Raw genomic sequence first — 54,394 nt, forward strand, 5'->3', positions numbered from 1 at the left:
CAGAACGCTTCTTTGGGACGCTGAAGTCAGAGTGGGTGCCCAGCAAAGGTTACAAGGAAATTGATGAAGCCAGGCAGGATATGACCAGCTTCTTCATGCGATACAACCGAATCAGGCTCCACAGCCACAACAACTACCTGTCGCCGATAGCTATGGAGCAGCAGGCGGCGTGATCACCGTAATCGGTGTCCGGAAAAACTTGACCAGAACACTTTAGCCGCGATGCGCCGCGCGGGCGGCGCTCGATCTCAAGGGCGCTGAAGATCCCAAGGCAAGCGCTTCGCGAAGCGCCCCCCGCACGGCGCTCGATCTGGAAAACACTGTTCGCCATGTACTTCAATACCCCCGCTGCGCCGGCCCATCACGAAAAATATGCTCAAGCCATAGGCAAATCCTTCATCACCCAGCCGCCCACTGGATCAAGCCTCAAGGTAAAGTCACAGGAAATTTCAAGGCGCCCGCGAACGGCGTCAACGAGGTGCCTGTGGCTTCCTACACCCTGCGTCAACTCAAATACTTCGTTACCACCGTCGAGGCCGGCAGCGTGGCCGAGGCCTCGCGCCAGCTGTACATCGCCCAGCCGTCGATCTCCACGGCCATCAAGAGCCTGGAAGAAAGCTTCGGCGTACAACTGTTCATCCGCCACCACGCCCAGGGCGTCTCGCTGACCCCCAGCGGCAAGCGCTTCTATGCCAAGACCAAGGCGCTGCTGCAGATGACCCACGAGTTCGAGCAGAACGCCCTGGCCGATAACGACACCGTGGCCGGGCAAATCGACATTGGTTGTTTCGAGACCGTGGCGCCCTTGTACTTGCCACGCCTGATCGCCGGTTTCCGCGAGCGTTACCCGGGCGTCGACATCCGCCTGCGCGACGGCGAACAGCAGGAGCTGATCCAAGGCCTGACCGCGGGCGCCTTCGACCTGGCATTCCTCTACGATCACGACCTCGATGGCACCATCGAGACCGAACCGCTGATGCCGCCGCAGAAACCCTACGTGCTGCTGCCTGAAAAGCACCGTTTTGCCGGGCAGGCGCAGGTGTCGCTGCGTGACCTGTGCCCGGAGCCGATGATCCTGCTGGACGTGGCGCCGAGCCGTACCTACTTCGTCAGCCTGTTCAACGAGCTGGGCCTGACGCCGAACATCGTGTTCAGCTCGCCCTCGATCGAAATGGTGCGCGGGATGGTGGGGCAGGGGTTCGGGTTTTCACTGCTGGTGACCCGGCCGCATTCGCCGTTCACCTACGACGGGCAGAAGCTGGTGACGCTGGACATCGCCGAGCCGGTGACGCTGTCGGGGTTGGCGGCCGCGCGTTTGAAGCGCGTGCAGCTGACCAAGCCGGCGCAGCTGTTTGTGGAATTCTGCCGGGAAGAACTGGGCAAGCTGTAAAAGCTTCGCGGGGCAAGCCCGCTCCCGCAAGGTATGTGCAGTGCTTGAACAGCTGCAACCCCTGTGGGAGCGGGCTTTCCCCGCGAATGGGGCGCAACGCGCCCCTAGCCATTTCAATGGATCATGCTTGATCCGGCACCACCGCAATCACATCGATTTCCATCAACCACTCAGCTTGGGCCAGCCCCGCCACCACCAGCCCGGTGGAGATCGGGAACACGCCCTTGAGCCACTTGCCCACCTCTTTGTACACCGGCTCGCGGAAGCGCGGGTCGGTGATGTAGGTGGTGGTCTTGACGATGTGCGACAGGTCCGAACCTGCTTCTTCAAGCAGTTGCTTGACGTTCTTCATCGCCTGCTCGGCCTGGGCCTGCGGGTTGCCCAGGCCAACCAGGCGCCCTTCGAAGTCAGTGCCAACCTGGCCGCGCACATAGATGGTGTTGCCGGCGCGCACGGCTTGGCACAGGTCGTTGTCCAGGGTCTGGTTGGGGTAGGTGACCTTGGTGTTGAACATGCGGATGCGGGTATGGGTAGGCATCAGTGGGCTCCGAGGGTGCTGACGTTGCTGATCGAGGTAGGTTGCTGTTCATCCGCTTCACGCTGGTCGCGGTCGCGGTAGGCCAGGTAGGTGCGTTGGGTGGCGATGTGGCCGGCGACGTGCTTGGCGTCGTGCCACACGCCCCAGATGAACGACGAGCCACGGCGCGACAGCCAGGGCAGGCCGAGGAAATACACGCCCGGCTCGCGGGCCACGCCACGCTGGTGCTGAGGCTTGCCGTTGGCATCGAAGGTGTCGACCTGCAGCCAGCTGAAGTCCACGCCGTAACCGGTGGCCCAGATGATGCTGGTAACGCCGGCCTGGGCCAGGTCGAGTTCGCGCAGCGGGTTGCTGACGCAATCGGGGTCGGGCAGGCGCTTGCGCGCTTCGGGCTCTTCCGGCAGGTCCAGGCCGTTGCGTTCGATGTAGGCATCGGCGGCGTCGAGCAGGGCCAGGTAGTTTTCGTCGCCGCGGCGGATGTTGTCGGCCAGGTTGTCCTGGAAGCGCGCCACACCGTTTTCGAACGACTGGGTCAGGCCGACCAGGGTCATGCCTTGGTGCGCGAGGGCACGGAAGTCGACGGTGTGGCCGCCACGGGCACCGCTGACGGCGATGGTCACATGCTCGCGGCCGGGCTTGGCGATTTCGGCATCCCACTCGCCCAACACACCCAACCACCAGCAGAAGTCCCGGTTGCGGTAGGCACGTGGCGGGCGGTCGTGGGCGCCGACCGACAGGTACACCTGGCGCCCGGCGCGCATCAGCTCTTCGGCGATCTGCACGCCCGAGGAACCTGCACCCACAACCAGTACGGCACCTTCAGGCAGCTGTTCAGGGTTGAAGTAGGCGGCGGAGTGGATCTGGTGCAGCTGCTCGTCTTTCGGCGCGATGGCCGGGATGACCGGGCGCTGGAACGGGCCGGTGGCGGCGACCACGCGGTTGGCGCGGATCACGCCCTCATTGGTTTCGATGGTGAAGCCTGGGCGGTCGGCATTGCGCACCACCTTCTTTACCTCGATGCCGGTGCGCACTGGCAGGTTGTACTTGCGTACGTACTGCTCGAAGTAGTCGGCAACCTGGTCCTTGCCAGCGAACGCGTCGGCGTCGAGGTTGAATTCAAGCCCCGGGAAGCGGTCGTGCCAGACCGGGCCGTTGGCGACCAGCGAGTCCCAGCGGCCAGTGCGCCAGGCTTCTGCGATGCGCTTGCGCTCCAGCACCAGGTGCGGCACGCCGAGCTTGCTCAAGTGTTCGCTCATGGCCACGCCGGCCTGGCCGGCGCCGACGACGAGGGTGTCGATTTCGATGTTGTTCATTGTCATGTCCGAGCCCTTGTTCAGGCGGTTTTTGTCAGGTCGGTTTTGGAGGACCGCCGTTACCTGGGGCCAGACTAGGGACGCTGGGCAAATCACGAAAATAGTATTTAGCTTGCACTTGCCGATAAAACGGCGAAGGCCTTGATGCATAAGGCTTGCAGCGATCATCCGAGCTGCTCTTCGAGTGTTTGTCAGGGGTGTTCGGCGCCTTAGTTTTTTCCTCTTCAAGGCACAGGAAAATGTTGGTTTCGCGCACGGGAGGGTTCTGTTCACATGGCCTGCAATCGCACAGAACAACAGGAGCACACACATGACCTTTTCCATCATCGGTCGCTGCCAGGAAACCGGCCAGGTCGGTATCGCAATCAGTTCGTCGAGCATCGCCGTCGGTGCCCGTTGCCCTTGGGTACGTGCAGGTGTCGGCGCCGTGTCCACCCAGAACATCACCCTGCCGGCGCTAGGCCCGCAGATTCTCGATGCGCTGGAGCAGGGCCAGCTGCCGCCGGCCGCGGCGCTGGACCGGGTACTCAGCGCCAACGGCTGGAGCGAGTATCGCCAGGTCACGGTGATCGACAGCCACGGGCAGGTGGCGCTGTTCACCGGCAAGGAAGCGCTGGGCGTGCACAACGCGGTGGCCGGTGAGCAATGCGCGGCGGCCGGTAACCTGCTGTCATCGGTGCAGGTGATCGAGGCCATGGTGCAGGCCTTCGAGCAGGCTGGCGGGCACCTGGCCGACCGCTTGCTGGCAGCCATGCACGCGGCAATGGCGGCGGGTGGCGAGGCAGGCCCGGTGCACTCGGCGGCGTTGAAGATTGCCGGCGAGCTGACGTGGCCGCTGGTGGACCTGCGCGTCGACTGGGCTGAGCAGGACCCGATCGGTGCACTCGATGGTTTGTGGCAGGCGTACCGCCCGCAAATGCAGGATTACGTTACCCGCGCCCTCGACCCCACCACGGCGCCCAGCTATGGGGTGCCTGGCGATGAGTGAGTTCAGCAGCCGCGCCTTGCTGGCCCGGCTGATCGGCTTTGCCACGGTCAGCCGCGATTCCAACCTGCAGCTGATCGGTTTTATTCGCGATTACCTGGCCGCGCTCGGCGTAGAGAGCGAGCTGTTTCACAACCCTGAGGGCACCAAGGCTAACCTGTTTGCCACGATCGGCCCCAAGGATATCGGCGGTGTGGTGCTGTCCGGGCATACCGACGTGGTGCCGGTGGACGGCCAGGCGTGGACGGTTGATCCATTTGAACTGACAGAGCGGGATGGGCGGCTGTATGGCCGTGGTGCCGCCGACATGAAGGGGTTCATTGCCTCGGTGCTGGCTGCGATGCCGGCGTTTCTGGCGCAGCCGCTGCGCATGCCCGTGCACCTGGCGTTCTCCTATGACGAGGAAGTTGGTTGCCTGGGCGTGCGCTCGATGCTTGCGGCGCTCGAACAGCGCCCGCACAAGCCGCGCATGTGCCTGATCGGCGAGCCCACCGAACTCAAGCCGGTGCTCGGGCACAAGGGCAAACTGGCCATGCGCTGCCAGGTGCATGGCGCCGCGTGCCATTCGGCCTATGCGCCTTACGGGGTCAATGCCATCGAGTATGCCGCCAGGCTGATCGGGAAACTGGGCGAGATCGGGGATGCACTGGCGTTGCCTGAGCAGCATGACGAGCGTTTCGACCCACCGTTCTCGACGGTACAGACCGGTGTTATCAAAGGGGGCAGGGCATTGAACATCGTGCCCGAGGAGTGTGCCTTCGACTTCGAGGTGCGTGCCTTGCCAGGCTTCGAAGCACAGACGGTGGCCGACCAACTGCAGACGTATGCCGAAGCAGAGTTGCTGCCCCGTATGCGCAAGGTGAATGCAGCCAGTAGCATCCGCCTGGAGCCGATCAGTGCATATCCGGGCTTGGCGACGCCAGCCGACAGCGAGGCGGCGCGGTTGCTCGCCAAGCTCTGTGGGTCGCAGGCTTTCGGCACGGTGGCCTTTGGTACGGAAGGCGGGCTGTTCGATCAGGCGGGTATCCCGACCGTGGTGTGTGGCCCGGGGAGCATGGAGCAGGGGCACAAGCCGGATGAGTTTGTCAGCGTGGAGCAGTTGCAGGGCTGTGATGCAATGCTGCTGAGGCTGGTGGATTACCTCCAGCAGGGCTGACGGCGACGGCCGCTTCGCGGGGCGAGCCCGTTCCCACAGATTGGACAGTTGTTCCTGGAACCTGTGGGAGCGGGCTTGCCCCGTGAATGGGCCGCAAAGCGGCCCCGAAGCCTCAGAAAGTCGCCTTGACCTGCAGGCCGACCACCAGCGCGTTATCGATGTCCTTCCCGGAGAAGGCACCTGGCTCGATGATGTACTGCACATCCGGGCGCAGGTTCAGCCACGGGGTAGCCTGGTAGCCATAGCTCAGTTCGATCAACTGCTCGGCACTGTCGATGTTCGGGAACTGCTGCCCGGCATTGAACGCGGCGTGTTCCAGCACGTCGCGGCTGCGCGGGTTGGGTACGGCGCGGCCATAGCCCAGCGACAGGGTGTCACGCGGGCGGCCTTCGAACGGCTTGTACAACACGACGCCGGTGCCATACCACTTGGTGAACGGCGAGGCTGCTTCGCTCGACGCCGAGTACTGGCCAAAGGCATGCAGGCTGCGGCCTGGCGAGCTGGCATCGTTCCACACCGCCTGGTCGATCAGCAGGTAATGGCCGCCACGGCCGGACACTTCCTTGTCGCTGCCGATGCGTTTGACGTCGGAGCTGTCGTAGTAGTAGCCCAGCTTGTACTCACCCGGCAGTTCACCCTGCAGTTTGTACACCAGCTCAACCGGTACCACCGTGCCGGTGGTGTGCTTGGGGCCCAGGTGCCAGGCGCGGCTGGAGTTGCCGTTGCTTTCCGGGTCGACGTTGAACGCCGCCACGCGCAGTTGCCAGGACGGTGACAGGTCGTACTTCACGCGTACACCGAGGTGCGCGTTGGGGTAGTTGGTCCAGCCGCTGCCACCGGACATGTTCAGCGGGTGGCCGCAGAAGCCGGCGTTCATGAAGTTGCACAGGATGCCGCTGTCCAGGCCGCCGAGGTCGTTGCCCATGGCCATGTAGCCGAGCTTGACGTTGAGCGCCGGGGTAAACAGGCTGCGCTCGTAGCTCAGTTCGGTCAGACGGGTGTACAGGCCACCGTAGTTTTCCTGGATCGGCAGGCGGTTGCCCACCAGGTCCTCCGAGGCGCTGTTGCCGCGGCGGTCGTTGATGGTCAACTGGACCTTGCCGCCGTTGTCCAGGCCATACAGTTTCGACAGGTCGAACTGCACGCCGAACTTGAGGTTCTGCGAGTAGCGCGCCGAACGGTGCAGGCCACCGTGGGCGTTGTAGGCGGTTTCACCGCTGTAGTCGCCGGTGATCTTGACACCGTCTTCCTCGAGCTGGTGACGCAAGCCACCCCAGTCACCGGTCATGGTGCTGCGGGTCAGGAGGTCACCGTCGGCCAGGGCAGTGGTGCTGGCCAAGGCCAGAAGCAGGGGAGAAGTGATACGAATAACGGATGGCATTGCTGGGTCTCGGTTGAACTGTCAGGGCCTCATCGCCGGCAAGCCGGCTCCCACAAGGGTTTGCATCGACCCTGTGGGAGCCGGCTTGCCGGCGATGAAAGCGACGCGGTTTACGGCAGAGCGTAAGAAATCACATAGTCGCCACGGTCAGTCGACTGACGGGCGCCGCCCGCAGTGATTACCACGTACTGCTTGCCAGTCTTCGGCGAGACATAGGTCATCGGGCCGCCCTGGCTACCCACCGGCAGGCGGGCCTTCCAGATTTCGTTACCGTTGCTGCTGTCGTAGGCGCGCAGGTAGAAGTCCTGGGTGCCGGCGATGAACACCAGGCCGCCTTGGGTCGACAGGGTGCCGCCCAGGGTTGGCAGGCCAATCTTGATCGGCAGGTGCATGCGGATGCCGAGCGGGCCGGTATCTTCCACAGTGCCGACCGGTACTTGCCAGGCCACCTGGCGGGTCTTCATGTCGATGGCAGTGAGGGTACCGAACGGCGGTGCCTGGCACGGGATGCCGGCGATCGACAGGAAGCGGTTCTTGTTCACCGCATACGGGGTGCCCTTGAGCGGTACAGCGCCCATGCCGGTGTTCAGCGCTTCGCCACCGGAAGCGGCCTGGCCCTTGTTCTGCGACGGGATCATCTGGATCCACAGGCCCAGGCGCATGTCATTGACGAAGATGAAACCATGCACCGGGTCGGTGGAGAGGCTGCCCCAGTTCATGCCACCCAGCGAACCCGGGAAGCTCAGCGATATGTCGGTGCCCGGTGCGGTGTACAGACCGTCATAGCGCATCTTCTTGAAGTCGATACGGCACAGCAGCTGGTCGTACGGCGTGGCGCCCCACATGTCCGACTCGGTCAGGGTCTGCGCGCCGATCTGCGGCATGCCCACCGATTTAGGCTGGGTTGGGGAGTACGGTTCGTTCGGGATGTCGCTTGGCTTGACCGGTACTTCGTCGACCTGGGTCAGCGGCTTGCCGGTGGCGCGGTCGAGCACGTAGATCTGCCCGGCCTTGGTGCCGATCACGACTGCAGGGACCGACTTGCCGTCGTCCTTGGTGAAGTCGATCAGGCTTGGCTGCATCGGCAGGTCGAAGTCCCACAGGTCGTTGTGCACGGTCTGGAACACCCACTTCTCGTTGCCAGTGGTCGCGTCCAATGCCAGCACCGAAGCGCCGTAGGTGTGGTCCAGCTTGTTGCGCTCGACACCGTAGATGTCGGTGGACGACGAGCCCATCGGCAGGAATACGGTGTTCATCGCCGGGTCGTAGGACATCGGCGCCCAGCTGTTCGGGGTGCTGCGCACATAGGTGCTGCCATCAGCCGGGGCGTTGCGGTCTTCCGGGTTGCCCGGGTCGAAAGCCCAGCGCATGGCCCCGGTGATCACGTCGAAGCCACGGATCACGCCGCCTGGCATGTCGGTCTGGACGTTGTCGGCGACACGCCCGCCAACCACCACGGTGGTACCGGCCATCAGTGGCGCGGAGGACAGCTGGTAGAAGGAGTCCGGCACATCACCGAGGCCTTCCATCAGGTTGACCTGGCCATTGTTGCCGAAGCCCTGGCAGAACTCACCGGTGTCGGCATCAACGGCGATCAGGCGGCCGTCGATGGTGTTGGTCAGCAGGCGACGCTGGCAGTTGGCACCGGCCGCTACGCTGCTGACGGTGATCGGCGAGCTGTTCGGCTGGGTTGGCTGGGCGATCGGCGCGGTGGCGTCGAAGTACGCCATGCCGCGGCAACGCTGCCAGACCTTGGACTGGGCGTTGATCTCGTTCTTCCACAGCTCTTTGCCGGTGTCGGCATCGAGCGCGATCAGGTTGTTGTGCGGGGTGCAGATGAACACCTTGTTACCGACCTGCAGCGGGGTCAGCTGGTCTTCGGCACCGTTGCCGTCGCTGATGGCCACGTCGCCGGTGTGGTAGGTCCACGCCACCTTGAGCTTGTCGACGTTGTCGCGGTTGATCTGGTCCAGCGCGGCGAAGCGGCTGCCACCTTCGGTATTACCGTAGTGGGCCCAGTCCTTCTGCTCCTTGCCGGCTTCTACCGGGGTCATGCCCGGGCCTTTGCCGGTGGGCGCGACGCTTGGGTGGGCAACGAACATGTTGCCGGCGGCGATCACGAGCACCACGGCCAGCACACCGGCGATGCCGTAGGCACCACGGCCGGTGCTACCGCCATTGGCGCGGACCAGCAGCGGGTAGACCAGCGCCACGACCATGCCGATTGCGCCGAACATGAACAGGCGCGAGAACAGCGGCCAGAACACCAGTCCGGCGTCGATCACTGCCCACAGTGCAGTACCGACCAGGAAAGCAGCGTACAGCCAGGCACCAGCTTTTTTGCGCCGGGCGATGAGCACCCCAGCGATGGCCATGGCCAGGCCGCCGATCAGGAAGTACCAGGAACCGCCCAGGCCAGCCAGCTTGATGCCGCCAGCAGCCAGGAGAAGGCCGAGCAGGGCGACGATAACGCCCAAGCCGACCAGGATGATTTTTGTGGCGCCAGAGGCGCGCGGTGTTTCGTTCATGCCAGGGATCTCAGCAGGTGGAATGGGCGCAGTTTAAGCCCTTAGCAAGCTAATTAACAAGTTAGTACATAATATTGTGAGGCTGATTGTCGCAGGGTTGAACTTGCGCGGTTGTCGCGAAAAGTGTAGATCACGCGGTGAAGTCTGCGGCAAACAACGTGTTTGCTCGCGGTTGATGAACGTGGATCATACTTTTGTCTTAGTCCTGAAGGCCTGCCGTAAAGCAGGCCTTTTTCTACTTAGAAGCGATAATTGCCGGTCAGGATTGCCGCCCGGCTCGCGCCGTACTCGACGGCCGATGAGCGTGCAGCGCCGCCCCTCTGCTGACGCACCCGCTCCACATAAGCCTTGTCGAATACGTTGTTGACGTTCAGCTGAAGGTCCAGTTGCCGGCTCACGCGATAACCGAGCATGGCATTGTGAAGCCAGTAGGCATCGAGCTTGGCGGTGGTGCTGGAGGTCACGTTGCGTTCGCTGACATGCCGGGCGCCGTAGCCTAGGGTCCAGTCATCGGTGACCTGGTAGGTAGTCCAGAGGTTCATCGAGCGGGGCGGTGTATTGCCCAGTGCCTGGCCTTTGCTGGCGAAGCTCTTCCCCTCGGCGGCGGCTTCGAGGGTTTCACTGTCCAGGAAGGTATAGTTGGCAAACACCGTCCAGCGCTCGCTCAGGTGGCCCGTGAGCCCCAGCTCCACGCCTTGAACGCGTTGTTTGCCGGACAACTCGGTGGAGCCGTCCGCCAAGGCTTCGCGGGCGTTGCTCTTGATGATTTGAAATACCGCCGCATCCAGTTCCAGCCGCTGGTCAAGCAAGTCCCACTTGCTGCCCAGCTCCCAGGTCTGATTCCTTTCCGGGGCAAGGCCTGCGGTTGCCACGGTTAGATCGCGCCCGTTACCGGCCAATGCTTCGGCCGACGGGTTGAAGGAATTGCCCCAGGCGAGGTAGACGCGGCCGTGCTCCGTTGGCGAGTAGACCAACCCTGCACGGCTGCTCAGGGTGTTGTCCTCGGTGTTGAGCGCCGAGTTGCGAACGTTGGCCGCGGAGTAACCTTTGGCGCTGCCGGTGAAGCGGTCATGGCGCAGGCCAAGGTGCAAGCTCCAGGCGTCATTCAGCGCCACGGTGTCGAACAGGTACAGTGCCTGGTCGGTCAACGCGGTTTTGCTGTACCCCATGACAGCCTTTTGCTGCGGCCCGGTCCAATATACGGGCGGGTTACCCAGTTCATAGCCGTTGCCTGGGTAATGTTCTTTGCCAAGGCCGTGATGGTAGGTGTTCAAGTCCAGCGTCTCGCGGGACAACTCAACGCCAACTACCCAATCATGCCTCATGCCCAGCAACTGATTGTGGCCACGCAGGCTGGTCTGGCTGATCCACATGTACGTGCTGGCATCGCGGCCATACCCCTGTGGCCCAGCCGGGCGGTAACGCCCAGGCGGCAAACCTTCGGTGTTGACATGGGAGGCAGACACCACCGTGTCGCGCTTGAGCTGCCCATGGCGGGCCAACTGCTGCAGCTGCAATTGTTCGTTGAAGTCGTGCTCCAGCTTGAGCGTGAACTGGTTCTGCTCGATGTGTTCCTTGTCGAGGTTTTTCCAGCCGAAGTAGGCCTTGCGGTCGACACCTGTCAGGCGCTTGCCATCCAGGGCTGGCACACCGTAGTCGGGCAGGTTGTCATCAACCTGATGCAAGGCGCTCAGGGTCAGCCAGGTGGCGTCGCTCAGGCCTAGCTGAAGCGCGGGCGCGATGCCCCAGCGCTGCTGTTCGATGCCGGGGCGGCCAGGCACCTCGTTGCGGTGCGTCATCAGGTTGATGCGCACTGCACCGCCTTGGCCGATGTTGCCCAGTGGCTGGTTGCTGTCCAGGGTCAGGCGTTGATAGTCGGCGCTGCCCACGCTGCCACCCAGGTGGGTGAAGGGCTGGTACTGCGGCTGCTTGCTGATGAGGTTGATGGTGCCGCCGGTAGTGCCGGCACCGCCAAACACCGAGTTGGGGCCTTTGATGACCTCGACCTGCTCGGTGTTGAACGTGTCGGAACGTGTGGTCTGGGCGCTGTCGCGCAGGCCGTCGACCTGGATGTTGTTGTTGGCGGAGAAGCCACGGATGTTGATGCTGTCGCCCGAGCCGCCACCGCCTTCACCGGCATTGAAGGTGATGCCGGAAACATTCGACAGCACCTGGCGCAAGCTGAGCGCCTGTTGCTGAGCAAGCACGGGGGCAGGCACCACCGTGATGGTCTGCGGTGTGTCGAGCAGCGGTGCAACCTGCTTGACCGACGCTGAGCGTTCGGTGCGCGGGCTGATGGCGGCCGGCGCTGTGACATCGGTGTCCTGCAGTTCGATGGCCGGTGGCGCGGCGAGGGCGGTGCCGCAGAAGGAGGCGGCACCCAGGCCGAAGGCGGAGCTGCGCAAGGCGTTGCGGATCGTGCGGTCGGTAGCGATGTGATGCATGCGGGAAGTCCAGCGTTGGGGTTGAAGCCGTGCTGTGAGTAGCGTTTCACAGGCGAGCGGGGGCACTGCGCCATGGCCGGGAGCCGCGCAGGCGTTAAAAGGGGCTGTTTGGAGCGGTCAGGTCAGCTGGCTGGCCAGGGCGCTGCGCTGCTGTAGAACACGGCGAGCCAGACAGTGTGGGTGCCGGGGGCGGTCCACTCGACGCGATGGCGGCAGTGGGCGGGGATGTCGAGGCAATCACCCGGTGCCAGCAGCCGGGTGTGCGCTTCATGTTCCAGGCGCAGCCCTGCACCGCCGCTTAGCAGTACGATCCATTCGCCTTCGGGCTGGTCGTACCAGAAGCCTGGCGGGCTGCATTGGCCGCTGGAAACGATACGTTCGATGCGTAGCCCGGGGCGTTGCAGCAGGTCATCGACGCACTCGGGCGCGGCAGGGTCGCAAGGGGGAAGGGGGGTCAGCACGTTGGCGGGTTTCATAGGAATACTCACTCTATGGGAGGTAATTCACTATGGACTGCATTGAAAGGCGGCGCGCTTCTTGACCGCCCATGCAGGATGTAGGACTTTTCTGAGACTTCAAGCAAAGGGAATCATATGGACAAGCTGCTGGCGATGAAGATGTTCACCGCGACCGTCGACGCCCAGGGCTTTTCCGCCGCAGCGCGCACGCTTGGGGTGGCCACTTCGTCGGTGACCCGCCTGGTCGATGCACTGGAGTCGGCGCTCGGTACCACATTGCTCAACCGCTCCACGCGCCAGGTCACCCTGACTGAGGCCGGCGCCCGATATTACGCCCGTGCACGGGACATCTTCGCAGCGTTGGAAGAGGCCGACGCCAGTGTCGCCGACCGTGGCAATGAGCCTGTCGGTGTACTGCGCCTGTGCCTGCCGGTGGAGTTCGGCCGGCGCGTGATAGCGCCGCACCTGGGGCCGTTTCTGGCGCGCCATCCTGCGCTGGAGCTGGACATCGACATGAGCGACCGTCTCGACGACCTGCTGGACGGCCGCTACGACCTGTCGATTCGCCTAGGCGACCCTTCGCCGAACGACGAACTGGTGTGCCGGCAGCTCGGCCGCTTCGAGCGTTGGTTGGTGGCTAGCCCTGAATACCTGGCTGGGCGCGAAGCGTTGCAGCACCCCGGGCAATTGCTGGAGCACGCCTGCCTGCGCTTTCGCTACGGGCAGAAGGCGCGGCCCTGGCGGCTGCAGCGCGGCGACCAGGCCCTGGAACTGGACGTGAGCGGCCCGCTGCGCAGTGCCAACGCCGACCTGCTGCGTGAAGCAGCATTGGCGGGCAGCGGCATCGCGCTGCTGGCCGACTGGCTGGTCCGCGAAGACGTGCTTGCTGGCCGTTTGCAGCGGCTGTTCAGCGATTGGCGGATCAGCCCTGGGGCCGCCAACGACAGCATCAATGCCTTGTACCTGCCCAACCATCGCGGGTCACGGCGCGTTCAGGCCTTCATCACGTTCTGCGAAGGCCTGATCGCGCCTTGAGCTGCTGGCGTTGCGCGCGGCGCAAAGGCTCGTTGCGCCGCGCCTGGATTCCCTTGCCAGCACGGCCCCGCTAATGTGCCCGGCATATTCCACCCCAATGCCGAGGAATCTCGCATGAACCCCTCTCTTGCCGCCACCCAGGCCACAGCGCCGGGCCTGAGCCGCGCCCTGGTTACGCTGCTGGCGTTCTGCTGCGGCGCGATCGTCGCCAATATCTACTATGCCCAACCCATCGTCGGGCTGATTGCCCCGGACCTTGGCTTGTCCAGCGAGCGGGCCAGCCTGATCGTCTCACTGACCCAATTGGGCTATGCACTGGGCCTGTTGTTGCTGGTGCCGTTGGCCGACCTGGTTGAAAACCGCCGCTTGATGATCGTCACCGCAGTACTTGCCTGCGTGAGCCTGCTGCTGGCAGGCACCAGCGGCCATGGTCAGGGCCAGTTGTTTCTCGGCTATGCCTTGCTGATCGGCTTCAGTTCGGTGGCGGTGCAGATGCTTATCCCGCTGGCTGCGCACCTGGCGCCGGAGCAACAGCGCGGCCGGGTGGTGGGCAACATCATGGGCGGCCTGCTGCTGGGCATCTTGCTGGCGCGGCCGCTGTCGAGCCTGGTGGCTGACCATTTCGGCTGGCGCACGGTGTTCATCGGTGCGGCGGGCCTGATGCTGGCGATCATCCTGCTGTTGGCGTTGACCCTGCCGCGGCGTGTGCCCGACCACAAGGCCAGCTATGCCCAGCTGATGGTGTCGTTGATCGCCCTGTTGCGCCAGCACGCCGTGCTGCGCCAGCGTTCGCTGTATCAGGCGTTGATGTTCGCGGCCTTCAGCCTCTACTGGACGGCAGTACCACTGGCCCTGGCGTCGGAGCATGGCCTGTCGCAAAGCCAGATCGCGTTGTTTGCCCTGGTGGGCGCGGTCGGCGCCATCGCAGCGCCGATGGCGGGGCGCCTGGCCGATGCCGGCCATGCCCGCGCCGCTTCACTGTTGGCCCTGATCCTGGCGCCCGCGGCGCTGCTGCTGGGGTTGACCACCCCGGGGTATAGCGTGGTCGGCCTGGGGCTCACCGGCGTATTGTTGGATTTTGCCGTGCAGATGAACATGGTGATCGGCCAGCGCGAGGTCTATGCGCTGGACCCGGCCAGCCGCGGCCGGCTCAATGCGCTGTACATGACCAGTATCTTCCTCGGCGGGGCCGTGGGCTCGGCAGTGGCCAGTGCGCTGTTTACCCACTATGGCTGGCAGGGCGTGGCAGTGCTGGGCGCCGCCTTGCCTGGCATCGCGCTGCTGGTGTTCCTGCTGGCTTCGCGGCGCAAACCCTAGCGCCCGAGCGGCAATGCCACGCCAATCAACGCAAACAAGCCCCCGCAGCAGCGATTGAAACCTCTACCCCCCTTGGCCAGCCAAGGCTTGATACGGAACGCCAACCGCGCCAGCAGGTATTCGACCACGAATTCCACGCTGGCGAAGGTCGCTGCCATGATCACGAACTGCACGAACAACCCCCGCTGCGGGTCGATGAACTGTGGCAGGAACGCCCCATAAAACAGCAGCACCTTGGGGTTGGCCATGGCCGACAGCAGCCCTTGGCGGAACATCCCGGCATTGCTCAGCCGTGCAGCCCGGGTATTCACCTCCAGCTGCAGCGCCGGGCTGCGCCACAGCTGGATACCCAGCCACAGCAGATACGCGCCGCCCACCCACTTCAGCACGGTCAATACAGACGCCGATGCCTGCAGCAGGGCAGTGAGCCCGAACATGGCCAAAGCGATCAATGCGCTGAAGCCGAACACCCCGCCAACGATGGTGAACAAGGTGCGACGCGCGCCATACAGTGCGCCGTGGGTCAGGGCCAGCAGGCTGTTCGGGCCGGGTGTCAGTGACAGGCCGATGCTTGCCAGCAGGTAGAGAAGCCAGGTGTCCAGAGCCATGTCAGCGCCTTGCGTCAGTCAATGATCAAGGGCGCAGTTTAAGCGACCACAGCGAACAAGCAGGGTATTATCCGGACATCTGATGGTTGTTTCTGGACATCCTTGCATGCCCCCCGATATTCGCCTGTTGATCCTGCCATTGACGGACTTCGCCTTGCTGCCGTTCGGTGCGTTTCTCGACAAGCTGCGCTTCAGTGCCGACGACGAAGACTACAGCCGCCAACGCTATTGCAGCTGGACACTGGCCGGGCTAACCCGCGAGCCCGTGGTGTCGAGCAGCGGCGCGGTGATGCAGGTGGAAGCGATTGCCGAGCAGCTCGCGTTGGCCGACTACGACTACCTGGTGCTGTTCGGCAGCCGCAATGCCGCGGCCACTGCCGGCCTCGCGCCACGCTATGAAAGCCTGCTAAAGCGCGCCGCCAAGGCGGGCGCCAAGCTGGTGGCCATCGACAACGCGGCTTTTCTGCTGGCGGCCTGTGGCTTGCTGGACGGCTACAAGGTGGTTGTGCATTGGCGGCATGAAGCTGAGTTTCGCGCCTCATTTCCCCACCTGCAGTTGCTGCCCGAGCAGCTGTACTGCATCGACGGTGCACGTATTACCTGTGCCGGCGGTACCGCGGCCATCGACCTTGCGGTAGCCCTGCTGGCGGCCGCCTGCGGTCGCGCACGCGCGCTCAAAGGCCTGGCCGACATGCTGGTGGATGAGTCCCGCGATAGCCGCCACGCCTTGCGATCACTGGACGCCGAGGCGGGGCAGGGGCGTCAGGTACAACGCGCATTGGCGTTGATGCGCCATCATTTGGGGGAGCGTTTGACTATCGAACGACTGGCAGCGGAACTGGCGATCAGCCGACGGCAACTGGACCGGCAGTTCCAGGCCAGCCACGGCATGAGCGCCAAGGCCTGGTGGTTGGAAATGCGCCTGCAGCAGGCCCGGTGGCGCCTGCTCAATTCCAGCCACAGCCTTGCGCAAATTGCCGACGAGGTGGGGCTGGGTGACGCGAGCTACCTGGGCCGGTGCGTGCGCCGGCGGTTTGGCTGCACGGCGCTGGCGCTACGCCGTGATGGTCACTGCGGGGTTCCGAACAACCCCGTCCAGTAAATGCCCGCATCGCTCTTCGGGTCCACGGCATAAGCAGCACCGACCTCACGGAAGTCCGGGTTCATCAACGTGGCGCAATGTCCGGGGCTTGCCAGCCAGCCATCGACCACTTTCTGCGCGGTGTCGCGCCCGGCGGCGATATTCTCGCCAATCTGTTGGTACAGGTAGCCCGCGAGCTCCGCACGGTCGCCCGGCGTACGCCCGTCGCGGTCGATGTGGTCGAAGAAGTTCTGGTTGGCCATGGCCCGCGTATGGTTGGCCGCGACCCCCGCCAGGGCAGTGCTCCAGCTAAGCGCAGGGGCTGCGGCGAACGGTTGCCCACCGCATTGGCGCGGGGCCTTGCGTGCAACGTTGATCGCCTGCATCAGCTTCTGCCCCTCGGCCTGCCAATCGCCGAGGCGCCCGCTGAGCAGCGGGCGCGCCAGCACCACGCGCCAGTCGCGGCCCTCCTGGCTGACGCCAATGTCGACGAATTGCGGGTCGAGCACCACCTGGCAGAAGCTTTCTTCGATGGCGTGCATGGCGGCGCGGGCATCGCGCGGGCCGGACAGGCTGATGGCCTGCACGTTGACCATCGGGTAGGCGGCACGGGTCATGGCCTGCTGCAGGTCGCGGGTGCCTTCTGGCGACAGCGCCAGGCGGGTATCGCTGTTGAGCGGTGGCAGCTCCAGCGATGCTTCGCCGCCGCAAGGCTGAGCCTGGCTGCGGTAGGCATTGATCGAATCGATCAGTTGCGCCTCTTCGCCGGTGGCCGCCAGGCTTGAAGTCGAAACGACCAGGCCCAGCGACAAGGCGGCAACGGATGACAGGACGCGCATGTGGATCTCCCTGTGACTGGCAGCGTCTTGGTATGCGCTGCTCATCCTACACAAGCCCAAGGCTTTTGGCCCGGTGTCGTGCAAAGCAAAAAACGCCAGCAAAGGCTTGAAGGTGGCAAAAGAGGGAGTAGACCACTGTGGGCCTGAAAAGTGCGACGGTTTGGTAATCATTCGTAACTGTGCCGAGAAACAGTGGTCGCCAGGCTCAGGGCGACCACTGCCTGGTGAACGGCTCGGGTCAGCGCGCCAGTGCCTGGTTCGGCTTGTAGAAGAGGAAGTGACGGGTTTCGGCGGTCCTGCGGTAGGCCTTGGCCCAGTCCGGGCGCACCCTGCGGTCATGGAAATACAGTGCGCCACCGGTACTGTCCTTGAGCTGCTGGTTGAGCGCCTTGCGCGCAATCTCTTTGGCGATGTCATAGCGCTGCGGTTCCTCGACCTGGTCGGAGCGCCCGTCACACCACCAGGAAAACTGGCAGGACTTGCTCTCCACACCCTGCTTGACCACCCCGCAGATCGAGTCCGGGAAGCCGTCCTTGCCCAATCGGTTGATCACCACGCTGGCCACTGCGCTCATGTCTTTTTCATCGGCGCCTTTGGCTTCCCAGTAGATGGTGCGTGCCAGGCAGGTGATGCTGTCGTCCATCGGTGCCTGGCCCGCCGGGTCGACCGCCTTGACCTCGACAGGCGTGAGGGTTTCGGCCTTTTTTGGTGGTGGCGCGTCTTCGACCACTTTTTTCTCCAGCACCTCGGCCTTGTCTTCGGCCACTGCGGCCTTGGCAGTGTCGGCAGCATGTGTAGGGCCTGCGAGCAGGGCCGAGGTCAAGCCGATCACCATCCACGAAAGGCGCATGGTCGAGGTTCCGAACTGTGGGTTGCTTGACAGTCTAGCCAAGCGTATTCAATTCAGCGAAAGCATTAACACCAAGGGCAAGGTCACGGCGGCGGCCACCGTCTGCAGGGCGATGATGGTCGCCATCAACGGTGCGTTGCCGCCCATCTGCCGTGCCATCACATAGGATGACGAAGCCGTCGGCAGCGCCTGGAACAGCACCGCCACCACCGCCGCCTGACCGCCCAGGCCAAGCAGGCGGCACAGGCCCCAGGTGGTCAAGGGCATGACCAGAAATTTGAACATCGAGGCGGCCAGCAGCGGCCGCACCTGGCGGCCGATGCTGGCGCCACCCAGCGCGGCGCCGACGCACAGCAGGCCCAGGGGCAGGGCAGCCTGGCCCAGTGCTTTGACCGTCGGCTCGATACCTGCCGGCAAGCCCAGGCCAGTGACGCGCAGCAGCAACCCACCGGCACAGCCGACGATCAGCGGGTTGGCGAAGATCGCCCGCAGCACCGTGGCCGGGGAGCTATGGCGTGCACTGAAACGAGCGAACACCAGCACACACAGCAGGTTCACCAACGGCACGATGGCGGCATTGGCCACCGCCGCCAGTGCAATGCCGGCACTGCCGTAGATACCCGCCGCCAACGTGGCGCCGATGTAATTGTTGAAACGCACGCCGCCCTGGAACACCGAGGTGAAGTCCGCACCGTCGTGGTTCACCGCGCCCTGATACAGCACCAGCAGCGCAGCGCCGAGCACGGTCGAGAGCATCAGCACGCCGACCATGCCCAGCACCGGCACGCCATCAAGGTTGGCGGTGGCCAGGCCGTGGAGAAACAGCGAGGGCAGCAGCACGTAGTAGCTCAGGCGCTCCGCGCCCGGCCAGAAATGCTCCCCGAGAAAACCGTGCACGCGAAGCAGTGTACCCAGGGCGATCAACAGAACGATGGGCAGCAAGGTGGTCAGCAGCAACTGGAGCATGGGTGACGGTCCGTGGTCGGGTACCGGCACAGGGTAGCTTGGCTGACTGATTGGTAAAAACGCTGATTTCTGCAGTGACTGTTGAGAAAAACTGCAGGGTTATCGCAGCCCGATCAAGCTTCCAGTGCGGTCTTCAACACTGCACTCAGATGCCGTCGCTGGCTTTTCTCATGCTCCAGCAGCACCACCCGCCGTTTCAGCTGCGGTTCGCCAAACGGCAGGCAGGTGGCCGGCGGCAAGCGCTGCAGGTCTTCGTCCGACACGGGGATGATCGCAACCCCCAGGCCCATCACCGCCATGTGCGCCAGCGCTTCCTGGCTGTCGAGCTCCATCTGTTCGCTGACCTGCAGGTGCTGGCGGCGCAGTTCCTGTTCGATCTGCCGGCCAGCCCAGGCGCGCTTGTCGAAGCGCAGAAACGGCTGGCTGGCCAACAGCTGCGGCAGGCTCTGGCCAGCGAGCTCGGGGCTGGCAATGGCCCAGAAGCGGTCCTCGAACAAGGGCGTGAAGTCCAGGCTCTGCGGGTAGGGGCTGACTGGCTCGGTGGTGATGGCAGCATCCAGGTCGCCGTCCTCTATGCGCCGCGCCAGTTCCGCCGACATGCCCGACGCCACGCTGATGTGCAGGTCAGGGTGATGTGCCTTGATCCACACCAGCGCCTTGGGTAGGCGCCGCGCCAATACCGTATGGATCGCGCCCAGGCGCAGCCGGCCGCGCAGGCGCGGGCCGCTGGCCAGGGCATCGGCCAGTTCGTCGTAGGCCGCCAGGATGGTTTCGGCCCGCGCCACGGCCAGCTGCCCGGCCTCGGTCAGCACCACCTGCCGGCGGCTGCGGTCGAACAATGGCACCTGCAGCTCATCCTCCAGCGTCTTGATGTGCAAACTCACCGCCGAGGGCGTGAGGCTGAGCAGGTCGGCGGCACGCGCGAAGGTGCCATGACGAGCGATTGTCACGAGGGTACGCAAGGCTTTGAGGGACACGCGGACAGGCTCCGGAAGGAAGTATTTCATTCTGTGGCCGGATGGAATGCCTGGCAACCTGCGCAGTCCCACCTGTTATGTGGGTACGACACCCGCGCATCCCAAGCCATGGAGACACGACATGAAAGCAGTGCTATTCACCGCGTTACTGGCCACCGCCGGCCTCGCTCAGGCCGCGCAGACGGTGGAGCTCAAGCTCGCCGGGCCCGATGGCCCCGGCAAAGTGATCGGCACCATCAGCATCGAACAGAACAAATACGGCACCGTGCTCACGCCGGACCTCAAGGACCTGCCGCCAGGCGTGCATGGCTTTCACCTGCACCAGAACCCCTCGTGTGCACCGGCCGAGGAGAACGGCAAGCCCGTGCCTGCAGGCGCAGCGGGCGGCCATTGGGACCCGGACAAGACCAATGCGCACAAGGGTCCCTATGACGACAGCGGCCACCGTGGTGACCTGCCAGCGCTGTATGTCGGCGCTGACGGCAAGGCCACTTACCCCGTATTGGCGCCACGCCTGAAGGCGGCTGATTTCAAAGGGCATGCGCTGATGGTGCATGCCGGGGGTGATAACCACAGCGATCACCCCGAGAAACTCGGTGGCGGTGGTGCACGGTTTGCCTGCGGGGTCGTTGAGTAACGACAGCGCCAGTGGGCTGGCCGCGCACCCCGCAGCCAGCCCACGGTTTTCACCTGGCCAGCGCGCTACGCACTTTCACGGCCTATCAGCTCACATTCCAGCAAGTTCAGGCGTTGCACCTCACCCTCATGCGTCACCGCCCCCAGGTGCTGCAGTACTCGCAACGCAGCCAACTCGCCAATCTGCCGCGATGGCGGGCGCAAGGTGGTCAGGCTCGGCAACAGCATTTCGGCAAACGCATAGTCACCAAACCCCACGATTGCCATGTCCTCGGGCAGCCGCAGCCCGGCGCGCTGGCCGGCGAGGAGGGCACCTGCAGCCAGGTTGTCGTTGGCGAAGATGATCGCCTGCGGCCGCGGGCTGCGCCGAATCAATGCCTCCATGGCCTGCTTGCCCGCTTCGAACGGAGCGGTATTGGCAGACGGCACAAACACCCAGGGCTCAAGCCCGACTGCCTTGAGCGTTTCGATGTAACCGTCGCGCCGCTCCAGGGCACTCAGGTCGCCCGCAGCGCTGTTCTGCACGAAGGCGATCCGTCGGTGGCCCTTGTCCAGCAGGTAACGGCAGGCCTGCACGCCAACCTGATGATGCAGAAAACCAACCTGCAAAGGCGTGCGCTGCGGGCTGTAGTCCCAGATCTCCACCACCGGCACGTCGGCGTCCGCCAGCATTTTTTCGGTGCCCGGGCTGTGAAAACGGCTGGTGACAACCAGCGCAGCAGGCGACCACCCCAGAAAGGCACGCACGGCGCTTTCTTCCTGCGCCTCATCGAAGTAACTGGAAGCCAGGAGCAGCTGATAGCCGTGCTGGCTGAGGGTGTCGCTGAAGGCCTGGATGGTCTGGGCGAAGATCGGGCCGGAGATGTTCGGGATCACCATGCCGACGATTCGCCCGCGGGCCGACGCCAGGCCGCCAGCCACCAGATTGGGTACATAACCCAACGCTTGCACGGCGGCCTCGATGCGTTCGCGCAGGGGCGGTGACACCTGCTCGGGCTGGTTGAAGTAGCGCGAAACGCTGATGGCCGAGACCTCGGCCGCGCGCGCCACTTCGGCGAGGGTGACCCGGCCGGCGCCGCGGCGTTTGCGGGGTGAATCCTTGGCTTGGCTCACAGGTGGATTCCTGGATGAAATGCCGCGATGTTAGCGCTAACGTGCAGGCCGCTGGCAAATAGCTTAATGGCATATAAATCTGCTTTTTTAGTATTTGACCTGCTAAGCAGCGGTCCTGATACTTGCTCATGTTAGCGCTAACAAGCGCTGCTGTTGGCAAGCGCCTGCCACTCGCACGAGCGAGACCAGACACCCACAGCAACATCCGTGTCGGCCCATGCCCGGGCCTGGTCTGGTCTCGATTGGCAGAGTGAGCATCATGCATATAAGCCGTAGCGCCTTCCCCTTTACCCAACACCACCCTTTGGCTGCCGCCGTGCTGCTGGCCGCCGTCGGCCAATGCGCCCAGGCCGCAGAGACGGTCGAGCAAGCGCCGCAGGCCACGTCGCTGGGCGCGGTGACCGTCACCGCCACCCGGCGTGAATCGACCCTCCAGGAAGTACCGGTGGCGGTGTCGGTGGTCGATGGCGAACAGCTTGAGCGTGACAACCGCAACAACGTTGCCAGCATCGTCCAGCAAGTACCCACCCTCAACTACCGTGCCGGTGCTTCGAACAAGGACACATCGCTGTTCATCCGTGGCGTGGGCACCATCTCCACGTCCCCAGGCGTGGAGCCTACCGTGGCCACGGTGGTGGATGGCGTGGTGTTCGGCCGCCCTGGCCAGTCCACCCTCGACCTGCTCGACCTTGAGCGCATCGAAGTGCTGCGCGGCCCGCAGGGCACGCTGTTCGGCAAGAATGCCTCGGCCGGTGTATTGAACGTGGTGAGTAAAGCCATCCCCGAGCACACCCAGGGCTACGTGGACTATTCACACTTCGGCGGGGGTGACGAAAACCGCCTGCGCTTTGGCATTGGCGGGCGCCTGAACGAGCAGTTCAAGGGCTCGCTGAGCACCCTATGGGGCGACTACGACGGCAACGTCGAAAACGTCGCCAATGGCCATGACGTCAACGGTTACGGGCGCAAAGGTGTGCGCGGCAAGCTGGAGTTCGAGCCCAGCGAAGCCCTGCGCCTGACCCTGATCGGCGACTACATGAAGGGTGAAGACACCTTGCCCAGCGGCGTGGTCACCCGCGCCAGTACCGCCTTCACCAACCAGCTTCGTCCGGTAACGCCAAGCGCCCACAACCGCGACATCAACAGCGACTTCAAAACCCATGTCGAAGACGAGAACCAGGGCCTGTCGGCCCAGCTCGACTGGCAGTTGGGCGATTACACCCTGACTTCGATCAGCGCCTGGCGCGGCTGGGACAACACCCAGTACCAGGACGGCGATCGCCGGGCCTTGCTGCCCGTGACCGCTTCCCACGACAAGGGCACGGTTGATTACGACCAGTACAGCCAAGAGTTTCGCCTGACCTCGCCCAAAGGGCAGTTCAACGAATACGTGCTGGGCGCCTTCTACATGCATGGCACGTCCAACGAAACCTACCAGCGCCTGTCGGTCAATGATGCTGTGGCCAACCGCGGGCGGGCGGATTACTCCACCACCAACGACAGCGTCGCCCTGTTCGGCGAAAACACCTTCAACTTCACCGACGACTTGCGTGCCATCTTCGGCCTGCGCTGGACCCACGACGACCTCGACTATGACCACCGTCGCGTCTCCACAGCCGCCACTGCCGTGACCGGCATCCAGCCATCCACGTCCAGCTCCGGCTCGGTGGACGAGGACGGCTGGAGCGGCCGCACCGGCCTGCAGTACGACTTCAACGACAACCTGACCGGCTACGTGACCTATTCGCGCGGCTACAAAGGCCCGGCCTACAACGTGTTCTTCAACATGCAGCCGCGCGACACCGATGCGCTCAAGCCGGAAACCTCCGACGCTTATGAAATCGGCCTCAAGGGCACCGCGCTGGACAACCGCCTGATGGCCAACCTCGCGGTGTTCCACACCGACTACGACGACTACCAGGCCAACTTCTTCGATACCGTCGCCAACCAGGTGGTCACCCGCCTGGTCAACGCCGGCAAGGTCAAGACCCAGGGCGTGGAGCTCGACGCCAGCTTCCAGGCCACCCGCCAGCTCAAACTGTCGGCGGCGATGGCCTACACCAAGGCCCGGGTCGACCACTTCAACTGCCCGGTAGGCGCGGCGGCCAACTGCAACATCGATGGCGGCCACCTGCCGTTCACCCCGGACTGGAAAACCTACGTGCGGGCCGACTACACCATACCGCTGGACAACGGCCTGGATATCGAGCTGTCCAGCGACTACAGCTGGCAGGACGAGGTGCAGTTCAGCCTCGATCAAAACCCCGACACCGTGCAGGGCGCCTACGGTATCTGGAACGCCAGCATTGCCCTGGCCGACTACAACGACGGCTGGCGCGTGGCGCTGTTGGGCAAGAACCTCGGTGACAAGTCGTACGCGCAAATGCTGGCCAGTGGCGGGGACTACATCTACCGCTCGGTGCCACGCGACGACGGGCGCTATTTCGGCGTGCAGCTTCGCAAGGACTTCTAAGCGCGTTTTCAACGGTGGGAGATTACCCAGCCCTTCGGGCCGCACAGCGGCCCCTGCAAGGAGATCGACATGAATCGTCAAATGAGCCTCGGCGCCTTCCTGATGGCCACCGGGCACCACCTGGCGGCCTGGCGCCACCCGGATGTGCCGGCCGACCCGATGGACTTCGCCAGCTACCGGCGCGCCGCGCAAGTCGCCGAGGCGGCCTGTTTCGATGCGCTTTTCGTTGCCGACAGCGTCGCCGCGCCGACCGATGCCTTGGCCAGCCACAGCGCCCGCTCGGTGTACTTCGAGCCGCTGACCCTGCTGTCGGCACTGAGCGCGGTGACCGAACGCATCGGCCTGATCGCCACGGCCACCACCAGCTATAACGAGCCCTACCACGTGGCGCGCAAGTACGCTTCGCTGGACCATCTTTCCGGCGGGCGTGCCGGCTGGAACCTGGTCACTTCCGATGCCGCCGCCGAGGCCGGTAATTTCGGCCGCGATGCGCATATCCCGCACGCCCAGCGCTATGCCCGGGCCCGCGAGTTCCAGCAGGTGGTGCAGGGCTTGTGGGACAGCTGGGCGGATGACGCTTTTGTGCGCGACAAGGCCAGCGGCCAGTTCCATCGCCCGGACGCGGTACGCACCCTGGACCACGCAGGGGAGCACTTTCGCGTCAAGGGGCCGCTCAACGTTGCCCGTTCACCCCAGGGGCGGCCGGTGCTGGTGCAGGCCGGCTCCTCCGAGGCCGGTCGCGAACTGGCCGCCGAAAGCGCCGAAGTGGTGTTCACCGCCCAACCCAGCCTGGCCCGTGCCCAGGCCTTTTACAGCGACCTCAAGGGCCGCCTGGCGCGGCATGGGCGTGGCGAAGATTCGCTGAAGATCATGCCCGGCGTGTTTGTCGTGGTGGGGCGCAGTGCTGCCCAAGCGCAGGACAAGTTCCAGCAGTTCCAGGACTTGGTCGATCCCCGTGTCGGCGTCGCTTTGCTGGGGCGCATGCTGGGCAACTTCGACTTGTCCGGCTACCCGCTGGACGGGCCATTGCCCGAGCTGCCACCGACCCAGGACGGCCAGCGCAGCCGCCAGCAACTGCTGACCGAACTGGCCGGCAATGAACAACTGACCCTGGCCGAACTGGGCCGGCGCATCGCCGGCGGGCGAGGGCATTACAGCCTGGTCGGCACGCCATCGCACATCGCCGACCAACTCCAGGCCTGGTTTGAAGGCCGGGCCGCCGATGGTTTCAACGTGCTGGTGCCGCATCTGCCCCAGGGCCTGGAGGACTTCGCCAGCCAAGTGGTCCCCGAACTGCAGCGCCGTGGCCTGTTCCGCCGCCAGTACCAGGGCCGCACCTTGCGCGAGCACCTGGGGCTGGCGCGCCCCGTCAACCCCAACTTTGCCGAGCGAGGCCAACCATGAGCTACATCGCACACCCCGAGCGCTATGCGCGCATGCCTTACCGCCGTGTCGGCCGCAGCGGCCTGGTGCTGCCGGCCCTGTCCCTGGGCCTGTGGCACAACTTCGGCGATGCCACACCCATCGATACCCAGCGCGCCTTGCTGCGCACCGCGTTCGATGCCGGTATCAACCACTTCGACCTGGCCAACAACTATGGCCCACCCTACGGCAGCGCCGAGACCAACTTCGGCCGCCTGCTGCGCGAAGACCTGCGCAGCTACCGCGACGAGCTGATCATCTCCAGCAAGGCGGGCTGGGACATGTGGCCGGGGCCGTACGGGCAGGGCGGCAGTTCGCGCAAATACCTGATCTCCAGCCTCGACCAGAGCCTGCAGCGCCTGGGCCTGGACTATGTCGACATCTTCTACTCGCACCGCTTCGACGCCGACACGCCGCTTGAAGAGACCGCCATCGCCCTGGCCGATATCGTCCGCCAGGGCAAGGCGCTGTACATCGGCATCTCGTCCTACTCGGCCGGCAAGACCCGCGAGATCGCCGCGCTGCTGGCCGAGCTGCATGTGCCGCTGTTGATTCACCAGCCTTCGTACAACCTGTTCAACCGCTGGATCGAACATGACCTGCTGGACACCACCGCTGAGGTAGGCGCCGGCGTGATCGTGTTCACCGCCCTGGCCCAGGGGTTGCTCAGCGACAAGTACCTCGATGGCATCCCCGCCGATGCGCGGGTGAACCGGGCAGGCGGTGGCTCGTTGCTGCCCCAGCACCTGTCCGAGGCCAACATCGCCCGCGCCCGCGCCCTGAACGAAATCGCCCAGCGCCGCGGCCAGAGCCTTGCCCAGCTGGCCCTGGCCTGGACCCTGCGCGATCCACGGGTAAGCTCGGCACTGATCGGCGCCAGCCGGCCCGAGCAGATCATCGAGAACGTCGCCGCACTCGACAACCTGGCGTTCAGCGCCCAGGAGCTGGCCGAGATCGACCAGTACGCCGTGGAAGGCGGGATCAACCTCTGGGAAAAACCCTCGACCGACTGGAAGGAGTGACCGATGCGCCTTGTACGTTTTGCCCTGGTTGCACTGCTGGCCCTGGCCGGCGCGGCGCACGCGGCCGACCCTGCCACCTTGCGCATCGGCTACCAGAAGGGCTCCATCAGCCTGGTGCTGGCCAAGCAGCACCGCCTGCTGGAGCAGCGCTTTGCCAACACGCAGGTCGAGTGGATCGAGTTTCCGGCCGGGCCGCAGATGCTCGAAGCCTTGAACATTGGCAGCCTGGACATAGGCTCCACCGGCGACATCCCGCCGATTTTTGCCCAGGCCGCCGGCGCCGACCTGTTGTACATCGGCGCCGAACCACCGAAACCGAAAGCCGAGGTGATCCTCGTGCCCAAGGGCAGCCCGGTCAACTCCGTTGCCGAACTCAAGGGCAAGCGCATAGCCCTGCAGAAGGGCTCCAGCGCGCACAACCTGCTGTTGCGCAGCCTGGCCAAGGCCGGCCTGAGCATCCGTGACGTGCAACCGGTGTACCTGGCGCCAGCGGATGCGCGTGCTGCGTTCGAGCGTGGCAGCGTGGACGCCTGGGCGATCTGGGACCCGTTCTATTCGGCCATCGACCTGGAAGGCAAGGCTCGCTTGCTGGCTGATGGCGAAGGGCTGGGCTTGATCGGGCCGTTCATGCTGGGGGCGCGCGGGTATGTCGAGGCCCACGGTGAGTTCGTCAAGCAGGTGCTCGACGAGATCACCCGTGCCGAAGCGCTGACGCGCAGCGATGAAGCCGGCAGCATTCAGCTGTTGGCGCAGTTCATGGGCCTGCCGGAAGCGGTGGTGCGGCGCAGCTTCAGCCATCGGCCCGCATCGCCGGTGATTGCGGTGAGCGACGAGATCGTGGCGGCGCAGCAGCGTACCGCCGCGTTGTTTTTCGAGAACCGGTTGTTGCCCAAACGGGTGGATATCGCAGGTGCGGTCTGGCAGGGGAATTGAGGTAGCCAATACCGGCCCTATCGCCGGCAAGCCGGCTCCCACAGAACTTACTGATTTGCCGGGGATCGTGTAGGAGCGGCTTCAGCCGCGAACACCGGCGAAGCCGGTGCCATTCACCGCGGCGCCTGCTTCGCGGCGAAGCCGCTCCCACAGGTTCAGCAGCGCTACCGGCCTTTGGAGCGGGCTTGCCCGCGATAGGGCCGGGGCAGGCCGGCAATCAACCCCGGGCAAACCGCAGCAGCTTGTCGCCATCCAGCCGGTACCGCACCCACTCATCCTGCGCTTGGGCCCCCAGCGATTCATAGAACCCGATCGCCGGCGCGTTCCAGTCCAGCACACTCCACTCCAACCGCCCACAGCGGTGCTCCACCGCCTCACGGGCAATGTGCCGCAGCAAATCCCGGCCAGCGCCACCGCCGCGTTGTTCCGGAGTGATGTAGAGGTCCTCCAGGTAAATCCCGTTACGCCCCAGCCAGGTCGAATAACTGTAGAAATACACGGCAAAGCCGATGGCCCGCCCATCGCGCTCGCAGATCAGGCTGTGCACCGTGCTGCCCTCATCGAACAGGCTCTGTTCGATATCGACAACGCTGGCGATCACTTCATGCCGCGCCCGCTCGTATTCGGCCAGCTCGGTGATGAAGGCGAGAATCTGCGTGGCGTCGGTGCGAACGGCAGGGCGAATGGTCAAACTCATCTGGGCTTCCTTTCTTCGGGCGTCGTGGACGATACAGTCATGTGTATCTGCTTAATTTAGTGTAACTGTACCGGTCGCAATGCCGTGCGACTCCAGTAGTGTGACAGCACCTATAACGCTTCTGGAATCCGCACCATGCTTGCCTCTGCCGACCTGCTTACCGCCTTCGTGCTGTTTGCCTTTGTTTCCTCGATCACCCCAGGGCCTAACAACACCATGTTGCTGGCCTCGGGCGTGAACTTTGGCGTGCGCCGCTCGATCCCCCATGCGTTGGGTATCAGCATCGGCTTCATGGTCATGGTGCTTGCCGTCGGCCTGGGCCTGGGCGAGGTGTTCAAGGCGTGGCCTGCGCTGTACACCGTGCTGCGCTATGTGGGCGCTGCCTATTTGCTGTACCTCGCTTGGAAGATCGCCACCTCCGGGCCAATCGGCGCCGATTCGCCCGATGCCCGCAAGCCGATGGGCTTCTGGGGCGCGGCGGCGTTTCAGTGGGTCAACCCCAAGGCCTGGGTGATGGCGGTAGGGGCGATCACCACGTACACGCCGGCCCAGGGCTATGTGATGAACGTGATCGTGGTCGCCGCGGTGTTCGCCCTGGTCAACCTGCCCAGCGTCGGTGTGTGGGTGATGTGCGGCAGCGCGCTGCGCAACCTGCTGCAGAACCCCCGTTGGCTGATGCTGTTCAATGTCCTGATGGCCTTGCTGCTGGTGATTTCCTTGTACCCGCTGCTGTTTGTAGAATCGTCGTTTTCGTAACGCGTCGAGTACCGCAAGCCCATGCAGTTGATCCCCTGGTCCCACCTATGCTCCGAAGGCTTCACCTTGCGCGGCTGGCGCTCGCCGGCAAGCGGCAAGCCGCTGCTGCATTTTCTGCACGGCAACGGCTTCTGCTGCCTGGCCTACGAGCCGATGCTGATGCGCCTGGGCGAGCATTTCGACCTGTGGCTGTGCGATGTCCAGGGGCATGGCGACAGTGACCACGGTGGCGCATTCCGCGGCTGGAACCGCACCGCCGCCCTGGCGGTGGAAGCTTTCGAGGCGGGGCGTGGCGAGTATGGCGAGGTGCGGCGCTACGCGGTGGGGCACAGTTTCGGTGGCGTGCTGACGGGCTTGATCCTGGCCAGCGCGCCACGCCTGTTCGAACGTGCAGTGCTGCTCGACCCGGTGCTGTTCAGCCGGCGCATGATCGGCATGATGGGGGCCGCGGCGCTGGTCGGCCTGCACCGCCGGCATACCCTGGCGCGCAAGGCTGCCAGCCGCCGCAGCCACTGGCCGGACCGCGAGGCAGCACTGGCCTCGCTGCAGGGGCGGGGGATTTTCAAAGGCTGGAAGGACGCCGCGCTGCACGCCTATATTGAACACGCCATCGGCGATTGCGGTGAAGGTGTGGTGCTCAAATGCCGGCCCAGCCGCGAAGTGGAGATCTTCAGTTCGTTCCCCACGCGCATGTGGGCGCACCTCGCGGCCATCCAGGCGCCGACCCTGGTGCTTCATGGCGAGCACACCTATCCCTTTGTGCCGCACTCGGCCCAGCGCTTGGCCACCCTCAACGCCCAGGTAGAGGCTCGCCAGGTCGCCGGTGGGCATTGTTTCATGCAGGAGGAACCGGCCACGGCTGCGCAACAGGTGGTGGATTTCCTGCAGGGCTGAGCAACTGTTCCATTAATGGGACGCTCAAAGCCATTTTCGCTGGCTACCGGTCGATTGGTCTCATTGATAAGGTTAACCCAGCCTTAAAGAGGAGACTTCTCATGAAAAAGATCCTGGGTATCCACCGCAGCCCGCACGCCCACTGGGTAGGCGATGGCTTCCCGGTGCGCAGCTTGTTCACCTACGACAACCTGGCCAGCCAGATCAGCCCGTTCCTGCTGCTCGATTACGCCGGGCCGCACGCCTTTACCCCAACTACCGACCGCCGCGGCGTTGGCCAGCACCCTCACCGTGGTTTCGAGACAGTGACCATCGTTTACCAGGGCGAGCTGGAGCACCGTGACTCCACCGGCGCCGGTGGCTTCATCGGCCCGGGGGATGTGCAGTGGATGACTGCCGCCAACGGCATCATCCATGAAGAGTTCCATTCCCCGGCGTTCGCCCGCAGTGGCGGCATGCTCGAGATGGTGCAGCTGTGGGTCAACCTGCCAGCGCGGGATAAACGCGCGGCGGCTGGCTACCAGACATTGCTGGCAACGGACATCCCTGAGGTGGCGCTGGACGGTGACGCGGGCAGCCTTCGGGTCATTGCAGGTAGCTACCAAGGCCATCAGGGGCCGGCGCGGACCTTCACCCCGATGGACGTCTGGGACATGCGCCTGCAGGCGGGTTCGCACGTGCAACTGCCCGTCGCCGCTGGCCGCAATGCGGCGCTGGTCGTGCTGCGTGGCACGCTGCGGGTCAACGGTGAGCGTGACGCCGGCCCGGCCAGCCTGGTACTGCTGGAGCGTACTGGCGAAGACGTGTTGATCGAGGCGCGCGAAGGCGCCAGCGTACTGTTGCTCAGCGGTGAGCCAATCGACGAGCCCATCGTCGGCTATGGTCCGTTCGTGATGAACAGCCAGGCGGAAATCGCCGAGTCGTTCGACGATTTCCATGCCGGGCGGTTTGGCCAGATGGAGGGTCAAGCGCACTGACGTGCAGGCCCTCTGGCGGCAAGCTGACCGCCTGTCGCCAGGTGCCATCATTGGATCGAACGGTCATGGCCCTTCGCCGTTCTTCCACTAAGGTGCTAGATGATCTCCCGCATTATCATTGCCTTGGCGCATGGACGGCCGCTTGGGCATGCGCATTATCAATTGGCACCCTGCCTGCCAAAGGCGTACTCACATAGCTTCAGGCCATCCATAAGAAGAGAGGGTCGTGACATGTCGTTGATTGGAGTTTCGATGCTTGAAATGCGCCAAATGATCGAACAGGCCTGCCTGCCTGACCGCTGCGAAGTCAGTTGCACCGACGGTACCAGCCTGACCATCCGGCTGGGCCAAGGGCAAAGCCTGGAGGAGGGCGTTACCCTCACCGGGGTGCCATTGCAGCAGCTGAACAGCTGCCGCGACGTGGTGAACCTGGTCGGCCAGTTGCATGCGCTGCGTGCCAGCCACCCAGCGCCGATGCGGGCGATCGCCTGACCGCCCCTCGCGTGCCGGTCAGCCCAGGCTGGCCGGCCGCACGTACTCCGGCATCAAGCCGTTGGTCCAGAACAGGATCATCGACACCAGGATGGTCACCAACAGCAATAACCCCACGCCCCAGACACAGGTCGCGAACAGCATCGCCTGTTCCTTGCGCAAGCGCAGGAAGGTCTGCAGCCCGCCATACAACAGCACCGTGGCGTACGCGGAAGCCGCTACCAGCACGATAAGCGCCAGCCAGCGGATCGGCACCAGGCCAATTACCCCGGCAAAGAACCACGGCGACGCACAGTAGCCGGCAAAGCCAATGCACTGGCCCAGTGTGGGTTGCACGTCGAAGCCGCGTGACATCCAGCGGATCATCACGCCCATCAGCATGACCCCGACCACCGTGGTGGCATACAGCAACCCGGCCAGCTGCGCCGCGCTGCCCATACTCAGGCGCACCCGCTCCTCGGCGGCCAGGCTCCAGCCGAAGGTGGTGGTGCCAACGAACAGGCACAGTGCGGGGATGAGTGCCAATACCAGCAGGCGCGGAAGGTATTGCTGGGGGTGGTCTTCTTCGGCGCGGCGGATGTCCATCCAGGCGTCGGAAGGGTGAGTGAAGAGCTTGAGCAACGGACTGTTCATGGCGTTCTCCTCAAGGCGCGGGCCTTTAATTATGGAGACGCGCTGTTTGCGGCAGGTTCAGCCAGGTTCGCCGCCGTTGATCGGCTTATTGCAGCTCGACCAGTAGATTCAAGCCGCCATCACCACATTTGCCCTGATCGCGGACTACGCCATGGTAACTACGCCCGTCCCATACGAACGCCACGCTGTGGGCGCGTTCGACTTTATCGGGCAGCGGAGGGCAAATGTGCAGCCGCAGGGCAGGGCGGCCCTGCAGGTTGAGGGCGGCGAGCTGGCACTGGCATTCAACGCTTTGGGCTATCGGGCCGAACAGCGTATCCCGCACGTAGTCGAGCTGCAGGTTGGCATTGGGCGAACGGCCGGGCATCTTCATTGCTGCTGGGCTCCTGCAAAAGGACCTATATCCGTTTTTTTGAAAGCACCCATACGCAGACGTTCAACTTTTTTGCAGGAGGCCAATCGCCTGCAAATGACAATGCATATCGTCCCCCGATGTGGGGAATTCTGGCGGGGGATCCTCCCCAAACTGGTTCGATTGCTAACATAACGTATTGATTCAATACGGTATTTTGTTCTGGCATACACCTTGCTGAACCTCTCGCAGAGTTTCTGTGTCCCGGAGGTGCAGCATGTCCATCCCGAACAAAGGCCCCGTCCTGACATCACTCGTCCTGGCCCTGATGGGCTGGGCAGCGACCAGCGAAGCGGCGGTGCAATGCCAGCGTACCTTGGTGGCCAACGTAGTAGCCCTGGACCAGCCACTGATGTTCAACCGCCTGGGCGCGCAGAACGCCAATGGCATGATGTTCGCCCTGCGTGAGGACGTGGTGGACGACAAGCAGGTGCCGCTGAGCAAGGGCGGGGCTGCGGTGCCGGGCAAGGTGACCCTGCGCCCGGACAAGCGCCCGCGCCCCATCGTGCTGCGCGTAGCGGCTGGCGAATGCCTGACGGTCAACCTCACCAACCTGCTCGACTACCGCGCCAACCCCAACAAGCATGGCATCGAAGCCGAGGAACCCGAGGGTGAGGAAGGCGAAGAAGGGCCGGAAACCGAAGTCGAGAACGAAAGCGGCGAAGGCCTGGTGGCAGACGAGCAGGTTGCCGAACGCCTGGTCGGGTTCCAGGTCAACGGCATGCAGGCGGTCAACAGCATTGCCGACATTTCCGCCAACACCGGCCGCAATGGCAATTTCCTGGTAAGCCCGGGCAGCACCCGCAGCTATACCCTCTACGCCGAACGCGAAGGGGCCTTCGCTGCCACCAGCAAGGCGGCCACCTTCGGCGGCGAAGGCACGGCGGGCAACGTCTCCAATGGCCTGTTTGGCCAGGTGGTGGTAGTGCCCAAAGGTGGGCGTGCCTACCGCAACACGTTGACCGAAGAAGAAATGCGCCTGGCCACCACCGGGCGCACGCCGACCGGGCAGCCGGTGGTCAACTACGAAGCCCGCTACCCACAGCAGGAGCCCTGGATCACTGAAGGCAAGGCGGGCAAGCCGATCATCGCCATGGTCGACGGCAACCAGATCCTCAACAGCGAAACCGATGCCATCGTCATGGGCCCCAACCCCGATGGCAGCTTCCCCAAGGCCACCTACCCGCTGGAAAGCATCGGCAAACGCAACCCGGCGCTGCCCAACCGCCTGGATGCGTTCCGCGACTTCGCCGCGCAGTTCGCCGACGAGGTTGCCGGCACCCAGGCCTTCCCTGGGTACTGGGCTGACCCGGTGATGGGTCATGTGCTGGAACCGGCGCGTGACTCGTTCATGATCAACTACGCCTCGGGTGGCATGGGCGCCGAAGTGGTGGCCAACCGGCTTGGCGTCGGCCCTATGCATGACTGCCTGTCGTGCGCCTATGAAGAGTTTTTCCTCAGTGCCCATACCGTGGGTGATATCGGCACCCTGGTGGATGTGCCGGCCAACGTCGGCCTGGAGCATATTCGCCCTGGCGAAGTACCACCGGCCAGTGCCACCGGGGTCAAGGCCAGCATGGCGCTGTACCCGGCCGAGCCTGCCAACGTGCACCACAGCTACATCGGTGACTTCACCAAGTTCCGCAACACCCACAACGGCCACGAGCAACACATCTTCCACTTGCACGGGCACCAGTGGCTGTTCAACCCCAATGACGACAATTCCGACTACATCGACGCCCAAGGCATCGGTGCGGGTGTCGGCTACACCTACGAAATCGCCAACGGCGGCTCCGGCAACCGCAACCGGGTAGCTGGCGATGCCATCTACCACTGCCACTTCTACCCGCACTTCGCCCAGGGCATGTGGGCCATGTGGCGGGTGCACGACGTGTTTGAAGAGGGCACCCGCCTGGAGGTCAGCGGGCAGGGCGCCAACGGCTTCCACACCACCCCGTTTGCCCTGCGCAGCGGCAAACCGGCAGCGGGCGCGCGGGCCTTGCCAGACGGCGAGATCGTTGCCGGCACGCCGATCCCGGCCATCGTGCCGCTACCCGGCAAAGCCATGGCACCGATGCCAGGCAAAGTGGTGGTGGTGCCCAAACTGTCCGAAACCCTGGTCGCTGCCCAGGACGATGACGACGAAGAGGAGGGTGACGATGACCACGGCCATGAGCCTGCAGCACCCAAGGCCATCGGCTCACTGGCGCTGGTCGACCGCAGCGAGAGCAACCGCAATGCGGACGGCACCCTGAAAAACCCAGGCTACCCGTTCTGGATCGGCGGCATGGAAAGCAGCGTCGGCAACCGCCCGCCAACCCCGCCACTGGACATGCTCGACCCGGCCCTGGCCCGGCAACTGAAAGACAGCGGCAAGGCCCTGTGGGCCAACCTTGACCCCAACCAGGTCGATGGCTGGGACGGTGGCCTCGGCCGCCATGCCTTGGACGGCGTGTCTGCAGGCGGCGAAGCCGTGACCACCACCACCAAGCTGGACTTCTCCAAGGTGGTGCACAAGGCCAAGCCGATCTACATGCCCGAAGAAGGCACCGATGTCGAGCAGGCCGCCATGCAGTTCCATGCCCAGGCCGAGCACGCCAGCTATGCGTTGATCCCCGGCAGCCAGCCGGTGGCCAAGGCGTTTCGCACCAACGGCGCGCTGCCCGCAGCAGGCGCCCCGTTCTACGAACCATGCATGGATGACCGCGGCAAGCGCCTCACGCAGTCTTCGGGGGTGGGCGAGTTCTTCAGCGGCGAGAGCCCCACGGGCCTGAACTTCCGTGGCGCGTCCACCTTCACCGCCGACCGCCCGCGCATTTACAAGGGTGCCAACATTCAGTTCGACGCGGTGTACAACAAGGTCGGCTACCACTTCCCGCAGGCACGCATCATCGCGCTGTGGGAAGACGCCTGGCCGGTGATCACCAAGCAGCGGCCACCAGAGCCGCTGGTGATGCGCATGAACACCTTCGACTGCACCATGTACCAGCACACCAACCTGATCCCGTCGTTCTACGAGATGGACGACTACCAGGTGCGCACCCCGACCGACGTGATCGGCCAGCATATCCACCTGCCCAAGTGGGACCTGACCGCCGCCGACGGCTCGGCCAACGGCTGGAACTACGAGGACGGCATTCTCTCGCCCGGCAGTGTGGTCGAGCGCGTGCATGCCATCCGCGCATTCAACAACTGCAGCGAAGGCGACAGCCGTGACGGTACCGCCGCTTGCCCGAAAGCCAAACAGCACCCGTACTTTGGCCGCTTCGGCCGCGCCGACTGGCTGGGTGCACGCACCGCCATGCAGCGCTGGTTCGCCGACCCGTTGGTCAACGTGCATAACGTCGACCGGGGCCTGGGCACCATCTTCACCCATGACCACCTTGGCCCATCGACCCACCAGCAATTGGGCCTGTACGCCACCGTGCTGGCCGAACCTGCCGGTTCCACCTGGTACCACGCCGAAACCGGCGAGCAACTGTACAACCCGGCCACTCGCCAGGACGGTGGCCCAACGTCGTGGCAGGCGGTGATCCAGACCGGCGACCACGATGGCGATGGCAAGAACGACAGCTACCGTGAGTTCTTCCTCGAATACAGCGACTTCCAGCACGCCTATGAAGCCGGCGTGTATGTGGGCGCAGGCCCGAACGGTGTGCCTGACGGCCAGGCCTACCCTGCAACCGCCGACAGCTTCCGCTACGCCATCAACCCACCCGTGCGCGGCAAGGCGTCCAACCTGCTGGAGGCCATCGTCGAGGAGCGCGGCGGCATCAACCCCGGCTGCCCGAGCCGGCCGTGCCCGCAGGCGATTTCGGTGGATGACCCGGGCATGTTCGTCGTCAACTACCGCAACGAGCCGCTGGCGCTGCGCGTATTCGACCCGAACAAGGTCGGCCCGGATGGCAAGCGCGGCATGCAGGCCGACGGCCTGGGCGGTGACTTGAGCTATGCCCTGCAGACCCGCACCGACCGTGCGATCCCGGCCATGAACCTGGCGCCTTCGGCGATCACCTCGGCAGTCGGCCCCACCGGCGGCACCACGCTGTTCCCTCCCCACATCAACAAGGCCGGCAGCGAACCGGGCGACCCGTTCACGCCGATGCTGCGCACCTACTCCGGTGACAACGTGCGCCTGCGCATGCACGCCGGTGGCCATGAAGAGGAGCACAACATCACATTGCACGGCGTGAAGTGGTTGCAGAACGGCACGGGCTTTGGCAACAGCTCCAACTCGGGCTGGAAGTCATCGCAGATGATCGGCATCTCCGAGCAGCTGGGCTTCATGGCGCCGGTGTCGATGATCTCCAGCTCCGCCGCCACCAACGGTGACTACCTGTACTCGCTGGACGCGGCCCTGGAAGGCTACTGGAACGGGATCTGGGGCGTCATGCGCAACTACACCGCGCAACGTGCCGACCTGTTCCCGCTGCCCAACAACCCGCAGCCGGTGGCCATGCGCAACACCGTGAACTTCGACGGTATCTGCCCGAAAACCACGGCCAACCCCAACGGCATCGGTACCCGCACCACGGTCAAGCGCAGCTACGAGATCGTCGCTGCGCTGGCTAACGACATCCTCGAGAACCGCAACGGGGTCAGCATCAACGACCCGGCCGGGCTCGGCCAGCATGTCGGCGGCCCGCTCAAGGCCAATGGCGGCACGCTGGTGTTCAACAGCCGCAAGACCAGCATCGCGCAGGTCAGCGGCGTTGACCCCGAGGATGGTGAGCCGTTCACCATTGGTGGCCACAGCGCCCCGTTGCACGACCCGACCGCGGTGCTGTACGTACGCAAGGCCGACCTCGACGCCAGCACCGGCAAGCTCAAACCGGGCGTGCCCGTGGAGCCGCTGATCCTGCGTGCCAACGCCGGTGACTGCATCAGCATCACCCTGGAGAACCGCCTGCCGCTGGTGATGCCAGACCTGCCGACCACCGCGGTGATGCACAACGTGGTCAAGCGCGACCGGTTCGACAGCGAAGGGGCCACGGCGTTTGCCAACAACCTGATGCGCCCGTCCAGCCACGTGGGCCTGCACGCGCAACTGCTGGCCTACGACATCACCAAGTCCGACGGTGCCAACATCGGCCTCAACCCGGTGCAGACCGTGCCACCCCGCGCCGGCACCAGCGGCGCCTACCCCAGCAAGGTGTACCAGTACTACGCGGGGCACCTGGAACGTGAAGGCAAACCCGTGCTGCAACTGGGCCGCACGGTAGACAACATCAACACCACGGCGATCGAATTCGGCGGCTTCAACCTGACCCCGTCGGACTTCATCAAACAGCCGCAGAAAGGCCTGGTCGGCGCCATGAGCGTCCTGCCGCAGACCGCCACCTGGACCGAGGACACCGCCAGTCGTGCCCAGGCCACCGTGAAGGTCACCGGCCAGCCAGACTACCGCGACTTCGTCACCGTCTGGCAGCGCGCGCTGAACATGCGCTGGGCCGATGGCCGCCCGGTGGAAGGCATCAACACCGAAGGCAACGGCGCTGCGGGCGACCCGCAGGACAACGGCAACATGGCGGTCAACTACAAGACCGAACCGCTGTGGCTGCGCTTCGCCATGGCGCCCGACTCGCCGTTCGGCCGCGCCGATGGCCTGGGCTTCGGTGATGTCCCCAATGCCCACATGGCCTATGCCAACGCCCTGATCGGTGGCGACCCGCAAACCCCGGTGCTGTACGCCAAGCCAGGCCAGCCGGTGCGCAACCACATCGTCATGCCCAGCGGTGGCAGCCGTGGCATGACCTACCAGCTCGATGGCCACCTGTGGCCGCTGCACAACTACCAGGCCGAGAAGAACGACCTCGACGGCTACCCGATGAACCTGCCTGGTATCGGCTCGGTGCGCTTCGGCTACAACCCGATGGCCATGTACATCGGCGCCCAGGAGAGCGTGCTGCCCGCAGCGCACTTCAGCTTCATGCTGCCGAGCGCCGGGGGGGCCAACGCGGTGCCGGGGGACTACCTGTTCCGCGACTATGCCGCCTACGGCAACCTCTCGGGGTTGTGGGGGATTCTGCGGGTTACCAACGATGCACCGCCAGCAACGGCACCGGCACAATAAGAAAAGGGGCGTACCACCATGTATAACAAGAAAACTCGCCCTGCCATGCTGGGGGTATTGATAGGCGCGGCGCTGATCGGCCTGGGCGTGGCCTACGAAACGCTCTGGTGCGATCCGCGCGAGCTGCTGCAGGAGCCTGCCGACCCGCAGGCCCTGCACCGGCTCAGCCGCGACGGCTTGACGGTGGAGTTCGAGGCTCGGCCACTGGCGGGCGGTGAACTGCGCGAGGGCGCCTTCGCCAACATCCGCTTCAAGGTCACCGACCAGGCCAGCGGCCAGCCGCTGTCGGGCATGGCGCCGGGGGCGTGGATCGACCCGGCCCAGGCGGCCCCGCTGGAAACCACCCGTGAGCAGAGCTGCAAAGCCCGTGTCGCGCTGTTTCTCAAGAGCAGCATCGGTGCAAGGCCGCTGCTGGACCTGAACAGCTACTTCCTGCTGGTGCTGAACAAGGACGCCAGCCTGACGGTAATCGACCCGACGGTGTCGGTGGGCGGTATCACCAGCACCCTGGCGCGCATCGAGCTGCCGGGCCGGCCCATGGACTGGGTGGCCACTGGCGATGACAAGCAGGTGTTCGTGTCGATCCCCGAGCGCGGCCAGGTTGCGGTGATCGACACCGAAACCTTCACCCGCGTGGCGACCCTGGAGGCCGGCGAGATGCCGTTGCGTGTGGCGCTGCAACCCGACCAGCACCGGCTGTGGGTCGGCAACAACAGCGACGACCCGGCCAAGGGCGGGGTAACGGTGATCGATGTACCCGGCCGCAGCACGCTCAAGAGCTTCGCCACAGGGTCGGGGCACCACGAAATCGCCTTCAGCACCGACTCGCGCTACGCCTTTGTCAGCAACCGCGACGGCGGCACCCTGAGCATCATCGACATCCCCGAAATGCGCCTGGTAAAAACCCTGGAGGTCGGCCCGCACCCCTTGGCGGTGGCCTATTCGGCGCTGTCCCAGGCGGTGTACGTAAGCGATGGCTCGGAGGGCACGGTGCGCGTCTACGATGCCCGCACCCACCAATTGCGCCACACGGTACAGGCCGCGCAGGGCCTGGGGCCGATGCGCTTCAGCAGCGATGGGCGCTACGGCATCGTGCTCAACACCCTGGAAAACCAGGCCTTGGTGATCGACGCCAGCACCGACAAGCTGATCCACCGCATCCCGGTGGCGGCCGAGCCCTACCAGCTGACCTTCACCAAAGGCTATGCCTACGTGCGCGGCCTGGCCTCGTCCAGGGTCAGCATGATCAACCTGAGCAGCCTGGGCGAGGGGCGTCAGCCCATCGTCCAGGGCTTCGAAGCCGGCCCTGCCGCGCCGCGCCAGGCCGGTGACCTGCCGCTGGCCCAGGGGCTGTCGGTGTCACGCGATGACAATTCGGTGTTCGTGGTCAACCCCGTGGACAACACCACCTACTTCTACGCCGAGGGCATGAACGCGCCGATGTCCGGCTACAACAACCGTGGCCACCAGGCCCGCGCGGCCATCGTCATCGACCGCAGCCTGCGCGAGCTGGCACCGGGGGTGTATGGCTCGACGGTGAAAATGCCGGCGGCGGGCAAGTTCGACGTGGCGTTCCTGCTCAACCAGCCGCAGATCATCCACTGCTTCAGCACCGATGTGGCGGCTGCGCCCGACGCCAGCAAGCGCAAGGGCGCACACGCCGAGTTCATCGGCCTCGACCAGCCCCTGCCGCAGCACAGCGCCTTCACCGCCAAGGTGCGCATCGTCGGCGACGATGGCCGCCCGCGGGTCGGCCTGGACGACCTGACCTTGCGCTACTTCCTGGCACCGTCGTCGATGCCGCGCAACCTGCGCCTGGAAGAAGTGGGCGAGGGCGTGTACCAGGCCGCGCTGCAGCTGCCCGAGGCCGGTGCCTGGTACCTGCATGTGCAGTCGCCGTCGCTCGGGCGCAAGTTCACCGAAGAAAACTACACCAGCCTGCGCGTCCTGCCGGCCGCAGCGTCTGCCGCTTCCCAGACTGAAGTGAGGAATGTGCAATGAACGCCAAGCATTCTTGCAAGCTGCTTGCCCTGAGCCTGGCCCTGGCCGGCTTCAGCAACCTGGCGCTGGCCCATGCCGGCCATGACCACAACGCGCCTGGCGAACCCCAGGCAGCGGCGCGCCAGGAAAAGGCCAGCGTGCGCTTTGCCGATGTGTCGCTGCTGGACCAGAACGGCATGCCGGTGCGCCTGGAGAAGGACCTGGTTGGCGAGCACCTGGTGGTCATGGGCTTCATCTACACCAGCTGCACCACCGTGTGCCCGGTGGTGTCGTCGATCATGGGCAAGGTCCAGCAGCAATTGGGCGGCAGGGTCGGCGAGGAAATCCGCCTGGTGTCGATCAGCGTCGACCCGCAGCGTGACGATTCCAGGCGCTTGCAGAACTATGCCAAGGCCTTCCAGCACGGCCCGGGCTGGAGCTGGCTGACGGGCTCGCCATACGCCATTACCGAAACCCTGAAAGGCCTGGGCAGCTTCAGCGCCGACCTGACCCAGCACCCGCCGTTGATCCTGGTGGGTGACGGGCGCAGCGGCCACTGGACACGCTACTACGGCTTCACCGACCCGGCCGTGCTGATTGGCGAAATCAACCGCCTCAGCGCCCGCCGTGTGCACGCCAAGAGCACCGCCATCGCCGAACATCAGGAGGTGCAACCATGAGCACTCACGCCCCCCGCCATGGCGCCATGCGCAGCTTCGACTGGCTGGTCCTGGCCGGTTGCCTGTGGATTTTCGCCTCGATGGCCATGGCCCACGAAGGCCATGCGCCCCAGGCCCCCAGCCCGCAACCGGCGCCACCGACCATGGCCAGCGGCGGCGGCACCCGCGATGCCCAGGCGTGGTTCACCGACACCGTGCTGCAGGACCAGAACGGCCGTGCGCTGCGCTTCTACAGTGACGTGCTCAAGGACAAGGTGGTGATGCTCAACGTGATCTTCACCCACTGCACCGACGCCTGCCCGCTGATTACCCGCAAGCTGCGTGAAGTCCGCGAGGCCATGGGCCCGGCGCTGGCCAGCCAGGTGACCTTCGTGTCGATCAGCAGCGACCCGCTCAACGACACCCCGGCAGCGCTCAAGGCGTTTGCCCAGCAGCAGGGCGTGGACAGTGCCAACTGGCTGTTCCTGACCGGCGACAAGGCCAGTGTCGACCTGGTGCTGGGCCGCATCGGCCAGTTCCTGCCCAGCCCCGAACAGCACTCGACCCAGCTGATAGCCGGTGACGTAGCCGGCAAACGCTGGAGCAAGATCCGCCCCGATGCGCCGCCAGCGGCCATCGCCCAGCGCATGCAGCTGCTGGCCCAGCCTTTGGCGGGGCGGTAAATGGCACTTGACCCTGGAGCCGTCAGTGTTCCTGTGGGCCTCATCGCCGGCAAGCCGGCTGCCACAGGGTATGCAGCGCGGCGCCCAACAGTGTGGGAGCCGGCTTGCCGGCGATGAGGCCAGAATGAACAGAGCTGGATTCATGCTGATGCTTGGCTTGGCTGTCTGTGCCCCAGCCTTGGCGTTGGAGCTTACTGCCAGCGAACAAGCCGGCAAGCGTCTCTACCGCGAAGGCCTGTCCAGCAGCGACGCCCAACTCACCGCCCGCGTCGGCGCCAGCAACATGACCGTGCCCGCCAGCGTGCTGCCCTGCGCCAGTTGTCACGGCACGGACGGCCAGGGCCGCGCCGAAGGGGGTGTGCGCCCACCAAGCCTTGACTGGCAACGCCTGGCCCTCGGCCAAGGCCCACGCCTGAGCAACGGGCGTAGCTATCCGGCCTACACCGGTGCCACCCTGGCCAGGGCCATCCAGCACGGCGTAGACCCTGCCGGCAACCGCCTCGACACGGCCATGCCGCGCTTCGAGCTGACCCTGGCCGACCAGCGCAACCTCAGCGCCTACCTGAAACGCCTGGCAGAAGACCGCGACCCGGGTGTAGAGGAGGGGGTATTGCGCCTGGGCACCTTGATACCCACCACGGGGCCATTGGCGGGCGCCGGCCATGTGGTGCGCGCTGTGCTTGAAGACGGCGTAGCACAACTCAACCAGCAGGGCGGCATTCATGGCCGGCGCCTGGAACTGCTGGTGGCCGACCCAGGGGGCGATCAGGCCAGCGCCGAGCAAGCCCTGCAGCGGTTGCTCGGTCAACAGCAGGCCTTCGCCCTGGTCAGCCCATTGGCGCCGATGCTCGACCAGCGCCTGGCCACGGTGCTTGAGCAGCAAGGCGTGCCGTTGATCGGCAGCGCGCCGCGCAGTGGCGGCAGTGTGCAGATATTCGACCCGCTGCCGGGCATCGACACCCAATTGCTGAGCCTGGCCGCCCATGCCCGCGCCAACCTTGGCCTGGCACCGGGCGCCCTGCGCGTGGTGTACGCCGGCACCGATCAGGCAGCGTTGGCCGAGCTCGTGCGCGAGCGCTTGCAGCAGCAGGGTTGGCAGCCCGCACCGATCGAGGCCTTCAGCGGCCAGGCCGTGCAGGGGCAGGGGGTAGTTTTCATCGGCCGCGCCCAGGCCTTTGCCGAACTGGCTGCGTCGTTGCAGGCGGCAGGCCGAGCACCCTACCTGTTCGCCGCCTCCAGCCAAGTGACCGGCGCCGTGGCCGCGCTGCCTGCGTACTGGTCGCAACGGGTATTCCTGGCCTATCCGTTCGTGCCTGGCGACTGGACCGAGCAGGGTATGGCGAGCTTGGCCGGCCTGCAGCAGCGCCAAAGCCTGGACCCGCGCCAGGCGTCGCTGCAGGTCAACACCCTGTGCGCCCTGCGCCTGCTGACCGAGGCCCTCAAACAAAGTGGCCGCGACCTCAGCCGCGAGCGCCTGGTGGCGGCCCTGGAGGGCCTGCATGACATCGACACCGGCCTTACCCCCGCGCTCGGCTTCGGCCCGGGCCGGCGCCAGGGTATGGCCGGTGCCCACGTGGTCGCGGTGGCCCTGCCCGGGCCGCGCTTCACATCTGTCGCCCCGTACCGGCCGGTGCCGGTCAGCCCTTGAGCGGAGGTTGCCATGCGTACCCTGTTGCTGTGCCTGTTACTGGTGGTCGCCAAGGCGAGCTGGGCCGATATGCCTGCCGCGCGGGTCAATGGTGTGGACATCGGCGTGCTGCGCCTGGAGCGCTATTTCAGCGAATACCTCGAGGCCCAGGGCCGTGCGCTCAGCAGTATCCGCAACCCGACGTTGTACAAGCGCCTGCGCAGCCAGGCCCTGGATGAGCTGATCGACAAGGAGTTGCTGTGGCAGGAAGCGCAGCGCCGCGGCATCGCCATCAGCGACGAACAGGTAGCGGCGCAGGTGGGTGAGGTGGAGGCGGCATTCGGCAGCCCGGCGCTGTTCGAAAGGCGCCTGGCCGATGCAGGTTTCGACCGGGCAGCTTACGCTGAGTACATGCGCCACGAGTTGGCGTCGCAGCAGGTATATGCCCAGCTCAGCGCGGTGCCGGCGCCCACCCAGGCCGAGGTAGAGGCGTTCTACCAGGCCAATCGCAAAACACTGCAAGGCGTACAGAACCAAAGTGATAACCCTTCGGTCATACGCGAACAGGGCCTGGTGCTGGCCAGGGGCGCGCTCATCGCGCAATTGCAGACGCAGGCACGGCAAACCGTGCGCCAACGTTTGCGCGAATCCGCTAAAGTGGAACTCGCTGACTGACGGCCCCTCCAGCGTTTCCCCAAAGCTGGGGAATAAAGGCTTGGCAAAGTGCCATCAGGTGCCCCGGATGTGGGGCACCGCGCCTGCGGCTGTTTGTGGGGGTATTAAAGATACTAGCCAGATCAATGGCTTACAGTGGTGCGACATGACTATTCACGCCTGGCACGAAGCCTGCTCAAGCCTTACCAAGGCCGCACTTCGCAGACCGGGGAACCGGGCAGTTCTTGGGAGTCGACCTTGGTGAACAGAGTATTGGTAGTCGATGACGAACAGACCCTTGCGCAGAACCTGCAGGCGTATTTGCAGGCGCAAGGCCTGGAAGTCCATGTTGCCCACGACGGTGCCAGTGGTATCGGCCTGGCTGAGAGCCTGGCACCGGGTGTGATTGTGCTGGATTACCGCTTGCCCGACATGGAGGGGTTTCAGGTCCTGCAGACCGTGCGCAAGAACAGGCAGTGCCATTTCGTGCTGATTACCGCCCACCCGACCGCCGAGGTCCGTGAGCGCGCCGCCGAACTTGGCGTGACCCATGTCCTGTTCAAGCCGTTCCCGCTGGTGGAACTGGCCCGCGCGATCTTCGACCTGATGGGCATCGAGCGCCGGCGCAGGGCCACGGACAACCCGGCAGAAGGGTACGTCGAACGACGCCATACCAGGAACGAATCGTTCCCCCTGCAGTTGTACGATGGTAGCTGGGTCCTGGCAGACCGCCGCCGTAATGGCGGCAAGCCCCCCGGGCCTGACGACGACCAACTGCTCACAGGGGAATAGCGGCGCCCGCAGCCCTCACCGAGCCTGCGACGCGCCCCCTGAGCGGAGTCGCAGGCCATGTCCGATGCATTCGATGTAGGAGCGGGTTTATCCGCGATAGGGCGCAACCAGGTCTGCCTGCCAGCGGGCTACCCCCGGGAGCTCCTGGCCCAGGCCCGCCTGCAAGCCAGCGATGAGCGCCTGCTCAACTGCCTGGAACGTCTTGCCTGCGACACCCCCGACACCTTCGTCCGCCGCCTGGGCGCCACCCTGCATTACCCGGTGCTGTGCAGCCAGGCGTTGCTGGCCAGCACTCCGCGCTTCGACAAGGCCAGCCTGGCCCAGTGCCTGAAGCGCGAATTCGTGCTGATAGAGCAGGGCGGCAACCTGTGTGGCGTGTTCGCCGACCCCTTCGACCACAGCCGCCTGGCCTGGATCGACGACGTGCTGCAAGGCGCGCCGCTGTACCTGGCCCACGCCGCCGACCTTGCCACCTTCCTGGCGCGCCACGAAGAAAGCTTCCACGCGGTCGATGCCCTCGACCACGACGCCGAGGCCAGCAGCGAAAGCGACCCGCTGCAGCGGCTGTCGCTGACCAGCATCAGCGAAGACCAGAGCAAGGTGGTCAAGCTGGTCAACTCGACACTCTACGACGCCCTCAAGCAGCATGCCAGCGATATCCACCTGGGCATGACCGGCCAGGGCCTGACCATCAAGTACCGCATCGACGGCGTGCTCAACGGCGCCGGCAAGGCCAGCGGCAGCGCCTTCGCCGACCAGGTCATCTCGCGCATCAAGGTGATGGCCGAGCTCGACATCGGCGAGAAGCGCGTGCCCCAGGACGGCCGCTTCAAGGTCGCCGTGGGTGACCGCCAGATCGACTTTCGCGTGTCGATCATGCCGAGCATCTTCGGTGAAGACGCGGTGCTGCGGGTGCTCGACAAGCAGGACTTGTCCGACCGGGTCAGCGGCGTGCAGCTGCAGGCCCTGGGCTTTGCCGACGAAACCCTGCGCGCCTTGCGCCGCCTGGCTGCCGAACCCTACGGCATGATCCTGGTCACCGGGCCCACCGGCAGCGGCAAGACCACCACCCTGTACGCCATGATCAGCGAGATCAACCACGGCGTGGACAAGATCATCACCATCGAAGACCCGGTCGAATACCAGCTGCCCGGCGTGCTGCAGATCCCGGTCAACGAGAAGAAGGGCCTGACCTTCGCCCGCGGCCTGCGCTCGATCCTGCGCCACGACCCGGACAAGATCCTGGTCGGCGAGATCCGCGACCCCGACACCGCGCAGATCGCCGTGCAGTCGGCGCTCACCGGCCACCTGGTGTTCACCACCATCCACGCCAACAACGTCTTCGATGTGATCGGCCGCTTCAGCCAGATGCAGGTCGACCCCTACAGCTTCGTTTCTGCGCTCAATGCCGTGCTGGCCCAGCGCCTGATCCGCCTGGCCTGCCCGCACTGCTGCACCCCCTGCGAGGCCGATGACGAAATCCTCGCCGCTTCCGGCCTGACCCGCGACGCCGTGCATGGCTGGCAGTTCGTCCGCGCCCAAGGCTGTGGCCAATGCCGCGGCAGTGGCTATCGCGGGCGCAGCGCCATCGCCGAACTGCTGCACCTGGACGACGACCTGCGGCAGATGATCGTCGAACGCCGGCCGCTCGCGCAGATCAAGGCGCTGGCCTGCCAACGCGGCCTGCGCCTGCTGCGCGCATCCGCCCTGGACCTGGTCCGCGAGGGCCGCACCACACTCGAGGAGATCAACCGTGTCACATTCATTGCGTGATCATGCCTCCCACAAATACTGCGCCGTGCTCGGTGCAGAAGGTGTCGGCCTGGGCCGCTGGCACGCTAACCAGCACCAGTGGCTGGGCAGCCGCGAGTTCACCTGCGACGCTGCGCAACCGGCCTGGGAAGCCGCCTTGCAGGTGCTCGCCGCACTGCTGGCCGAACACACCGTGCGTGGTGGCCAGTTGCAGGTGCTGCTGTCGGCCCGCTTCAGCCGCTTCTGCCTGGTGCCCTGGAGCCATGCCATCAGCCATCCGCGCGAGCTGGACGCCTACGCCCGTGCCTGCTTCGAGAACCTGTATGCGCAGCCGCTGGACGACTGGCGCATCGTGCTGTCACCAGAGCCGGCTGGCGCCGCGCGCATCGCCACCGCGCTGCCCCAGGCCCTGCTGCAAGGCCTGCAAGCGCTGGGCCGGGACAGCCACCTGCGGCTGCGCTCGGTGCAGCCGTACCTGATGGCCGCGTACAACCGCTGCTCGGCACAACTGCAGCAGGGCGACTTCCTGTTCGTGCTCGCCGAACCCCGCCGCAGTGTGCTGCTGCTGGCCGCAGGCGGCGCCTGGCAGCAGGTGTTGGCGCAAGGCTGCGCCGACAGCGACCAGGCCTTGCAGGCACTGATCGAGCGCACCTGCGAGCTGTATGGCGAGCAGATGCCACGGGTCTACCTGCATGCCCCGGGCCGGGGTGACGTGCCGCAACTGGCGGCGGTGCAGCTGTGCCAACCGGCCAGCGAAGCCGACCCACTGTGCGCCATGTGGCGAGCGGTGGCCTGAGATGCGCCGCCTCGACCTGGAATTCCAACCCCGGCGCAGCAGCCCGCTGGCCTGGTCGCTGCTGGTGCTCGGCGGCGCGGTAGTAGCCGTGCTGGTACTGCTGCAACAGCACCTGCAAACCGAACAGGTGGCCCTGGAAACCCGCGTGCACGGCCTGGAGTTGCAACTGGGCCGCCGCCCGGCCACCGCTGCGCCGCAGAGCAGCGCCGCCAGCCGCGAACAGGCGGAAAACCTGGCACAGATGCGCAGCGTCTCGCAGCAACTGCAACGGCCCTGGCAGCAACTGTTCGCCATGCTCGAAGCGCAGCCGCAGGAAGACGTCGCCCTGCTCAGCATTACCCCCGATGCGCGCAAGGCCCAGGTCCGCATTGCCGCCGAAGCGCGCAACCTGGAAGCGATGCTGCAATACCACCACCGCCTGGAGCAGAGCGCCGAGCTAAGTGATGTGTCGCTGCTCAACCATGAGGTGGTGGCGGGCCAGCCCGAGCACCCGGTGCGCTTCACCCTCACTGCCACCTGGGAGACCGGCCATGCGCGCCCCTGACTCCATAAGCAGCCTGATCCTCCACGAGCAGCTGCGCCGCATTGGCCCGGTGGGCCTGGCTGGCGCCGCAGTCGCCGCACTGGCGGTGGGCATTGCGCTGGCCGGTGTATTGCCGCAGTGGCAAACCCTGCGCGAACTGCGCGCCACCGAGGCCGATGCCAGCGCCCAGGTCGAGCGGGTCAAGCGCGGCGAACTGAAGATTGCCGTCAAGCCCGAGCAGCAAGCGCTGGACACCCTGCGTCAGCAGCTGCCGGGGCAACCCGAGGCCAGCGAGCTGATCGAGCGCCTGTACCACCTGGCCAGCGCCGAGCACATCAGCCTGGCGCGTGGCGAGTACGCCCTGGGCGTCGATCCGAAGACCCAGCTGGCGCGCTACCAGATCGTCCTGCCGGTACGCGGCAGCTACCCGCAGATCCGCGGCTTCCTGCGCGGGCTGTTGGGGCAACTGCCCACCCTGGTGCTGGAAGACCTCGAGCTGCAACGCAAACGCATCGGCGACAGCGAGCTCAACGGCCGCCTGCGCATGACCCTTTACCTGTCGAGGTCGTGATGAACACTCAGCGCGCAGTGATGTGGGTCGGGTTTCTGGGGGTAGCCGGGGCATTGGCCTGGGCGCCGGGGCACTGGTTTGGCCAGGACGGTGAGGTGGCCCCCATCGCCAGCAAGCCGGCGCCTACAACACCGACCTCTGTGGGAGCCGGCTTGCCGGCGATGAGGCCGGAACAGGCCTCCAGAGACCTCTTCCCCCGCCAGCAATGGACCACCCCGCAAACCCTGGCCACGGTCACCGAACAACCTGTAATCGCCACGCCGGTAGTGGCGGCTGCCCCCACGGCGCCGGCGCTGCCCTTCCAGTTCATCGGCCGCATCGGCGACCGCGACGACCTGCAGATCTTCCTGCAGAGCGGCGAAAAGCTCTACGTCGTGCGCCAGGGCGACGTGATCGAAGACACCTACCGCCTTGACCGGGTCTCGGCCAACGAGCTGGACCTGGTCTACCTGCCCTTGCATCAGTCGCAGACTCTGTCTGTCGGGAGCGCACCATGAAGCCGTCCAAGTTGTGCAAGCCTGCTCCGTTCATGCTCCTGGCGCTCTGCGTGGCCATTGCCGGCTGCGGTTCGAGCGGGGTGCGCAAGGATAGCCAGGAGCTGATGCAGGAAGGCCAGTACGAGGCCGGCATCGCGCGCCTGGAAGAGGCCCTGCGCGAAGACCCGCGTGACACCGACCTGAACATCGCCCTGGCCCACGGCCGCCAGCAAGCGGTCGAGGCGCTGCTTGCCCAGGCCGACAGCGACCGTGCCCGCCACGACTTCGCCGGCGCCCGCATGGGCTATGGCCGCGTGCTCACCTTCGAGCCGAACAACCGCCGCGCCCAGGAAGGTATCCGCCAGATCGAGCTGATGCGCACCCTCGATGACCGCGTGGCGCTGGGCCAGGCCGCCCTGCGCCAGGGCGACCTGTTCGGCGCCGAGCGCTACATGCGCGAAGTGCTGCGCCTGGACCCGCAAAACCAGAAGGGCATCATGCTGCGCAGCGACATCGAGAACGTCCAGGCGCGCACCGCGCAGCCGTTCCCGCAATTGCGCAGCAAGCTGGAGCGCCCGGTCACCTTGGAGTTTCGCGACGCCGCGGTGAAGACCATTTTCGAAGTGCTGTCGCAGGTGGCGGGCATCAACTTCATCTTCGACAAAGACCTGCGCCCGGACATGAAAGCCACCCTCTTCGTGCGTGATGTGCGCATCGAAGATGCCGTGGCGCTGCTGCTGGAGCAGAACCAGCTGCACCAGAAGATCGTCAACGACAACACCCTGCTGATCTACCCCGACTCGCCGCAGAAGACCAAGGACTACCAGGAACTGGTCATGCGCACCTTCTACCTGACCAGCATCGACGCCAACACAGCGCTGAACATGGTCAAGACCATGCTCAAGACCCGCGACGTGTTCGTCGACGAGCGCCTCAACACCCTGACCATGCGCGACACCCCGGATGCCGTGCGCATGGCCGAGAAGCTGCTGCAGTCCCAGGACCAGTCCAACCCCGAGGTGGTGCTGGAAGTGGAGGTCATGGAAGTGGCCCGCTCGCGCATCCTCGACCTCGGCCTGCAATGGCCCAACACCTTCGGCGTGCTGAGCGACGACGGCAACCCGGTCAGCGTGCTCGACCAGCTGCGCGGTATCAATTCCGGCCGCATCAGCATCTCCCCGGCGCCGCAGGCCAAGATCAACGCGCAGGACAAGGACATCAACACCCTGGCCAGCCCGGTGATCCGCGTCAGCAACCGTGAGCAGGCGCGCATCCACATCGGCCAGCGCGTGCCGATCATCAGCGCCACCTCGGTGCCTTCGACCCAAGGCCCGGTGATCACCGAAAGCGTCACCTACCTGGACGTCGGCTTGAAGCTTGAAGTGCAGCCCACCGTGCACCTGAACAACGAAGTGGCGATCAAGGTGGCGCTGGAAGTCAGCAACGCCACCCCGCTGGAGCCGACCCGCCAGGGCACCATTCCGGTCCAGGTCGACACCCGCAACGCCCAGACCAGCCTGCGCCTGCATGACGGCGAAACCCAGGTGTTGGCAGGCCTGGTGCGCAACGACAAGACCTCCAGCGGCAACAAGATCCCAGGCCTTGGCGACATCCCGGGCCTGGGCCGGCTGTTTGGCAGCAACCGCGACGACATGAGCAAGTCCGAGCTGGTGCTGGCCATCACCCCACGCATTGTGCGCAACCTGCCGTACCAAAGCCCATCGGACATGGAGTTCGCCACCGGCACCGAATCGAGCCTGCAGGTGCGCCAGCTGGCCCAGCCGCTGCCGGCCGGTGCGTTGCCGGCCGACACGCCCAACGCCGAGCCGGGTGAGGCACCGGTGGTCGAAAGCCAGATGGCGGTGGTGCCGGCAACCCGGAGCCCACGTCCATGAAACGCCGCCAGCAAGGCTTCAGCCTGATCGAGGTAGTGCTGACCCTGGCACTGCTCGGGCTGCTCGCCAGCATGGCCGCACCGCTGACCGAAACGGTGGTGCGCCGCGGCAAGGAGCAGCAACTGCGTGAGGCGCTGTACCAGATCCGCGATGCAATCGACGCCTACAAGCGCGCCTTCGACGCAGGCTTCATCGAAAAACGCCTGGACGCCAGCGGCTACCCGCCAAACTTGCAGGTGCTGGTCGATGGCGTGCGCGATGTGCGCAGCGCCAAAGGCGCCAAGTTCTACTTCCTGCGGCGCATCCCGCACGACCCGCTGCTGGCGGCCAAGGGCGAAGACGGCGGTGGCTGGGGCGTACGCGCCTATGACAGCAGCCCGGACAACCCGCGTGAGGGCCAGGACGTCTTCGACGTGTACTCCAAAGCCCGCGGCAAAGGGCTCAACAATATTCCCTACGGGCAATGGTGACGGCCATGAAACGCAGCCAAGGCTTCACCCTGATCGAACTGCTGGTGGTGATGGCGATCATCGCCACGCTGATGACCATCGCCATGCCGCGCTACTTCAACAGCCTGGAGAGCGCCCGCGAGGCCAGCCTGCGCCAGAGCCTGGCGGTGCTGCGCGAATCGCTCGATCACTTCTACGGCGACACCGGGCACTACCCCGATTCGCTGGAGCAACTGGTCGAGCTGCGTTACCTGCGCAACACCCCAGTGGACCCGATCACCGAACGCAGCGATGCCTGGCAGCTGGTGCCACCGCCGGAAGGCGTGGCGGGCGGTGTGGCCGATATCAAGAGCGGTGCAACAGGGAGGGCACGTGATGGCAGCCTCTTCGCTGAGTGGTAAGGCCTGCACCGGCTTCACCTACCTGGGCGTGCTGTTGCTGATTGCGGTCAGCAGCGTGGCCCTGGCGGCCACTGGCACGGTGTGGTCGAGCGCTGCCCAGCGCGCTAACGAACGCCAGTTGCTGTGGGTGGGCAGCCAGTATGCCCAGGCCCTGCGCAGCTACTACCGCGCCTCGCCGGGCCTGGCCCAGTACCCGCAGGCGCTGGCCGACCTGCTTGACGACAACCGCTTCCCCGAGGCCCGGCATCACATCCGCCGGCTGTACCCGGACCCGATCACCGGCAGTGACGAATGGGGCCTGCTGCGTTCGGTCGATGGGCGTATCACCGGCGTGCACAGCCGCTCAGACGCGACCCCGTTCAAGCGCAGCGGCTTCGACACCCAGTGGTCGGGCTTTGAAGGCCTGGAGCACTACAGCGACTGGCAGTTCGTCGCCGAACAAGCCTTCAACGAAAGCGCCAGCGGCGCGCAAACCCATAGCGCGGGTTCGGGAGACACGCCATGAAAGGCCTCAATGTGTTTTGCCTGAGCCTTGGCCTGCTGCTGGCCGCCGGGGTGTCCGGTGTGGCCCGGGCCGAAGCCGAGGACGAGATGAAGGGTTTTATCGTCGACAACACCATCTCGCACATCGGCCACGACTTTTACTACTACTTCGCCGACCGCCTGCGCGCCACCAGCCGCCTGGATTTCAACCTGGTGGTGCGCGAACGCCCGGATGCCCGCTGGGGCAGCCTGGTGACGGTGGAATTCGAGCGCGACGTGCTGTACCGGCGGTTTCTGCCGCCCAACGTCACCCAATTGAAAGAAGAGGCCGTCGCGGCCGCCGACCTGGTGAAGCAGGAGGTGATCCAGCGCAAGCTGCAACGCCTGCTCCAGGACACCACTGATCTGGAGAGGGATGAGTTATGAACACTCGCATTGCGCACTGCATCGCAGCCAGCCTGCTGGCCAGCGCCTTCGCCGCCCAGGCCACGGAGCTGGTGTACACCCCGGTCAACCCGGCCTTCGGCGGCAACCCGCTCAACGGCACCTGGCTGCTGAACAACGCCCAGGCACAGAACGACTACGACGACCCCGACCTCAAGGACCGCACCTCCGCCTTTGGCGGTACCTCGGCCCTGGAGCGCTTCAGCAACCAGTTGGAGTCGCGCATGTTGTCGCAGCTGCTGGACAACATCAGCAACGGCCAGACCGGCAGCATGGCCACCGACGCTTTCCTGATCGATGTGCTCGACGACTCTGGTGCCCTGAGCATCAAGGTCACCGACCGCGCCACGGGAGAAATTTCGATCATCGAGGTCAGCGGCCTGAACCCCTGAGAGGGAAGGGCTTTTAGTTGGGGAGAGAACACCATGAAACGTCTGTTGAGCACTTTGCTGATCCTCGCCGCGCTGCAAGGCCTTCAGGGTTGCAGCCTGCGCGAACCGATGTCGGCCGAACAGGACTCGGAAACCCCGACCCTGACCCCGCGCGCCTCGACCTACTACGACCTGATCAACATGCCGCGCCCCAGAGGCCGGCTGATGGCGGTGGTCTACGGCTTCCGCGACCAGACGGGCCAATACAAACCCACCCCGGCCAGCTCGTTCTCCACCAGCGTCACCCAAGGTGCCGCGAGCATGCTGATGGATGCCCTGAGTGCCAGCGGCTGGTTCGTGGTGCTGGAGCGCGAAGGCCTGCAGAACCTGCTGACCGAACGCAAGATCATCCGCGCCTCGCAGAAAAAGCCCGACGTGGCGGAAAACATCATGGCCGAGCTGCCCCCCCTGCAGGCCGCCAACCTGATGCTCGAAGGCGGCATCATCGCCTACGACACCAACGTGCGCAGCGGCGGGGAAGGTGCGCGCTACTTAGGGATCGACATCTCCCGCGAATACCGGGTGGACCAGGTGACGGTCAACCTGCGCGCGGTGGATGTACGCACCGGGCAGGTGCTGGCCAACGTGATGACCAGCAAGACCATCTATTCGGTGGGGCGTAGCGCCGGGGTGTTCAAGTTCATCGAGTTCAAGAAGCTGCTGGAGGCGGAGGTCGGGTACACCACCAACGAGCCGGCGCAGTTGTGTGTGCTGTCGGCGATCGAGGCGGCGGTGGGGCATTTGCTGGCCCAAGGCATAGAGCGGCGCTTGTGGCAAGTGGCGGGGGATTCGGGGGAGGGCAAGGCTGGGGTGGACAAGTACCTGAGCCAGTCGCAACAGCAATGAGGTCTCGATGCGGACACCCATGGCCTGTCAGACTGCGGCACGTTGCAATAAACCGTAGGAGCGGATTCATCCGCGATGCGCCGCGCGGGCGGCGCTCGATTTGCGCAACGCTGCAAAGCTTAAGGCATGCGCCTCGGATAACACCGGGAACAGAATCGGCCCGGTCTGAGGCCGTGTTGAGATTGACAGGCGCCTGCCTTGATTTCTGCGGGGCGTCGGAGATCGAGCGCCGCCCGCGCGGCGCATCGCGGGCAAGCCCGCTCCTACATTTGTTGCAACGTGCCATGGCCTATGAGGCCATAGTTGCCAGCCTTGTTGGCATGACGCGATTTTTCCGTTGGCGCTGCCGGCGCCCCACCAGCCCTCAGCCATGCGCCAAGGCGACCAACCATGGCCTGACTGGAACGGCACGTTGCAACAAATGTAGATACCGTCTTGACCCTCACCCTGCAAGAGCGATTTTGGGGTCAAACGGTATCCCCGACTTCACCACCCCGTAAACCAGGTGCAGCAGCTTGCGCATCGCCGCGCAA

General features: G+C 65.1%; 50 protein-coding genes. 35 read left to right on the forward strand and 15 right to left on the reverse strand.

The features are described from left to right. A partial coding sequence (locus tag ABEH27_RS23300) for an integrase core domain-containing protein (protein ID WP_346612060.1) occupies positions 1–173 on the forward strand: 173 nt, incomplete at its 5' end. Positions 174–484: 311 nt separating this feature from the next. After that, positions 485–1,390 (forward strand): LysR family transcriptional regulator, encoded by a 906-nt coding sequence (locus ABEH27_RS23305; protein ID WP_346615825.1) that lies wholly within the window; start codon positions 485–487, stop codon positions 1,388–1,390. Between the two features lie 121 nt (positions 1,391–1,511). Here ABEH27_RS23305 and ABEH27_RS23310 read toward each other — a convergent pair whose 3' ends face one another. Then, complete coding sequence (locus ABEH27_RS23310) at positions 1,512–1,928, reverse strand: RidA family protein (RefSeq protein WP_346615826.1); 417 nt, start codon at positions 1,926–1,928, stop codon at positions 1,512–1,514. Continuing rightward, positions 1,928–3,247, reverse strand: coding sequence for an NAD(P)/FAD-dependent oxidoreductase (locus ABEH27_RS23315; RefSeq protein ID WP_346615827.1), 1,320 nt, complete (start codon positions 3,245–3,247; stop codon positions 1,928–1,930). Before ABEH27_RS23315 ends, ABEH27_RS23310 begins: the two co-directional genes overlap by 1 nt. A gap of 304 nt (positions 3,248–3,551) precedes the next feature. Here ABEH27_RS23315 and ABEH27_RS23320 point away from each other — a divergent pair, with 304 nt between their 5' ends. Further along, positions 3,552–4,229, forward strand: coding sequence for a DUF1028 domain-containing protein (locus ABEH27_RS23320; RefSeq protein WP_346615828.1), 678 nt, complete (start codon positions 3,552–3,554; stop codon positions 4,227–4,229). Continuing rightward, positions 4,222–5,382, forward strand: coding sequence for an acetylornithine deacetylase (argE, locus tag ABEH27_RS23325; RefSeq protein ID WP_346615829.1), 1,161 nt, complete (start codon positions 4,222–4,224; stop codon positions 5,380–5,382). The genes ABEH27_RS23320 and argE overlap by 8 nt, the downstream gene beginning before the upstream one ends. 112 nt (positions 5,383–5,494) lie before the next feature. Here argE and ABEH27_RS23330 read toward each other — a convergent pair whose 3' ends face one another. The 4 genes from ABEH27_RS23330 to ABEH27_RS23345 form a co-directional block, all read right to left on the reverse strand. Continuing rightward, positions 5,495–6,763: a carbohydrate porin gene (locus ABEH27_RS23330; protein WP_346615830.1), complete on the reverse strand. Its 1,269-nt coding sequence runs from the start codon at positions 6,761–6,763 to the stop codon at positions 5,495–5,497. Positions 6,764–6,873: 110 nt separating this feature from the next. After that, positions 6,874–9,291 (reverse strand): glucose/quinate/shikimate family membrane-bound PQQ-dependent dehydrogenase, encoded by a 2,418-nt coding sequence (locus tag ABEH27_RS23335; RefSeq protein ID WP_346615831.1) that lies wholly within the window; start codon positions 9,289–9,291, stop codon positions 6,874–6,876. 239 nt (positions 9,292–9,530) lie between these two features. After that, the gene (locus ABEH27_RS23340; RefSeq protein WP_346615832.1) at positions 9,531–11,735 is read right to left on the reverse strand and encodes a TonB-dependent siderophore receptor; all 2,205 of its coding nucleotides are present in this window, start codon (positions 11,733–11,735) and stop codon (positions 9,531–9,533) included. A 122-nt stretch (positions 11,736–11,857) separates the two neighbouring features. Next, a complete protein-coding gene (locus ABEH27_RS23345) occupies positions 11,858–12,211 on the reverse strand; it encodes a cupin (protein WP_346615833.1) in 354 nt (117 codons plus the stop codon). A 117-nt stretch (positions 12,212–12,328) separates the two neighbouring features. Between ABEH27_RS23345 and ABEH27_RS23350 the strand changes: the two genes are divergently transcribed. Then, on the forward strand, positions 12,329–13,228 hold the full coding sequence (locus tag ABEH27_RS23350; protein ID WP_346615834.1) for a LysR family transcriptional regulator: 900 nt from the start codon (positions 12,329–12,331) through the stop codon (positions 13,226–13,228). 114 nt (positions 13,229–13,342) lie between these two features. Continuing rightward, complete coding sequence (locus ABEH27_RS23355) at positions 13,343–14,545, forward strand: MFS transporter (RefSeq protein ID WP_346615835.1); 1,203 nt, start codon at positions 13,343–13,345, stop codon at positions 14,543–14,545. Here the strand turns inward: ABEH27_RS23355 and ABEH27_RS23360 are convergent. Further along, positions 14,542–15,153, reverse strand: a complete 612-nt coding sequence (locus ABEH27_RS23360; protein ID WP_346615836.1) for a LysE family transporter — start codon at positions 15,151–15,153, stop codon at positions 14,542–14,544. The two genes, ABEH27_RS23355 and ABEH27_RS23360, sit on opposite strands and share 4 nt — an antisense overlap. A gap of 106 nt (positions 15,154–15,259) precedes the next feature. Between ABEH27_RS23360 and ABEH27_RS23365 the strand changes: the two genes are divergently transcribed. Continuing rightward, positions 15,260–16,255: a helix-turn-helix domain-containing protein gene (locus tag ABEH27_RS23365; protein WP_346615837.1), complete on the forward strand. Its 996-nt coding sequence runs from the start codon at positions 15,260–15,262 to the stop codon at positions 16,253–16,255. On the opposite strand, the gene ABEH27_RS23370 is transcribed toward ABEH27_RS23365, so the two are convergent. The 4 genes from ABEH27_RS23370 to ABEH27_RS23385 all read right to left on the reverse strand — a co-directional run bounded on the left by ABEH27_RS23370 (position 16,222) and on the right by ABEH27_RS23385 (position 19,866). Then, positions 16,222–17,073 carry a CAP domain-containing protein gene (locus ABEH27_RS23370; RefSeq protein ID WP_346615838.1) on the reverse strand — a complete coding sequence of 284 codons (852 nt, stop codon included), beginning with the start codon at positions 17,071–17,073 and terminating at the stop codon, positions 16,222–16,224. The two genes, ABEH27_RS23365 and ABEH27_RS23370, sit on opposite strands and share 34 nt — an antisense overlap. Positions 17,074–17,311: 238 nt before the next feature. After that, positions 17,312–17,923 (reverse strand): cell wall hydrolase, encoded by a 612-nt coding sequence (locus ABEH27_RS23375; protein WP_346615839.1) that lies wholly within the window; start codon positions 17,921–17,923, stop codon positions 17,312–17,314. 48 nt (positions 17,924–17,971) lie between these two features. Next, on the reverse strand, positions 17,972–18,889 hold the full coding sequence (locus ABEH27_RS23380; RefSeq protein ID WP_346615840.1) for an AEC family transporter: 918 nt from the start codon (positions 18,887–18,889) through the stop codon (positions 17,972–17,974). 113 nt (positions 18,890–19,002) lie between these two features. Further along, positions 19,003–19,866: a LysR family transcriptional regulator gene (locus ABEH27_RS23385; RefSeq protein ID WP_346615841.1), complete on the reverse strand. Its 864-nt coding sequence runs from the start codon at positions 19,864–19,866 to the stop codon at positions 19,003–19,005. A gap of 121 nt (positions 19,867–19,987) precedes the next feature. Between ABEH27_RS23385 and sodC the strand changes: the two genes are divergently transcribed. After that, positions 19,988–20,503: a superoxide dismutase [Cu-Zn] SodC gene (gene sodC / locus ABEH27_RS23390; protein WP_346615842.1), complete on the forward strand. Its 516-nt coding sequence runs from the start codon at positions 19,988–19,990 to the stop codon at positions 20,501–20,503. Positions 20,504–20,568: 65 nt separating this feature from the next. On the opposite strand, the gene ABEH27_RS23395 is transcribed toward sodC, so the two are convergent. After that, positions 20,569–21,615: a LacI family DNA-binding transcriptional regulator gene (locus ABEH27_RS23395; RefSeq protein ID WP_346615843.1), complete on the reverse strand. Its 1,047-nt coding sequence runs from the start codon at positions 21,613–21,615 to the stop codon at positions 20,569–20,571. A 259-nt stretch (positions 21,616–21,874) separates the two neighbouring features. Between ABEH27_RS23395 and ABEH27_RS23400 the strand changes: the two genes are divergently transcribed. The 4 genes from ABEH27_RS23400 to ABEH27_RS23415 all read left to right on the forward strand — a co-directional run bounded on the left by ABEH27_RS23400 (position 21,875) and on the right by ABEH27_RS23415 (position 27,465). After that, positions 21,875–24,088 (forward strand): TonB-dependent receptor, encoded by a 2,214-nt coding sequence (locus ABEH27_RS23400; RefSeq protein ID WP_346615844.1) that lies wholly within the window; start codon positions 21,875–21,877, stop codon positions 24,086–24,088. 69 nt (positions 24,089–24,157) lie between these two features. After that, complete coding sequence (locus ABEH27_RS23405) at positions 24,158–25,492, forward strand: LLM class flavin-dependent oxidoreductase (RefSeq protein ID WP_346615845.1); 1,335 nt, start codon at positions 24,158–24,160, stop codon at positions 25,490–25,492. Next, positions 25,489–26,532, forward strand: a complete 1,044-nt coding sequence (gene mgrA, locus ABEH27_RS23410) for an L-glyceraldehyde 3-phosphate reductase (RefSeq protein WP_346615846.1) — start codon at positions 25,489–25,491, stop codon at positions 26,530–26,532. Before ABEH27_RS23405 ends, mgrA begins: the two co-directional genes overlap by 4 nt. A gap of 3 nt (positions 26,533–26,535) precedes the next feature. Continuing rightward, positions 26,536–27,465, forward strand: a complete 930-nt coding sequence (locus ABEH27_RS23415; protein ID WP_346615847.1) for an aliphatic sulfonate ABC transporter substrate-binding protein — start codon at positions 26,536–26,538, stop codon at positions 27,463–27,465. 217 nt (positions 27,466–27,682) lie between these two features. Here the strand turns inward: ABEH27_RS23415 and ABEH27_RS23420 are convergent, their stop codons facing one another. Next, positions 27,683–28,162: a GNAT family N-acetyltransferase gene (locus ABEH27_RS23420; RefSeq protein ID WP_346615848.1), complete on the reverse strand. Its 480-nt coding sequence runs from the start codon at positions 28,160–28,162 to the stop codon at positions 27,683–27,685. 135 nt (positions 28,163–28,297) lie between these two features. Here ABEH27_RS23420 and ABEH27_RS23425 point away from each other — a divergent pair, with 135 nt between their 5' ends. The 4 genes from ABEH27_RS23425 (at position 28,298) to ABEH27_RS23440 (ending at position 31,281) form a co-directional block, all read left to right on the forward strand. Beyond that, positions 28,298–28,918, forward strand: a complete 621-nt coding sequence (locus ABEH27_RS23425) for a LysE family translocator (protein WP_346615849.1) — start codon at positions 28,298–28,300, stop codon at positions 28,916–28,918. A gap of 21 nt (positions 28,919–28,939) precedes the next feature. Further along, a complete protein-coding gene (locus ABEH27_RS23430) occupies positions 28,940–29,812 on the forward strand; it encodes an alpha/beta hydrolase (protein ID WP_346615850.1) in 873 nt (290 codons plus the stop codon). Positions 29,813–29,913: 101 nt separating this feature from the next. Continuing rightward, positions 29,914–30,789, forward strand: coding sequence for a pirin family protein (locus tag ABEH27_RS23435; protein ID WP_346615851.1), 876 nt, complete (start codon positions 29,914–29,916; stop codon positions 30,787–30,789). 231 nt (positions 30,790–31,020) lie between these two features. Then, positions 31,021–31,281, forward strand: a complete 261-nt coding sequence (locus tag ABEH27_RS23440) for a DUF1652 domain-containing protein (RefSeq protein ID WP_346615852.1) — start codon at positions 31,021–31,023, stop codon at positions 31,279–31,281. 18 nt (positions 31,282–31,299) lie between these two features. Here the strand turns inward: ABEH27_RS23440 and ABEH27_RS23445 are convergent, their stop codons facing one another. Further along, a complete protein-coding gene (locus ABEH27_RS23445) occupies positions 31,300–31,914 on the reverse strand; it encodes a Yip1 family protein (protein ID WP_346615853.1) in 615 nt (204 codons plus the stop codon). An 85-nt stretch (positions 31,915–31,999) separates the two neighbouring features. Beyond that, positions 32,000–32,287, reverse strand: coding sequence for a hypothetical protein (locus ABEH27_RS23450; protein ID WP_346615854.1), 288 nt, complete (start codon positions 32,285–32,287; stop codon positions 32,000–32,002). Positions 32,288–32,543: 256 nt separating this feature from the next. Between ABEH27_RS23450 and mnxG the strand changes: the two genes are divergently transcribed. From mnxG to ABEH27_RS23545, 19 genes are all read left to right on the forward strand, one after another. Then, positions 32,544–38,399 (forward strand): manganese-oxidizing multicopper oxidase MnxG, encoded by a 5,856-nt coding sequence (gene mnxG, locus ABEH27_RS23455; RefSeq protein WP_346615855.1) that lies wholly within the window; start codon positions 32,544–32,546, stop codon positions 38,397–38,399. Between the two features lie 18 nt (positions 38,400–38,417). After that, positions 38,418–40,400 (forward strand): cytochrome D1 domain-containing protein, encoded by a 1,983-nt coding sequence (locus ABEH27_RS23460; RefSeq protein WP_346615856.1) that lies wholly within the window; start codon positions 38,418–38,420, stop codon positions 40,398–40,400. After that, positions 40,397–41,059, forward strand: coding sequence for an SCO family protein (locus ABEH27_RS23465; protein ID WP_346615857.1), 663 nt, complete (start codon positions 40,397–40,399; stop codon positions 41,057–41,059). The genes ABEH27_RS23460 and ABEH27_RS23465 overlap by 4 nt, the downstream gene beginning before the upstream one ends. 26 nt (positions 41,060–41,085) lie before the next feature. Continuing rightward, on the forward strand, positions 41,086–41,721 hold the full coding sequence (locus tag ABEH27_RS23470; protein ID WP_346615873.1) for an SCO family protein: 636 nt from the start codon (positions 41,086–41,088) through the stop codon (positions 41,719–41,721). Positions 41,722–41,845: 124 nt separating this feature from the next. Further along, positions 41,846–43,369 (forward strand): ABC transporter substrate-binding protein, encoded by a 1,524-nt coding sequence (locus tag ABEH27_RS23475; RefSeq protein WP_346615858.1) that lies wholly within the window; start codon positions 41,846–41,848, stop codon positions 43,367–43,369. Positions 43,370–43,381: 12 nt separating this feature from the next. Next, positions 43,382–44,023: a SurA N-terminal domain-containing protein gene (locus ABEH27_RS23480; protein WP_346615859.1), complete on the forward strand. Its 642-nt coding sequence runs from the start codon at positions 43,382–43,384 to the stop codon at positions 44,021–44,023. 237 nt (positions 44,024–44,260) lie between these two features. Next, positions 44,261–44,794 (forward strand): response regulator, encoded by a 534-nt coding sequence (locus tag ABEH27_RS23485; protein WP_346615860.1) that lies wholly within the window; start codon positions 44,261–44,263, stop codon positions 44,792–44,794. Between the two features lie 57 nt (positions 44,795–44,851). Continuing rightward, positions 44,852–46,567 (forward strand): GspE/PulE family protein, encoded by a 1,716-nt coding sequence (locus ABEH27_RS23490; RefSeq protein WP_346615861.1) that lies wholly within the window; start codon positions 44,852–44,854, stop codon positions 46,565–46,567. Then, positions 46,548–47,342 carry a hypothetical protein gene (locus tag ABEH27_RS23495; RefSeq protein ID WP_346615862.1) on the forward strand — a complete coding sequence of 265 codons (795 nt, stop codon included), beginning with the start codon at positions 46,548–46,550 and terminating at the stop codon, positions 47,340–47,342. Before ABEH27_RS23490 ends, ABEH27_RS23495 begins: the two co-directional genes overlap by 20 nt. A 1-nt stretch (position 47,343) precedes the next feature. Then, positions 47,344–47,886 carry a PilN domain-containing protein gene (locus tag ABEH27_RS23500; protein ID WP_346615863.1) on the forward strand — a complete coding sequence of 181 codons (543 nt, stop codon included), beginning with the start codon at positions 47,344–47,346 and terminating at the stop codon, positions 47,884–47,886. After that, the gene (pilO, locus tag ABEH27_RS23505; RefSeq protein WP_346615864.1) at positions 47,873–48,436 is read left to right on the forward strand and encodes a type 4a pilus biogenesis protein PilO; all 564 of its coding nucleotides are present in this window, start codon (positions 47,873–47,875) and stop codon (positions 48,434–48,436) included. The genes ABEH27_RS23500 and pilO overlap by 14 nt, the downstream gene beginning before the upstream one ends. Beyond that, the gene (locus ABEH27_RS23510; RefSeq protein ID WP_346615865.1) at positions 48,436–48,933 is read left to right on the forward strand and encodes a hypothetical protein; all 498 of its coding nucleotides are present in this window, start codon (positions 48,436–48,438) and stop codon (positions 48,931–48,933) included. The genes pilO and ABEH27_RS23510 overlap by 1 nt, the downstream gene beginning before the upstream one ends. Next, on the forward strand, positions 48,930–50,807 hold the full coding sequence (locus ABEH27_RS23515) for a secretin N-terminal domain-containing protein (protein ID WP_346615866.1): 1,878 nt from the start codon (positions 48,930–48,932) through the stop codon (positions 50,805–50,807). The genes ABEH27_RS23510 and ABEH27_RS23515 overlap by 4 nt, the downstream gene beginning before the upstream one ends. Further along, on the forward strand, positions 50,804–51,277 hold the full coding sequence (locus ABEH27_RS23520; protein ID WP_346615867.1) for a type II secretion system protein: 474 nt from the start codon (positions 50,804–50,806) through the stop codon (positions 51,275–51,277). Before ABEH27_RS23515 ends, ABEH27_RS23520 begins: the two co-directional genes overlap by 4 nt. 5 nt (positions 51,278–51,282) lie before the next feature. Then, on the forward strand, positions 51,283–51,657 hold the full coding sequence (locus ABEH27_RS23525) for a type II secretion system protein (protein WP_346615868.1): 375 nt from the start codon (positions 51,283–51,285) through the stop codon (positions 51,655–51,657). Beyond that, complete coding sequence (locus tag ABEH27_RS23530) at positions 51,632–52,162, forward strand: type II secretion system protein (protein WP_346615869.1); 531 nt, start codon at positions 51,632–51,634, stop codon at positions 52,160–52,162. Before ABEH27_RS23525 ends, ABEH27_RS23530 begins: the two co-directional genes overlap by 26 nt. Further along, positions 52,159–52,566: a curli production assembly/transport protein CsgE gene (gene csgE / locus ABEH27_RS23535; protein WP_346615870.1), complete on the forward strand. Its 408-nt coding sequence runs from the start codon at positions 52,159–52,161 to the stop codon at positions 52,564–52,566. The genes ABEH27_RS23530 and csgE overlap by 4 nt, the downstream gene beginning before the upstream one ends. After that, a complete protein-coding gene (locus ABEH27_RS23540; protein WP_346615871.1) occupies positions 52,563–52,976 on the forward strand; it encodes a curli assembly protein CsgF in 414 nt (137 codons plus the stop codon). Before csgE ends, ABEH27_RS23540 begins: the two co-directional genes overlap by 4 nt. A gap of 33 nt (positions 52,977–53,009) precedes the next feature. Continuing rightward, positions 53,010–53,861, forward strand: a complete 852-nt coding sequence (locus ABEH27_RS23545; protein ID WP_346615872.1) for a CsgG/HfaB family protein — start codon at positions 53,010–53,012, stop codon at positions 53,859–53,861. Positions 53,862–54,394 lie beyond the last annotated feature (533 nt).

The sequence above is a fragment of the Pseudomonas sp. P39-UII1 genome (genome assembly GCF_039672635.1).
In the GTDB taxonomy this organism is placed as follows: Bacteria; Pseudomonadota; Gammaproteobacteria; order Pseudomonadales; family Pseudomonadaceae; genus Aquipseudomonas.

Excerpts from the sequence above, each read along its gene's own strand:
- ABEH27_RS23310 (WP_346615826.1), bottom strand. The coding sequence starts at position 1,928 with ATGCCTACCCATACCCGCATCCGCATGTTCAACACCAAGGTCACCTAC.
- ABEH27_RS23315 (WP_346615827.1), bottom strand. The coding sequence starts at position 3,247 with ATGACAATGAACAACATCGAAATCGACACCCTCGTCGTCGGCGCCGGC.
- ABEH27_RS23320 (WP_346615828.1), top strand. The coding sequence starts at position 3,552 with ATGACCTTTTCCATCATCGGTCGCTGCCAGGAAACCGGCCAGGTCGGT.
- argE (WP_346615829.1), top strand. The coding sequence starts at position 4,222 with ATGAGTGAGTTCAGCAGCCGCGCCTTGCTGGCCCGGCTGATCGGCTTT.
- ABEH27_RS23330 (WP_346615830.1), bottom strand. The coding sequence starts at position 6,763 with ATGCCATCCGTTATTCGTATCACTTCTCCCCTGCTTCTGGCCTTGGCC.
- ABEH27_RS23335 (WP_346615831.1), bottom strand. The coding sequence starts at position 9,291 with ATGAACGAAACACCGCGCGCCTCTGGCGCCACAAAAATCATCCTGGTC.
- ABEH27_RS23340 (WP_346615832.1), bottom strand. The coding sequence starts at position 11,735 with ATGCATCACATCGCTACCGACCGCACGATCCGCAACGCCTTGCGCAGC.
- ABEH27_RS23345 (WP_346615833.1), bottom strand. The coding sequence starts at position 12,211 with ATGAAACCCGCCAACGTGCTGACCCCCCTTCCCCCTTGCGACCCTGCC.
- ABEH27_RS23350 (WP_346615834.1), top strand. The coding sequence starts at position 12,329 with ATGGACAAGCTGCTGGCGATGAAGATGTTCACCGCGACCGTCGACGCC.
- ABEH27_RS23355 (WP_346615835.1), top strand. The coding sequence starts at position 13,343 with ATGAACCCCTCTCTTGCCGCCACCCAGGCCACAGCGCCGGGCCTGAGC.
- ABEH27_RS23360 (WP_346615836.1), bottom strand. The coding sequence starts at position 15,153 with ATGGCTCTGGACACCTGGCTTCTCTACCTGCTGGCAAGCATCGGCCTG.
- ABEH27_RS23365 (WP_346615837.1), top strand. The coding sequence starts at position 15,260 with ATGCCCCCCGATATTCGCCTGTTGATCCTGCCATTGACGGACTTCGCC.
- ABEH27_RS23370 (WP_346615838.1), bottom strand. The coding sequence starts at position 17,073 with ATGCGCGTCCTGTCATCCGTTGCCGCCTTGTCGCTGGGCCTGGTCGTT.
- ABEH27_RS23375 (WP_346615839.1), bottom strand. The coding sequence starts at position 17,923 with ATGCGCCTTTCGTGGATGGTGATCGGCTTGACCTCGGCCCTGCTCGCA.
- ABEH27_RS23380 (WP_346615840.1), bottom strand. The coding sequence starts at position 18,889 with ATGCTCCAGTTGCTGCTGACCACCTTGCTGCCCATCGTTCTGTTGATC.
- sodC (WP_346615842.1), top strand. The coding sequence starts at position 19,988 with ATGAAAGCAGTGCTATTCACCGCGTTACTGGCCACCGCCGGCCTCGCT.
- ABEH27_RS23400 (WP_346615844.1), top strand. The coding sequence starts at position 21,875 with ATGCATATAAGCCGTAGCGCCTTCCCCTTTACCCAACACCACCCTTTG.
- ABEH27_RS23405 (WP_346615845.1), top strand. The coding sequence starts at position 24,158 with ATGAATCGTCAAATGAGCCTCGGCGCCTTCCTGATGGCCACCGGGCAC.
- mgrA (WP_346615846.1), top strand. The coding sequence starts at position 25,489 with ATGAGCTACATCGCACACCCCGAGCGCTATGCGCGCATGCCTTACCGC.
- ABEH27_RS23415 (WP_346615847.1), top strand. The coding sequence starts at position 26,536 with ATGCGCCTTGTACGTTTTGCCCTGGTTGCACTGCTGGCCCTGGCCGGC.
- ABEH27_RS23420 (WP_346615848.1), bottom strand. The coding sequence starts at position 28,162 with ATGAGTTTGACCATTCGCCCTGCCGTTCGCACCGACGCCACGCAGATT.
- ABEH27_RS23425 (WP_346615849.1), top strand. The coding sequence starts at position 28,298 with ATGCTTGCCTCTGCCGACCTGCTTACCGCCTTCGTGCTGTTTGCCTTT.
- ABEH27_RS23430 (WP_346615850.1), top strand. The coding sequence starts at position 28,940 with ATGCAGTTGATCCCCTGGTCCCACCTATGCTCCGAAGGCTTCACCTTG.
- ABEH27_RS23435 (WP_346615851.1), top strand. The coding sequence starts at position 29,914 with ATGAAAAAGATCCTGGGTATCCACCGCAGCCCGCACGCCCACTGGGTA.
- ABEH27_RS23440 (WP_346615852.1), top strand. The coding sequence starts at position 31,021 with ATGTCGTTGATTGGAGTTTCGATGCTTGAAATGCGCCAAATGATCGAA.
- ABEH27_RS23445 (WP_346615853.1), bottom strand. The coding sequence starts at position 31,914 with ATGAACAGTCCGTTGCTCAAGCTCTTCACTCACCCTTCCGACGCCTGG.
- ABEH27_RS23450 (WP_346615854.1), bottom strand. The coding sequence starts at position 32,287 with ATGAAGATGCCCGGCCGTTCGCCCAATGCCAACCTGCAGCTCGACTAC.
- mnxG (WP_346615855.1), top strand. The coding sequence starts at position 32,544 with ATGTCCATCCCGAACAAAGGCCCCGTCCTGACATCACTCGTCCTGGCC.
- ABEH27_RS23460 (WP_346615856.1), top strand. The coding sequence starts at position 38,418 with ATGTATAACAAGAAAACTCGCCCTGCCATGCTGGGGGTATTGATAGGC.
- ABEH27_RS23465 (WP_346615857.1), top strand. The coding sequence starts at position 40,397 with ATGAACGCCAAGCATTCTTGCAAGCTGCTTGCCCTGAGCCTGGCCCTG.
- ABEH27_RS23470 (WP_346615873.1), top strand. The coding sequence starts at position 41,086 with ATGCGCAGCTTCGACTGGCTGGTCCTGGCCGGTTGCCTGTGGATTTTC.
- ABEH27_RS23475 (WP_346615858.1), top strand. The coding sequence starts at position 41,846 with ATGAACAGAGCTGGATTCATGCTGATGCTTGGCTTGGCTGTCTGTGCC.
- ABEH27_RS23480 (WP_346615859.1), top strand. The coding sequence starts at position 43,382 with ATGCGTACCCTGTTGCTGTGCCTGTTACTGGTGGTCGCCAAGGCGAGC.
- ABEH27_RS23490 (WP_346615861.1), top strand. The coding sequence starts at position 44,852 with ATGTCCGATGCATTCGATGTAGGAGCGGGTTTATCCGCGATAGGGCGC.
- ABEH27_RS23500 (WP_346615863.1), top strand. The coding sequence starts at position 47,344 with ATGCGCCGCCTCGACCTGGAATTCCAACCCCGGCGCAGCAGCCCGCTG.
- pilO (WP_346615864.1), top strand. The coding sequence starts at position 47,873 with ATGCGCGCCCCTGACTCCATAAGCAGCCTGATCCTCCACGAGCAGCTG.
- ABEH27_RS23510 (WP_346615865.1), top strand. The coding sequence starts at position 48,436 with ATGAACACTCAGCGCGCAGTGATGTGGGTCGGGTTTCTGGGGGTAGCC.
- ABEH27_RS23515 (WP_346615866.1), top strand. The coding sequence starts at position 48,930 with ATGAAGCCGTCCAAGTTGTGCAAGCCTGCTCCGTTCATGCTCCTGGCG.
- ABEH27_RS23520 (WP_346615867.1), top strand. The coding sequence starts at position 50,804 with ATGAAACGCCGCCAGCAAGGCTTCAGCCTGATCGAGGTAGTGCTGACC.
- ABEH27_RS23525 (WP_346615868.1), top strand. The coding sequence starts at position 51,283 with ATGAAACGCAGCCAAGGCTTCACCCTGATCGAACTGCTGGTGGTGATG.
- ABEH27_RS23530 (WP_346615869.1), top strand. The coding sequence starts at position 51,632 with ATGGCAGCCTCTTCGCTGAGTGGTAAGGCCTGCACCGGCTTCACCTAC.
- csgE (WP_346615870.1), top strand. The coding sequence starts at position 52,159 with ATGAAAGGCCTCAATGTGTTTTGCCTGAGCCTTGGCCTGCTGCTGGCC.
- ABEH27_RS23540 (WP_346615871.1), top strand. The coding sequence starts at position 52,563 with ATGAACACTCGCATTGCGCACTGCATCGCAGCCAGCCTGCTGGCCAGC.
- ABEH27_RS23545 (WP_346615872.1), top strand. The coding sequence starts at position 53,010 with ATGAAACGTCTGTTGAGCACTTTGCTGATCCTCGCCGCGCTGCAAGGC.